Origin of the sequence: Peptoniphilus lacydonensis, assembly GCF_900106515.1 — a bacterium.
GTDB lineage: Bacteria > Bacillota > Clostridia > Tissierellales > Peptoniphilaceae > Peptoniphilus_A > Peptoniphilus_A lacydonensis.
Genome location: NZ_FNWF01000003.1, coordinates 1034861 through 1092531, shown reverse-complemented (window position 1 = coordinate 1092531; position 57671 = coordinate 1034861). Strand labels below are relative to the sequence as shown.

Here is a 57671-nt window from a genome sequence, read left to right as displayed (position 1 = left end):
ATTGTGTGAAATAATATTATTATCATCAATAGAATTCTTTATTAAATTAAATAAAACATCACCAACTACAACACCCTTAATACCAGAATTGTCATTTATAGTTTTTACATTTGTTATCCCCTCATAGTTTTTATAATTATCAAAAAGTTTGTGAAGTTCTTCAAATCTCTTTTTAGTATATTGCAAATTCTTCTCTGCGAAATCTTTATCATCAGAATAAATTGCAACATCTACAACAGTGTCAAAAGTTTCATAAAATTCCAAATCATATTTTTCAATATTCCCAGAAACTTTAGACCCACTATCTTTAGCATTATTACTACTAATATTTACATTATTTCCATTTTTAATTTTCTGATTATTGTTTTTATTGCAACCTGTAAAAATTAAAATGCTACACATAATCACAATTAAAAAGTTTTTCCTCATAATATCACCTCTTACATGATACCATTTAGAGATATCTCTTTACAATAGAGGATTCATACCAATTATTTTTAAAATTCACTTTAACACGACTAAATTTTTTCACATTTTATTAAAAATAAAAAGAGGTCACAAACAAATGCAACCTCTCAAAAATTTACAATTTTTAAAAGAAAATTAAATTTCAGCTTTAATTTTCTTTTCTCTTTCAATTGATTCAATTAATTTTGGAACAACTGCGTTAATATCACCAACTACACCAAGATCAGCTATTTCAAAAATTGCTGCTTCTGGGTCTTTATTAACTGCTATGATAAGATCAGAATCTTCCATACCTGCAACGTGTTGGATTGCTCCAGAGATACCCATTGCAAAATAAAGTTCTGGTCTTACAGTTTTCCCAGTTTGTCCAACTTGGTGATCTTTTGTAATCCAACCAGAGTCAACTGATGCTCTTGATGCAGAAATTTCTGCTTCCAATGTATCAGCAAGTTCTTGAAGTGGTTTAAATCCTTCTGGTCCACCAATTCCACGTCCACCTGATACTAAGATTTTTGCTTCTGTAATATCTTTCTTTTGAGATTCTTGTTTAGAAATTTCTTTTATTTCTACATTCATATCAGAGTCATCAAATTCAACTTTAAATTCTTCAATTTCACCTTTTCTTGAACCATCAGAATCAAGTGCTTGCATAACTCCTGGTCTAACTGTTGCCATTTGTGGTCTAAAGTCTTCGCAAAGAATTGTTGCCATTAGATTACCACCAAAAGCAGGTCTTGTCATCATTAGGTTTTTAGATTCTTCATCTATTTCAAGTTTTGTACAGTCAGCAGTAAGTCCTGTGTGAATTCTTGCTGCAAGTCTTGGAGCAAGGTCACGACCTATTGATGACGCACCGTAAATTACGATTTCAGGATCTTTTTCTTTTATGATTTGTGTAATTGCTTTTGCATATGGTTCTGTAACATATTCTTTAAGCATTTCATCTTCTACTACAATAACTTTATCTGCTCCGTGTTTTATAAGAATTTCTGCATGATCTTTTACTTTTTCGCCAAGTAACATTGCAACAACATTTTGTCCTAGAGCATCGGCAAGTTCTCTTGCCTTTCCTAAAAGTTCTATTCCAACTTTTTCAAGTTGATTATCTCTTTGTTCTATAAATACAAATACATCTTTACTCATTTTTAAACCCCCAATTAGATAATATACTTTTCTTGAAGTTTAGCAACGATAGCTTGAGCTGCTTCATCTGCAGTAAGGTCTGTTAAAAGAACTCCTTTACCTTTACCTTGTTTAGGGAAAGATTTTTTAACTTTTGTAGGTGATCCCTTGAGTCCTATGTTTGCCATATCTAACTTGTCTTTAATATCTTCAAGTCCCCAAACTTTGATTTCTTTTTGATAAGCTTCAAAAACCTTACCAATTGTCATATATCTAGGTTCAGCTAATTCTGCAATAGCAGTAATTAAGCATGGGAATTTAACATCTATAATGTGATATCTGTCTTCAAATTGTCTTTTTACAGTAACACCTTTCTTATCGCCGTCAAGTTTTAGTTCTTCAACATAAGAAACTTGTGGAACTCCAAGATGTTCTGCAATTTGTGGTCCAACTTGTGCAGTATCTCCATCAATTGCTTGTCTACCACAAACAACAATATCAAAATCAATATGTTGTAAAGCAGCAGTAATTGTGCATGAAGTTGCCCAAGTATCAGCTCCACCAAAAGCTCTATCACTTACAAGAATTGCTTCGTCTGCTCCCATTGCAAGTGCTTCTCTTAATGCCATTTCAGCTTGTGGAGGTCCCATTGATACTACAGTTACTTTCACATCATCAGGATTTTCATCTTTAAGTCTTAGAGCAATTTCAAGACCTGATTTATCATCAGGGTTAATTATACTTGGAACACCTTCTCTAATAAGAGTGTTTGTAACAGGGTCAAGTCTAACTTCATTAGTGTCAGGTACTTGTTTAATACATACTAATATATTCATCTATAATACTCCTTCCGATTATTTAACGCCCATCCAGCCAGATACAACCATCTTCATTACTTCAGATGTACCTTCATAAATTTCAGTAATCTTAGCATCTCTCATCATTCTTTCAATTGGATAGTCACGAGTGTAACCATAACCACCGAATAATTGAAGACATCTTCTAGTTATATCGCTAGCTGCGTCAGCTGCAAATAATTTAGCCATAGCTGCATAATGTCCATAAGCTTCCCCATGGTATTTTGCATCAGCTGCTCTATAAACTAAAAGTTGAGCTGCTTCTGCTGTAGATTTCATATCTGCAAGTTCAAATTGAGTATTTTGGAATTGAGAAATTCTTCTTCCAAATTGTTTTCTTTCAGAAGTGTATTTAACAGTTTCGTCAATTGCACCTTCAGCAATACCTAGAGCTTGTGATGCAATACCAATTCTTCCTCCATCAAGAGTTTTCATTGCAAGCGCAAATCCTTTTCCTTCTCTTCCAAGAAGATTTTCCTTTGGTATTCTACAATCTTCAAAAATAAGTTCGCAAGTAGAAGATCCTCTAATACCCATCTTATCTTCTGGTTCACCAACAGTAAATCCTGGAGTTCCTCTTTCAACTATGAAAGCAGAAATTCCTCTTGTTCCTTTAGTTCTGTCAGTCATTGCAATTATAACAAATACATCAGCAAATCCTGCATTTGTTATAAAAATCTTAGAACCATTAAGTACATATTCATCACCATCAAGTACAGCAGTTGTTCTTTGTCCACTTGCATCAGTACCAGCACCTGGTTCAGTAAGTCCAAAGGCACCAATCTTTTTACCTGCTAATAAATCTGGTAAATATTTTTTCTTTTGTTCTTCTGTACCATTTTCATAAATTGGAGCACAACAAAGTGAAGTGTGAGCAGATACAATTACACCAGTAGTTGCACATTTTTTTGAAAGTTCTTCAACTGCCATTGAATAAGCTAAATAATCTGCACCTTGTCCACCATATTCTTTTGGAAATGGTATTCCGAAGAAACCATATTTGGCCATTTTTTTAACATTTTCCATAGGAACTTCTTCTGTTGCATCAACATCAGCAGCAACAGGTTCTACTTCAGTTTCAGCAAATGCACGATACATTTGTTGTAACAATAGATGTTCCTTGTCCATTCTAAAATCCATTTAAAATCCCCCTAACAATTATTCTAAAGAATGTTATTTAATTAACATACCACTGTTTCCATTATATCATTATGCGTTAGTTTTTCAAGCTTTCTTTTGTCAAAAAACTTTAATTAACCTTGTCTTAGCAATATTTTAAACTTGCAATTATAGTAAAATTTTATAAACAAATCATTCTTTATTACTTAAATTTTTGATTTTATTTAACTAAAAGTATTTAAACTTTTATAGATTTATAAATTACTTTTTTAATCTGCCATTTTTTCTTTTCTGAACTTCCTGAAAACATTTTTTAATTTCATATATCAAAGAAAATATTTTCATTAAATAAACTCTAGCATAATATAATAAAATTTCACCAAAATAAAAAGGCGGTCAACCCGCCTAATATTAAATATCTGCCTTAACAACAAGAACAGACTTTTTAGAATGATTTATAACTTTATTTGAAACAGATCCAAGAAGCGTTCTTGAAAAAGCACCAAGACCTCTGTTTCCCATTATAATAAAATCAACATCTTTTTCATCTGCAAACTTACAAATTTGTTCTCCAGGATTTCCTGAAGTGTAAAAAGTTTCTACATTAAAAGGATATCCACTTAAATCTGTTTCCGCGTTATTTAAAATCATTTCTGCTCTTTCAACATTTGCCTTGTCTATTTCAAGTGTGAAATTAAAATTAGCAGGATATTGTTCAAACACAGATGTTTCTGGAGTAACCGTCAAGATTAAAAGATCGGCTTCTAATTTTTCTCCCATCTCTCTTGCTACGTCAATAGACTTTTTTGAACTTTTTGATCCATCAATTGGCACTAATATCTTCATCTTTACCTCCTGTATTTTTTTATTATACATTTCGACATAATTATTATACCCTAAAAAATAAACTTTTAAAATATTATAGTAATTCTTTATAAAGATAAATTGCCTTCATTTTAAAAAATACAAAAATTGTTGACAAATATCAAAATAAGATTTACTATCGAACATTCCCTTTGTGCTAATGAGCTTAATTGATATAACTCTTTTATTTAAAATTAGAAAGAGATATGAATTTAAAAATTTATACATCTATGTGTTCTTTAGCTTTTTATTTTATGTCTCAGTAATTCTTTTTAAGAAAATAAATCCTGCTATTGCTATGTTAATGATGCCAAAAACTATAATGTATGTCTTAATTGTAATTAAACTGTATAAAATAATCATTATAAAAGCGGCAAGGTTTCCCCTGCCGCCTTAATTAGACCTTAGTCCATCATAATTTAATTTTAAAAGTTTATTTTAAACTTATTTCCAAACACTTGAATCTCCAGATTTAGAAGCTTTGTGTCCATTAGAAGCATCTAGAATTTCATAATATGCCCAGTGGCTCTTAGATACATCTGTAAATTTCTTTAGTGAACTTTCATTTACATCTGAAAGAGAACTTGATTTAGTATTTCTGCCAAATACTGAATTAAGAATTGTTACAGCTTCTGCTCTTGTTAGTTTTTGATCTGGCTTGAAAGTGCCATCTTTATAACCACTCACAATTTTATTTCCATAAAGTTCATTTATTGCATCAGATGCCCAGTGACCCTTTACATCTTTGAAAGAACCAGTTCCTGGATAACCATCTTTAACAAATACAGAAATCATTTGTGCAAATTCTGCTCTCGTAATGGAATTATTTGGTTTAAATGTATTGTCAGAATATCCCTTTATAAATCCTTTGGATACTGCAAAATTAATTTCATCAGAATACCAAGCGTCATTTGCATCTTTAAAGTCTGTCTTAGAATTCTTTGGAACTTCTTTTCCATCATTTACAAGTGTTACAAACATTCTAACAGCTTCTGCTCTTGTAACTTCTTTTTCAGGTTTAAACGTTCCATCAGGAAATCCTGCAATATAGCCAACTTGTTTTTCTGCATCAGTATCTACTGATGTACCTTCAACTTTGTATTCAGCAGTCTTTGCAACCTTATCAGATTCTTTTGATTCAACTTTAATAGTTTCGCCAGCTTTTAGTTCTCTATTTAAAGTGACATTGTATATACCAGTGTCACCTGCAGTTGCACTACCAAGTTTAACCCCGTTTGAATCATAAATAGTTACATCTGCATTTGCCCCTGCATTACCTCTTACATATTTTGCTCCAGCACTAACTGTGTTTATAGTAGGAATAATTGAATATCCATTATTTGTGCTGTATTTGCTACCATATACATAATATTCTAAACTTCTTGAAGTAGAAATAGAAGGGCTGTCCCATGTTACTCTGAAATATCCATCACTATCAGTTGTGTCGCTTCCAAGATAATCATCTCCGTCATATACATATACTCTCGTATTTGTATATCCTTTTAAATATCCCTTTGTTGAATATTTAGTTCTTGATATATCTGTTGGATAAACTCTTTTGTCATAATCATCTTTGTAATATCTGTCGAATCTATCATATCTGTAATTTCTGCCATTTGAATAGTATCCATCTAATTCATACTTATCTGATTCATAACCACTTTTTTCTGCCTTTAGATATCCATCATAATATCTTCTAGAACGTCTACTTCTAGATGGTCTATAATCTGTCCAATATTTTTTACCATTTCTATAATAATACCAACTATCACCATCTCTGTAATAACGGTATCCATTATAATAATAGTCATCGTCATCATCATATCCATAGTCATAACCTATATATATGTCAAAATATCCATCTTCATCTGTTGTAGTAGACTTTCCTGTCTTATCTCCATCATAATCATAAAGAGTAACTGTAGCTCCTTCGACAGCGTCGCCATCAGAAGTTACCTCTCCATAAAATCTTCCATTTCTTATGTGTCTTTCAGAAATAGAAAGCTCTCTTGAAACTGGTTCAGAAGATTCTTCTTTTTCCCATTTTGCAGTTAAAACTGTGTCAGTTGTAATAGCTCTATCAAAATCAAATTCGGTATCCCCATCATACCAACCTTTGAACTTATATCCTTCTTTTGTTGGTGCTGCTGGAGCTTTTGCAGTCTCCCCTTTTTTAATTGTTTTAACTGTTACTTCACTTTCTCTGCCTGAATCAAATGTTACTGTTACTTCTTCAGTATCTTGGACAGATGGATTTTCTTCTCCAGTTGCTGATTCTCTAGCTGATTCTCCTACTGTAGTTTTATCTGATGCTCCTTCCTTTTCGTCTGCAAAAACATTAAATGGCATTGCTGTTATCATTACCCCAGCAAGTGCTAGACTAAGTAATTTTTTATTGTTCATAAACTCTCCTCCTTATAATAAATTAATTTAAAATATTTTTCTCAGTACTATTATACCCAATAATAAAAAATTTTTTAGCATTTTACAAAAGTTTAGAAAATTTAATAATTCTGTAACATTACTTAGATAAATTTATAAAATTTTATTTCAAAAAAATAAAAAACAGGCAAAATTTACCTTAATAAAAAATTTGCCTGAAATATTTCATAAACAATTTATTTTAGTCGACCTTTTTTAATCAGCTTTTTTACCACACATTTACAAGTAACATTGATATATCATCTTTTTGAGTTCCTTCGTTAAATTCAATAAGCTCACTTTCTAAAATTTCTAAAATATCACTATTATTATTGGAAATAATTTCACGAACTCTATCATATCCAAAGACTTCCTTATCTGAATTTCTAGCTTCCACTACACCATCTGTCATAAATAAAAGATAATCGCCAGAAAAAAGTTTTATTTCATTTTCTTCATAATTAGGATTCGCAAAAAATCTCGAGATAGGATAACCTTCTGCTTCCAAACTTTTAAATTCTCTATCTCTTACTCTCATGGGCATTGGCAAATGACCTGCATTTGAAAATACAAATTTATCTTCTTTCCTATTATAAACACCATAAAAACAAGTAAAATAATTTTCTATTTCAAGTCTTAAACTTGTAAATCTTTCTGAAATTTCTTCAAGAGTTTTCTTTGGAGAAATAAGCGTACTGTCCTCAAGAGTTCTTATAACAGATTTTATAAACATGGTTACCATAGATGCCGCAAAGCCATGTCCCACTGAATCAGCTATATAAACCGCAATATTTTCGTTGTCAATTTCAAATACATCAAACATATCTCCACTTAAAATTGTAGAAGGATTGTAAACATAATTTATTTTTAAATTTTTTATAAATCCTTTTTTTGGGAGAACTGTCTGTTGAATTATAGATGCAGCAATAGTTTCACTTGTCATAAATCTATTTTTTTCGATTATTTCTTTTTGGAGTTTTCTCGCCATTGTGACATTTCTAAAGACCTCTACAACTCCCAAGATTTGCCCATGTTTATTTATTATTGGAGAGCATTTTACAGAAAAAATCATACTTCCAATATTCTCTTCTCTTTGAATGACTTCACCACTTAAAAGAGCACGTCTAGTTATTTCAGGATCAAAAAGATCCTCTCCAATTACACAAACTTTTTTGTCCCTGTCATAACCCAAAAGATCTTCCATAGCTTTATTTACAAAGATAACTTTTTCATTGTAATCAAGAACTCGGACTAAATCTGCAATTGCATTTAAAACTTGAAAATCAATTTTGTCATCTATCTTGTCTTCATTTAAATAATTTGTCAATGCGTCATCCTCTTTCACCATATTATTTACAGTATAGCAAATTGTTTTTAACTTAACAATTACTATCTTTTTGGTTTTGGACCATAGTATTGATAGTAATAAGTTTTCAGTCTTCCATTGTAGAGTTTTCTATTTCTGTCTGCTCTTCTCCCAAAATTTTTCTCAAAATTTTCATTTCCTGTGATTATATAAAAAGACCAAGTATCTAGACTTTTAGCAAGTTTCCCCAGTTCCCTATTTAATTCATCTACATCTTCTTTTCCAATTCTCTCTCCATAAGGAGGATTTGTTATTAGAACTCCATAATCATCAGGAAGATCCAAATCCCTTATGTCCTTTTGAAAAAAAGAGATATCTTCATCTAGTCCAAGTATCTCTGCATTTGTCCTTGCAATTTGGATTGCCTTATGAGATACATCTGATGCTAAAATTTCAAGCTTTTCGTCATATTTTATTTCGCCATAACATTTTTTCTTTTCCTCTTTAAAAATTTCTGGATTTAAAAACTTAAAATTTTCAAAATCAAAATCCCTCATAAGTCCAGGTGCAATGTTTTTTTCTATCATTGCAGCTTCTATGAGAATAGTGCCTGAACCACAGAATGGATCTGCAAGAACCCTATCTTTATTCCAAAAAGAAAGTTTTATAAGACTTGCCGCAATTGTTTCTGAAAGTGGTGCTTTATAATTTACCTCTCTATACCCTCTTTTGTGAAGCCCATTTCCTGATGTGTCCATTGTGATTTCTGCAATATCATTTAAAAGAGATACTTCTACCTTAACTCTAGGGCCACTTTTTTCAAACCAAGCAACTTTATACTTCATCTTTAATTTTTCTATAATTGCTTTTTCAGTAATTCTTTGACAGTCTGAAATAGAAAATAATTTCGACTTCCTACTTCTGCCCTGTATTATAAAATTGTCGCTTTCGCTTATATAATCCCACCATCTTATTTCAAAAACTTTATCAAAGAGTTCTTCAAAAGTTTCCGCCTTAAAAGAATCAATTAAAAGTAAAACTCTCTCTGCCGTTCTAAGTCTTAAATTTAAAATAGGAATATCCTCTAGCCCACAATTTATTTCAATCTTTCCATCGCTCACCTTTAAATTATCGTATCCAAGATCAATTAGTTCTCTCTTAGTAACTGCCTCCAGCCCAATATTTGTAGTTGCGATAAGTTTTATTTCTTTCATTTAACACCTCTTTCTTATTATACTAGAAATAAATTTCTTTGTCTTTCTTTTAAATATATGTGTTAATTTATTTAATTTAGGGTAATAATTTTATATAACAAAAATATTTACTTTGGGGGTAATAAAAATGAAATTAACTGAAACAGTACAAACTGCTGATTTTAAAACAGAAAAACACGTTCCTGTAATTCACGTAGAAAAAGAAGAAGGGCTTCTAAAAATCAAAACAATTGTTGGTGAAGAAATTGAACATCCAAACACTTTGGAACACCACATTGCATGGATTAAAGTATTCTTCAAACCTGAAGGAGAAAAATTCCCAACAGAAGTCGGTTCTTATGAATTTAATGCTCATGGCGAAGGCGAAATCGAAACTGTTCCTTGTGTAGAAACTGCTGTTAAAACTGACAAGGGTGGAGAAGTTTACGCACTAAGTTATTGTAATATTCATGGATTATGGGAAAACTCAGTAGAAGCTTAATAAATTCAAAATTTTTATAAACTTTTAAAAAAGGACGAGGTTTTTATTCCCCGTCCCTATTTTTACATATTTTATCTAAATTAAATTATAAAGAAGCTTTATAAATTTCTAAAATGTCTTCTTTTTTAAGTTCTACAACACCTTTTATTGAGCCACCAGCGTGCTTTGCTGCTCTATCTGCCATCTCTTCTAACTTTTCATCGTCTATTCCCACTTCTCCAAGTGTCATTGGAATCATCATATCTTGTTCAAAGAACATATGAAGTGCAGAGATTGCTCTTTTTGCATCGTTAAATTTATTTTCTGTTTCCTTTATTCCAAATACATTTATTCCAAAAGCTCTAATCATATCAACTGTTTCATCGCTTAATATGTGATTTAAAAATCTTGGAGTTAAAATTGCAAGTCCAATTCCATGAGTTATATCATAAAATGCAGAAAGTTCGTGTTCCATTGGGTGAACTGACCAAGGTGTTTCCTTTCCTGTTGAAAGAAGCCCATTAATTGCCCAAGTTGATGCCCACATAATATTTGCCCTCGCATCATAATTTTCTGGCTCTTCCATGGCAATTGGTCCATAGTGTATGCAAGTTTTTAAAATTCCCTCAGAAAGTTTATTTTGCATATATGCTCCATCATCTAGTGTAAAATAATTTTCCATAGTGTGACTCATTATGTCTGCAACACCTGCCGCAGTATGTTTTGCATTTACTGAATAAGTTACTTCTGGATTTAGTATGGAAAATTTTGGAAGAGTATATTCTGAGCCAAAAGCAAGTTTTTGCGTAGTTTCTGGATTTGTTATTACTCCACCTTTGTCCATTTCTGAGCCTGTGGCTGCAAGTGTCAATATTGTTCCTATTGGAAGTGCTTTATTTATCTTTTCTTTTCTAATTACAATATCCCATGGATCGCCATCAATAAATACTGCACCAGCAACAAGTTTTGATAAATCTATTACAGATCCACCACCAACTGCAAGGATAAAGTCAAGCTTATTTTCTTTTACAATTTTTACACCTTCTCTTGCAGATTCAACTCTTGGATTTGGCTCAATGCCTGAAAGTTCCTTATAAAAAATATTATTTTCTTTAAATATTTTTATTATTTCATCATAAAGTCCATTCCTTTTTATTGAACCTCCCCCATAGGCAAGCAAAACTCTACTGCCATATTTTTTTATCTCACTTGCCAAATTTTTCATTTGATCTTTTCCAAAAAGTATCTTTGTGTCTACATTAAAAATAAAATCCTTCATAATTCCTCCTAATCCTTAAATTGTGAATTGTAAAGCTCTGCATAGATTCCATTCTTTGCAATTAACTCTTTATGAGTTCCTTTTTCTACAATATCTCCCTTATCTAAGACCAAAATCATATCAGAATTAACAATAGTAGAAAGTCTGTGTGCAATTACAAAATTTGTCCTCTCATTAAGCAAATTCTTCATGGCCTTTTGTATAAGAGATTCTGTTCTAGTATCAACAGATGATGTAGCTTCATCTAATATTAAAATTTCCGGATCAGAAATCAGTGCTCTTGCAATTGTAAGAAGCTGTCTTTGACCTTTAGAAATATTAGATGCATCTTCATTTAAAATTGTATCGTACCCATCTGGAAACTTTTCTATAAAAGAGTGGCAATAGGCTTTTTTCGCCGCGTCAATTACTTCCTCCTTAGTTGCATCCTCACGACCATACAAAATATTTTCATAAATTGTTCCTCTAAATAGCCAAGAATCTTGAAGTACCATACCAAAAAGAGAACGCAAATTTCTTCTTGATACATCTTTTATGTCTACATCATTTATCTTTATAGAACCTCTATCAATATCATAAAACCTCATGAGTAGATTTACAATAGTTGTCTTTCCTGCACCAGTAGATCCAACTATGGCAACAGTTTTGTTTTTTTCAACTTCCAAGTTTAAATTATTTATAACAGAATTTACTTTGTCATAAGAAAAATAAACATTTTTAAACTCTATTTTCTCAACTGGTTTTCTAATTTCAGTTCTTACTATTTCTTCTTCTGGCTCTTGATCTAAAAATTCAAAAATTCTTTCTGCTGAAGCAATTGATGCTTGAAAAATAGAAGCCATTTCCGCAAGTTGCTCTATGGGATTTGCAAGCTTTCTCACATACTGAATCACCGCTTGAATGTCACCTACAAATAATTTACCCGATAATACCAAAAATCCACCAACAATTGATAACATTACATAGCCTAGGTTAGAAATAAAAGTCATAATTGGAAGCATAATCCCTGTCATAAAGGATGCTTTATAGCTAACTTCATATAAATTTTCATTAATTTCTAAAAATTCATCTTCCGCTCTTTTTTCATAATTAAACGCCTTTATAAGTTCGGACCCAGAAAAATTTTCTTCAACAAAGCCTACCATTGAACCTATTCCCTTTGACTTCTTTCTAAAATAACCTTGAGATTTTTTTGATATAAACTTTGTAGAAAAATAGGTCATGGGAAGTGTAAATAAAAATACCAAAGTTAGTATTTTAGAAATTCTTATCATCACTGTAAGTATTCCCACAATTAATACCACAGAAGACAAAAGAGATGAAATTGTCTGCTGCAAATTCTTGCCAAGAGTTTCAACATCGTTAGTCATCCTAGATAATAGATCCCCTGTTTTATTTTTATCAAAAAAAGCCGTTGGAATATACTTTACCTTCTCTGACATTTCTCTTCTTATTCTTTCAATTAAATCTTGTGTAATATCAACAAGAATCCTGCCCCTAAAAAATTCGAAAGCTCCTTGAATAAAATATAAGCACCCCAAAATTATACAAATTCTTATAACATAATCAAAATCAACGCCAATGTTATTTTTTAAATTTTCAAAAATTCTCGTAGTTATATTTCCCATTAATCTTGGAGAAATAATTTCAAATATAGAAGTCCCTATTGTCAAGAAAACTGCAACAAGAAGAAATAACTTGTAACTTTTTAAATATCCAAATATCCTAGAAAGCGTACTATTTTTCTTATTCATAATCTTGCCCCTGACTTATCGCAATCTCTCTATAAATTTTATTGTTCTTCATAAGATAATTGTGATCCCCATAGCCTGCAACTTCTCCATCTTCTAACACAAGAATTTTATCAGCATTCAAAATTGTAGCAACTCTTTGTGCAACAACTATAACAATTTTATTTTTCAAATCTTCTCTTAAAACTTGTCTAAGTTCATAGTCAGTTTTGTAATCTAAGGCAGAAAAAGAATCATCAAAAAGATAAACTGATGCATCCCTTGTAAGTGCCCTTGCAATTGCAAGACGCTGTCTTTGACCACCAGATAGATTCTTTCCACCCCGAGAAACTTTTTTATCTAATGGATCATCTCCCAAAAAATCCATTGCTTTTGCTTTCAAAAGGGATTCTTTCATGAGATCTTTCTCTGATTTTTCATTGGCATAAGATAAATTTTCAGAAACAGTTTTTGAAAAGAAAAAATTTTCCTGTGGCACATAGGAAATTTTATCTCTCACATCATAATTATTTAAGTCCTTAATATCTATTCCATTGATAAAAAGTTCTTTATCCCCTGGCTCATAAAATTGTAAAATAAGCCTTAATAACGTAGACTTACCCGAACCAGTACCTCCAATTATCCCAAGAGTTTCACCGCTTTTGACTTCAAAATTTATATCTTTTAAAGAATTTAAACTTGCATCTGGATATGCAAAAGAAAGATTTTTTGTCCTAATCTCATAAATTCCACCTTCTAGCTTTTTATCTCCACCAGTTCTTGTAGAATCATATTCCAAGACTTCATTTATCCTATTCATAGACGCAACAGTCCTAGGCACCATTGAAAGAAGAAAACTCATCATAATCATTGCAGTAAGAACTTGAGTAATGTACTGAATATATGCCATGAGCTCTCCAACTCCCATTTCTCTAATATCAATTAACTTTGCACCAAAAAACATAATAGCAACAATAGCAAGATTTAAAATAATAGCAAGAAGCGGTCTCACATTTACCATCAACTTATTTACTTTAGTAGCCATGTCTTTGTAATCTCTATTAGCATTTTCAAAAATTTTTTCTTCATGTTCCTCTTTCGAAAATGCTCTTATAACACGAAGTCCTGTAATCCTTCTTCTAAAAAGCTCATTTAAATTATCTAGTCTTTTTTGCAAAATTGGAAAATAAGGTAATCCCCTTTTTATAACAATGTAAAGACCAATAGCAATAAAGGGAATAGTTATGGGAAAAACAACAGAAAGTTTTAAATTAGTAGAAAGAGCCATAATAAGACCACCAACAAACATAAGCGGACCTCTCACAAGAGGCCTAAGTCCCATTAAAACCATTTGTTCCACTTGATTCACATCGTCTGTGGTCCTAGTAATTAAAGAAGAAATAGAAAAGTGTTCAACATCATCAAAACTGAAGTAATTAATTTTTCTAAATAATTTGTATCTAAGATCTCTTGAAAATGCCATTGTAGTCTTCGAAGAATGATATGCTGCAGAAGCTCTACATATAACTGTTAAAATAACTACTAAAATCATTAACGCACCAATTTTCAAAATATAATTGGTATCTCCATAAGCCACACCCTTATCAATAACAAGACTCATAAGTTTTGGCAGAAATAACTCTCCAAGAGCATTGCCAAAAGTAAGAAGTATGACAACAAAAATTCTAATTTTATATTTATTAAGTCCTTTATATATGCTCATAAATCCTCCGTAGTTTATTCTAACATATAGAGTTTTTAAAAGAAAATTTACTGGTTGAAATAGTTTCTATAATATCTATTGATTGATAAAAAAAACATCCCTTAATAGAATATTGTAGAACCAAAAAAATAAGAGCAAGTCTAAACCTGCTCCTATTTGTATTACTTTTAAATTTTTAATCTTAAAGAATTAGTCAATAATTTTAGATACAACACCAGATGCTACTGTTCTACCACCTTCACGAATGGCAAATCTTAGTCCTTCGTCCATTGCGATTGGTGTGATTAGTGTTACTGTGAACGTTGAGTTATCTCCTGGCATTACCATTTCTACGCCTTCTGCTAATTGGATATCTCCTGTTACGTCTGTTGTTCTGAAGTAGAATTGTGGTCTGTATCCGTTGAAGAATGGTGTGTGTCTTCCTCCTTCTTCTTTTGTCAATACATATACTTCTGCTTCAAATTTTGTGTGTGGGTGTATTGTTCCTGGTGCTGCTAGTACTTGTCCTCTTTGGATTTCTTCTCTTTGTACTCCTCTTAGTAGGGCTCCTATGTTGTCTCCTGCTTCTGCTTGGTCAAGTTGTTTTCTGAACATTTCTACTCCAGTTACTACTACTTGTCTTTTTTCGTCTGTTAGACCTACTACTTCTACTGTGTCCCCTACTTTTACTACTCCTTGTTCTACTCTTCCTGTTGCTACTGTTCCTCTTCCTGTGATTGAGAAGATGTCTTCTATTGGCATTAGGAATGGGTTATCTGTATCTCTTGTTGGTGTTGGAATGTATGCGTCTACTTCTTCCATTAGTTTTGCTACTTTATCTCCCCATTCTCCGTCTGGATCGTCTAGGGCTTTTAGTGCACTTCCTACTACGATTGGTGTGTTATCTCCGTCAAAGTCGTATTCTGATAGTAAATCTCTTACTTCCATTTCTACTAATTCGATTAGTTCTGGATCATCTACTTGGTCTTCTTTGTTTAGGAATACACAAATTTTTGGAACGCCTACTTGTCTTGCTAATAGTATGTGTTCTCTTGTTTGTGGCATTGGTCCGTCTGCTGCTGATACTACTAGGATTGCTCCGTCCATTTGTGCTGCTCCTGTAATCATATTCTTTACATAGTCAGCGTGTCCTGGGCAGTCTACGTGTGCGTAGTGTCTGTTTTCTGTTTCGTATTCTACGTGAGATGTTGAGATTGTGATTCCTCTTTCTCTTTCTTCTGGAGCCTTGTCTATGTGTGCGTAGTCTACGAATTCTCCGCCGCCGTATCTCTTGTTCATTACTAGTGTAATTGCTGCTGTTAATGTTGTCTTGCCGTGGTCAACGTGACCTATTGTTCCAATGTTTACATGTGGTTTATTTCTTTCAAATTTTGCTTTAGCCATTATATTTCCTCCTAGGATTATTTAAATTAAATTCATAATACATCAAAATCAAAAAATTTTCAACATTTAAGCCATCTAAGGCTCAAATAAATTCCAACTTTTTCTTCACAAAGGTGTTCATAAAATAAATTACAAAAAGCACTGATGCAAACTCTGCAATTACATATCCCCACCAAATTTCATTTACAGTAAAATATTTTATTGCAATATAAGCTACTGGAAGTAAAACTATAATTTGCCTTAGAATTGAATCAAAAAGTGCCAAAATTCCATTTCCTAAAGCTTGAAACACGCTTGTACCTACTATTGATATTCCTGCAAAGATGTATGAAAGAGCACAAATTTTAAGCATTGGTACTCCAATTTCTAACATCTTATCTGATGCGGAAAATATTGATAGAAGTTCTTCTGGAAAAAACATTACAATTCCCGAAACAACCAACATCATCACAGTCACACTTATAAAGGCAAGCTTTATCGTTTTTAAAATTCTATCTTTTTTCTTTGCCCCATAATTATATGCAATTATAGGAACAACTCCATTATTTAGCCCAAATATTGGCATAAATACAAAAGACTGAATTTTAAAATACGCACCTAGAGCAGCAATAGCCGATGTAGAGATTCCTGATAGCATCTTATTTAATATATAAATAGTAAAAGATTGAATGATTATAGTTATCATAGAAGGAACTCCGACTCTATAAATTTCCTTTATAATTTTGGGATCATATACAGGTTTTTTAATTTCAATTTCTTTATTAAATTTATATTCAAAAATAGATCCACAAATTGCACCAATTATTTGTCCAATTACAGTTGCAATCGCGGCACCCTTAACACCCATGGCAGGAAGTCCAAAATACCCAAAAATAAAAATAGGATCTAAAATTATATTTAGTATAGCTCCAATAAGTTGCGTCAACATTGTAAAAATAGTTCTTCCAGTAGATTGAAGAGCTCTTTCAAGAAAAATCTGTATAAATACTCCCATAGAAAGTCCCATTACAATCTGCAAATATTCTATTCCATAACTAATTATTTCTACGTTATCCGTCTGTGCAGATAAAAAAGGTCGTGGCAAAAATCTCGAGAGTATAAGTAAAATAATTCCATACATTATAGCAAGAAAAAAACCTACTTCCGCTGTGTTATTAGACTTTTCATAATTTTTTTCACCTAAATATCTAGATAAAAGAGAATTCATGCCAACTCCCGTCCCAACTCCAATTCCTATCATTATATTTTGAATTGGAAAGGCAATTGAAATCGCCGTAAATGCCTCCTCATTAATTTTTCCTATGTAGTATGAGTCCACCAAGTTATACATTGACTGTATAAACATAGAAATTACAATAGGAAAAGATACTTGAAATAAAAGCTTTGGAATGGACATAGTCCCTAATTTGTTTTCATTATTCTCCACTTAATCACCTCTTAACTTTTAAATTTATATAAAAATATAGAATTTTTTAAATTCCAAATTAAATTTTATCACATAATCAAAAATGAAGCTAAAAACTTTTTAGCTCCATAAATATAAAGTATTTAATTTTTTAATATATACGTTTCAAATCTTAACCTACCAATTAATTTTGTCCAAAAACTTTAGAATAAAACAAGGTGTCCCAAATCGACATCTTATAAGTATATAATTTATCATCAGATTCCTCTAAAGGATAGAACATAGCCATAATTCGAAAACCTTCGTTTGTATGTACACTATATAAATTAGGATTCTCTATCAAAATCTTTTTATTCAATTCTGTGTTTATAAATGATACACTTCCATCTATTATTTGGCAATTGTTCTCTTTCATATAAAATATTACTAAACTAACAGGTATACTCTTTTTAGAATTAATATCTTCTATAAATTTCTCAAAATAGGGTGAGTTTCTTAACTCTTTTTCTATATCAATATAAATATATGTTTTTTTATATTCATTCTCACTAAAATATCTTTCAAGTTCAGAAAACTTATAATCTAACAATGATAAGTTTTCTATATCTTTTGAGTCAAAATGTTTTATTTCTTCATATATATTTTTTATATATACTGGCTCTATTACTTCATCTAATTTTTCTACATTATTTTTAATCGTAAATCTCTTATGCTTTATAATATCAATTATATCATTTTTAGTTTCCACAAAAATCAAAATATAATCATTTAACCTCAAGTCTTTATTTTCCGTTCTTAAAACAACATCAACCGACTTCTCCTTTGTTTTTGGGAATTTTATTTTCTGTAAACTAGAGCTTTTCATGCTATTAAAGGAAAAATCCACATTTTTAAAGTTATTAATTAGTACTGTATTGAATAATAAATCTTGAGTAGTAGAAAAACTAATATTTAATTTAATTTCATTATCAGCCATATTTTGTTTATCAGTATAACTTATCCTCTTAAATTTTTTTGTAATTAAAGGAATTAATTCTTTTCTTATTTCTGAAGTATTTTTTACCACCTCATTCTATAATTTTCAAATATATATGTTAAAATAAAATTGACGAGGTGATTTTATGAAACTATTAATTACAAGCAATATTCCAGAAGATATTTATAATGAACTAAATAAGAATTTTGATATAACTTATCACAATTCAAATATTCCTCTTACTAGGGAAGAAATAATTGAGAAAATTAAGGGTAAAGATGCTCTTTTATGTCCTCTATCTGATAAAATCGATAAAGATGTAATTGATGCATCAGATAATTTGAAAATAATTGCAAACTACGGAGCTGGTTTTGATAATATTGACATAAATTATGCAAGAGAAAAAGGAATTGTTGTTACAAATGCACCTGCTCCTGCATCTGCTATTTCTACTGCAGAGCTTACTTTTGGACTAATGCTTGCTTCTGCAAGACGTATTGTATCTGGCGATAAGGTTACAAGAGAAGGAAAGTTTTACGGCTGGCGTCCAACTTTTTATCTTGGAAGTGAACTTAAAGATAAAACTCTTGGCATAATTGGTCTTGGAAATATTGGAAAAAATCTTGCAAAAAGAGCAAAGGCTTTTGAAATGAATGTAATTTATTATTCTCGCACTAGAAAAGAAGATTTTGAAAAAGAATTTGTTCTTAAATACATGGAAAAAGATGATGTAATAAAAAATTCTGACTTCTTAAGTTTACACACTGCTTTTGTGCCTGAACTTCGCCACATGATTTCCAAAAAAGAACTTGAAATGATGAAAAAAAGTGCTATATTAATAAATGCGTCCAGAGGTCCAATTGTTGACGAAGATGCCCTTGCTGATGCACTAATAGAAAATAAAATCGCAGGTGCCGCTCTTGATGTATATGAAAAAGAACCAAAAGTTAATGAAAAACTCTTGGCCCTCGACAATGTAATTCTTGCACCCCATCTGGGCAATGCAACTTTTGAAGCAAGGCTTGAGATGGGCAAAAATGCAAAGGACAATTTGATTGATTTTAAAAATGGAAAAACTCCAAAGAACAAAGTAAATTGAGGTGTAAAATGATAAATTATTACAGCCCACAAGAAATGGGAATATGGTCAGGTAGAATTGATGATGAAAATGACTATGAAAGTTTTAGATGGCATCAATGGGTTAAAGGTCTTGATTTAAACGATGAAGATCTAACTCCTTTTGATGGAAAGCTTGCCTTTGGCATCTTAGGGTTTGAATCAGACCAAGGAATTGAACTTAATAAAGGTAGATTTGGTGCAGCTGCGGGTCCTTCTGCTATAAGAAAAGAACTTTCAAAACTTCCATGTCAATTCTCAAAAGAAGTAAAAATCTTTGACTGTGGAAATGTCACAAGTAAATATACAACTCTTGAGGCAAGTCAAGACGAGCTTGCAAAAGCTGTAAAAAAAATTTTAGATTTAAATTTATTTCCAATTGTTCTTGGAGGAGGTCACGAAACTGCCTTTGGTCACTACAAAGGACTTTCAACCTTTCTAGACGACAAAGAAGATAACAAACTTGGAATATTAAACTTTGATGCGCACTTTGATTTAAGACCTTATGAAAAGGGAACTGGAACAAGTGGAACAATGTTTAGACAAATTTCAGACTATACTCGTGAAAAGGGAACGGAATATGCCTACTATGTAATGGGGATTCAAAAACACTCTAACACACTTGCACTTTTTAGAACTGCTGATGAACTTGGCGTGAACTATGTCCTTGGCAAAGATATGATTAGCGAAAACTTTTTTGACATTGTAAATAATCTCGATGAGTATATAAAAAAGGAAGACTACCTTTATATTACAATCTGCATGGACTGTTTTACATCTAGTTTTGCACCAGGAGTTTCTGCACCACAACCACTTGGTGTCGATCCAGAAAAAGTAATTTTGCTTTTAAAACACATTTTTTCAACAGGAAAGCCAATGAGTTTTGACATTGCAGAAGTTTCTCCAAGGTTTGACCACGATTCTGTAACTGCAAATCTAGCATCTATTTTGGTTTATACAGTTATATCTACTCTAGCCCAATATACACTTGGCGATGAAAACAAAAAATATATCCCTCAATAAATTTCTACAAGTAAATTTTAAACATTATAAAGATCTTAAGAGAATAAAATCTTTGTGGATGTTTTATAAAGTAAAAAAGAAGCACCTACTTTGATGCTTCTTAATTTTTTACTTTTACAAATCTTACATTTTTGAAAACATTTGGTCAGACCACCATTCATCTTTATAAATTTCATACTGACCTGTTACTTGTTCTAATTGAAAATTTTCCCAATATTCAAGTTCGTCATATAGTTTTCTTGCATTTTCATCTTTTGTATTTTCTTTTGCTTTATTATAAAAAGCTATCGATTGATTTTTTATGTCCTTTGCAATTGAAAATACATTTAGTGCTAATCTTGCCTTTTCTGGATCAACTTTGCCCCAATCGTAATCTTCTCTTTTTGTGAATTTTGCTTTGACTTTATCTGCAAAAGATGTATTGTCCTTTGATTTTATATTTTCCTTTAGACCCTTTAGATAAGATATGTGCTCTTCTGATTGTTGTGAAAGTGATGCAAAAATTTCTCCTGCATCGTCGCCATTTAACATTTCAGCAGCTTTATCACAGAATTTAATTGATTCTTCTTCTACAAAAAGGGCTTCATCTACAATTGTCACTTCATTTTCAAAGATTTTTTCATCATCTTCTTCAGAATATTTTTTAATTGTCTTTAAGTATTCAATATTTTCTAAATCAGTTCCACTAAGTTCAATATTTGCAGCACTTTGTCTTGAATAATTACTTGTGACTTCGGCATTAGTTTTTTCTGGCATTATTTGACAAATTCCACCTACACAACCTGCTTCTTTTATTGCATCTTGTCCAGTTGCAATTGCTCTTTCATTTATAGGAAGAAGTTTTTTCTTTGCATCTCCATAAACTTTGGTAAAAGCTTTTATTACCGATTCTGTTTTTACAGTGTTTGTAACTTGTAAAAATGCTCCAAGCATTACCATATTTGCAACTTTTGCATTTCCAAGTTCTATTGCAAGGTCATTTACTGGTATAGAAAATACATTTATGTCATCTCTTTTTGGAAAAGATTTTATAAGTGATGAATTTAAAAATAAATTTCCTCCTGGTGCAACAAACTCTTCAAATTTTTCTAGTGATGGTTCGTTCATTACGATTACATCTGTTGCTTGTGAAATAACGGGAGATCCAACTGGTTCATCTGAAACTACAACAGAACAATTTGCTGATCCTCCACGCATTTCTGGTCCATAACTTGGAAGCCATGATACAAATTTGTTTTCAAGCATCCCTGAATAAGTTATAAGTTGCCCCATTGCCATAATACCTTGTCCACCAAATCCAGCGGCAATAATATCTCTTGTAGCCATTAGTCTTCCCTCCTAAAATTTCCTAGTGGATAGTATGGAATCATATTATCTCTTAACCATGCAAGCGCATCTGCTGGAGGTAGTCCCCAGTTCGTTGGACAAGATGACAATACTTCTACTATTCCAAAGCCTTTACCTTCAAGTTGATGCTTGAAACATTCTTTTATTGCTTTTTTTGCTTTTCTAATATTTGCTGGAGTGTCAACTGAAACTCTTTCAACAAATTTTGCTCCGTCAATTGTAGCAAGCATTTCAGAAACTTTTAGTGGCTTTCCGCACCAATTTTCATCTCTACCATAAGGAGAAGTAGTTGTAACTTGCCCAACTAATGTTGTTGGCGCCATTTGTCCACCAGTCATTCCATAAATTGCATTGTTTACAAAAATTGTTGAAATATTTTCTCCTCTATGTGCTGCTTGTACAATTTCTGCGGTACCAATTGATGCCAAATCACCATCCCCTTGATAAGTAAACACAAGATTATTTGGATGCACTCTTTTTATTCCAGTTGCAACTGCTGGTGCTCTTCCATGTGCTGCTTCATGCATGTCACAATTAAAATATTTATATGCAAGAACTGCACATCCTACTGGTGCAACTCCAATTGCATCATCTAAAACTCCAAGTTCAACTAGTGATTCTGCCACAAGTTTATGAATTACTCCATGGGTACATCCTGGACAGTAATGTGTTTCATTTCTAGTCAAACCTTCTGAATATTTATATAAAACTTTTTCATTAGTTTTTTCCATTATTTAAGACCTCCTAAAACATTAAGAGCAGCTTCTTTTATTTCTTCTACATTTGGAATAACTCCACCTTGTCTTCCAAAGAAGTGAACATTTTGTCTTCCTTCAACTGCAATTTTAACATCATCAGTCATTTGTCCTTGATTCATTTCACAAACTAATATGTCTTTACAATTTGGATTAATATCTTTAAAAGCATCATAAGGATATGGCCAACAAGTTATTGGACGAATAAGACCAACTTTATACCCTTCTTCTCTCAAATGTTCTATTGCACTCTTTGCAATTCTAGCAGTAGTTCCATAGGCACTTATAACAAGATCTGCATCTTCTATACCATAAGCTTCTACTCTAATTTCATTTTCTGTAATTTCTCTATATTTTTCTATTAAATGTTCGTTGTGTTCTTCAAGTTCATCGGCAGAAAGATAAATTGAATTTATAATATTTCTTTCTCCATTATTTTTGCCCTTCCCTCTTGTTGCCCAAGTTTTTTCTGGGAGAATCATTTTTTCTTGCATTCCAAATTCAACTGGCTCCATCATTTGTCCTAGAACACCATCACTCATTATTACGACAGGATTTCTATACTTGTCCGCCAAATCAAAACCAAGTTCTATTAAATTTACAAGTTCTTGAACTGAAGAAGGTGCCAAAGTTATAGTTCTATAATCTCCATTACCTCCACCCCTTGTTGATTGGAAATAATCTGTTTGAGAAGGCTGAATTGATCCAAGTCCTGGACCCCCTCTCATCATATTTACAATTACACAAGGAAGTTCAGCTCCCGCCATGTAAGAAATACCTTCTTGCATAAGCGAAACTCCTGGAGATGAAGAAGAAGTCATAACTCTTGCTCCTGCTCCGGCTGCTCCGTAAAGCATATTTATAGCTGCAACTTCTGATTCAGCTTGCAAAAAACATCCATCAACCTTTGGAAGTTCCCTTGATAAATATTCAGGAATTTCAGATTGCGGAGTAATAGGATATCCGAAAAAATATTTACATCCAGCTTCTATTGCTGCTGCACCAACTGCTTCGTTTCCCTTCATAAGTACTTTTGTCATGTAAACACCCCTTAAGAAATTTTATAAACTGTTATTATTGAATCTGGACAAGTTATTGCACAATTTTGACAAGCTATACAATCTTCTGGTCTTTTTGCCATTGCTGGTGCATATCCCTTTGCATTAATAGTTTCTCTATCAAGTTCAATAACATCCTTTGGACACACTGTTACGCATAGTCCACAACCTTTACATCTGTCTTTTTCAAATTCAACTCTGCCATTAGCCATAATTTACCTCCTATAACATCCAATCTTCTCTAAAAAATAAATCTATTGGAAAAACTTCTGCTTCTAAATTTAAATCTCTAACTTCCTTTTCTATACTTTTAAGGCATACTGCATATACATAAGGAAGATTTAATTTTTTTGAAACTTCTCTTGCAAGTTCATCGCCATATAAAATGTCATCTACTGTAGTTTCCTTTAAAAAATGTGTGGTATTAATTATTCCAGTGACTTTTGTCTGTGAATGACCTTCTACTTGTCCAATAAAATCTCTTACAGACTCAAAATCTTTTGTTTCAGGTCTATTTCTATTTATTACAAAATAATGATCATACCCTTCTCTTTTCAAAATATCTCTATACCTTCCAAGAGAAAGCGAACCCTTAGGATTTCCTCCAACATCTAAAACGGCTCTATAATCTTTATTTTCTAAAGGTTTTAAAATTGCAGCATCAACTGCTGGGATATCTAGAGAATTCTTTTCTCTCATATTAGATGAAAATGATTCCACACCTCTTTCAGCTAAAAAATCCATTTTTTCTCTAATCCTGAAATATGTATTTATAATATCCAAGTCAACTGCTGCAACTTTTTCAAAATATTTTTTCAAATAGAGGCAGTAATTAATCGCAAATTCTGTCTTTCCGCTTCCAAAATGTCCTGTAATTATTTTTATTCTATTTCCATTTTCTACTTCTTTATACATCTTCCCCTCCAATCAAAAATATCAAATATATTATACATCAACTAAAATAATTTGAAAACAATTGCAGCTTATATTTTTATTTATTATGGAAATTTATTTAATTTTTTGTCTAAACTTAGACTTTCTAAGGCTCTTTATTAGAGAATTTTATTTTTCAAAACTAACTTAAAATATTTTAAAAATAAAATTTGACTAATGAAACAAAAAGATATATTATTAGCAGTAGAGTGCTTCGAGTGCTAATGAGAAAGGTGATAATACTATGAAAAATAAAAAATACAATGCACAAACAGAAAGGTTAATGGATTTAATGATAAATTCCATTTACACAAATAAAGAAATATTTTTGAGAGAGTTAATTTCAAATGCGAGTGATGCAATGGACAAAATGTATTACATTGCACTCAATGACAAAAATGTAAAATTTAATCACGAAGACTATTTTATAAGAATCACTCCTGATAAAGAAAATAGAACTTTAACAATTGAAGATAATGGTATTGGAATGAGCGAAGACGAACTCGTAGAAAATTTGGGTACAATTGCAAAATCCGGTTCTTTAGATTTTAAAAAATTAAATGAAAAAGAAGATAATCACGAAATCATTGGACAATTTGGGGTAGGCTTCTACTCTGCATTTATGGTTGCCGATGAAATTTCTGTTTTATCTAAATCTTATAAAGATGATATAGCTCATCTATTTAAGTCCCAGGGTGCAGAAGGTTATTCAATAGAAGATGCAAAAAAAGATTCTCATGGAACAATTATAACTCTTCACTTAAAAGAAAATAATGAAGATGAGAACTATGATAAATACCTTGATGAATATGAAATAAGAGATCTTGTGAGCCACTACTCCAACTACATCAGCTACCCAATTAAAATGGAAGTTGAAAAGAAAAAACCAAGCGATGATTCCACTGAAGAAGATCCAAAATTTGAATCTTATAGAGAAGACGATGTGCTAAATTCTTCTGTCCCAATGTGGAGAAAAAATAAAAATGAACTCACAGAAGAAGACTACAACAACTTCTTTAGACAAAGACATTTTGGTTTTGAAGATCCTCTTGCACACATCCATGTGAGCGTTGAAGGCGCAATTTCCTTTAAATCAATTTTATACATTCCATCAAGAAGACCTTTTGACTTCTTTAATCCAGATAGAAAGGGCGGACTTGAACTTTATTCCAATGGAGTTTTGATTATGGAAAAATGTGAAGACCTTCTTCCAGATTACTTGAGCTTCGTAAAGGGTGTAGTTGACTCAGAAGACATTTCCCTTAACATCTCACGTGAAATGCTACAAAAAACTCGTGAATTGCAATTAATTAAGAAAAATATAGAAAAGAAAATCCTTGATGAACTTGCAAAAATCCTTAAAAATGACAGGGAAAAATACAGAGAATTCTTTAAAAACTTTGGAGTTAGCCTAAAGTCAGGCGCTTATGAAAATTATGGTGCTGACAAAGATAAATTAAAAGACCTATTTATTTTTGCTACAACAAAAAGAGAAGATGCAACTTTCAATGAATACAGAAAAGAAATGAAGCCAGACCAAGACTTTATCTACTATGCAAATGGATCCTCAATCGAAGCTATTAAGGACCTACCACAAATCAAGCACTTTATTGATAAGGACATAGAAGTTCTTGCCCTAACAGACCCAATTGACGAATTTGTCATTAAGATGTTAGAAGAATATGACGACAAGAAGTTTAAGTCAATTTCTGAAACAGAAGATGTAAAAGAAGAAGACGAAAAAACTCTTAAAGACTATGTGAAGAAGATGAAGGAAATCTTGGAAGGAGAAGTCTCATCAATTAGAGAAAATCCAAATCTAAAAGATGATGCAGCCTACCTTTCAAGCAAGGGGGAAATCTCCATTGAAATGGAAAAAACTCTTAAAAACATGCCAAACAACCAGGGCTTCAAGGCAGACAAGGTTCTAGAAGTAAATCCAAACCACCCTGCCCTTAAGAAGCTAAAGGAAATGGACCAAGCTTCAGAAGAATTCAAGACTTACACAAAACTCTTATACGACGGAGCAAGACTTGTTGCAGGTCTAGACATAGAAGACCCAATTGCTTATGCAAGAAATGTTTCAAAGTTAATGTAAAAAGATTTTATACAAATAATTAAGAATTTAAGACAAATTAAGGCTCTTTTCATTCTGAGAAGAGCCTTTTTATCGTAAATTTTAATTTTAAAAAAAGCTGATGTGCAAGATAGGTAAATCTATTCTACACATCAACTTTTTTATTAAAATATATTTTTCAATATTTTTTCAAAAGTGCCTAATTCTTGTTCTGATTTTCCTAAAGTACATTTTTTCTGCCTACCTTTTATTAACATAGTCTATTTCTTAACTAGTGATTTCTAACAAAAAGTAAAACTAATAACAAAACCACCATATTTACATGTTTTAATGCGTTTTTTTAATTTTATATAATAGTTTATAAATTAATATGCTCTAGCAAATGAACTCGGATCAATCGCTGACTTAATAGCTATTGGAATATGCAGCATTAAGTTTCCCTTAAAAATATATTCATTAGAATATACATCTACAAATGTATTCGCTCCAATTGCAACAAATGGGGAATTGGAATCTGCATACTCAGAAAATCCTGTATTTACATTAAAAGGCACTGAAACCCCAAAGCGAGATCGTTGATTATCAGGTGGGTATGAATTACATGCAATAAGAAGTTCTGTATTCTTAATAGAAATATTGTTTAATCTATCAATAATTCTCCAGTTTCCTTCTACTGATGTAAGTAAATATTTTCCATTTCTATGTTTATAATTTAATCGAGCCCACGCTTTAACATACCCATTAGTTGTATCATCTGATAGGCTTCCACTATACCCCTCCATTATTACTTTAGATGGTAAATAAACTTCGTATTCAACAAATGCACTATCGTCAATTGAGTTGTTTGAGACTGAATTGAGAACAGGTAATTTGACCTCTTTAACTTTTACATTCAACGGAATGACTTCTCCAGTCACAGTTTTAAAATAAGAGTTTTGTTGTGTCTCATAACCAGAAGCCGCAAAAGTTCTTCCTAGTAACAAAAAACAAAACATTAGAATTAATATAGATTTTTTTAGTGTTCTACACATTATTGTCCCTCCTTAAATAATAAAGTATAAATTTTTACTATAATTCATGATTTTGATTCATGATTTTGATGTAAAAACAAAAAAATATTTTCTCCTATAAGCAAGAAAAAATACAAGGCATTAAAATCATAAAGGTAAACAAAATTTTCTTGCAAACAATATTTTTTTATGAATACATAGATTACAAGTATAAAAATTTCAATTAATAAAAATATTCCAAGAGTCTTTTTAGATAGTTTGGATGAGAAATTAGTATAATAGGCGAGCATAAAACCCAAAAACAAAATCATTAAAATTTTCACACCATCTAAAATGATCATATATTTTATATCAAAAGTCGCTTGAAGTCTCTCATTTATGTGTTCAAAAATTTTTATACAAATTAGGTTTAAAGTTGGAAAATAAAATAATGATATTATAAAAGATATATATTTTTTCAAAATAAACTCCTGACTCATTTAATTTTTTTCTTCACCAATAAAGGAATAGGCCCTTTCCATAAAATCAAAAACCAGGTTTGGTACAGGGTCTTTGTCCATCTGAGTTTTCATATCATAGGCACCAATGGCAGGTTCTTCAAAGTCATCAAACTTCATAATAACTTCATAGCCTGCACCAGCCTTTTTTAATTTATAAGTGCCAGTATAGTCATAGGCACTGTTTATATCAGTCATGACAAAATTTTTCTTGTCAAATTTAAGAGCCATGTCATTGCTTAATTCTACTCCATCATCTGTATTTATCATACTTTCCAAAGTCCACTTTACATTATAAATTTTTTTGTCTGGAAGACCTTCATCCTTACCTGTGCAGGCTGTAAAAATTATTCCTGCCATAAAAATTAATAACAAGGCTTTTAAATACTTTTTCATATTTCCCTCCTTCTTTTATCCCTTTAACTAACAAAAGTTTTCTTGCTTATATTTTAATTAAGATGGCATTTTATTGCAATCACTTGTTAAGATTATAAATAATTGGATATAAATATAGTGTAAATTAAAACAAAAATAATTTTAGGAGGAATTAAAATGGATATAACATTTGGCGGAGATAAAGTAACTCTTGAAGGTAAAGAAATTAAAGTTGGAGATATTGCTCCTGAATTTAAAGCTGTCAATAAAGACCTTTCTGATTTTAATTCAGCTGATCTTAAAGGCAAAATTGTAGTTTATTCTGTTGCACCATCTATTGATACACCTGTATGTGCAATTCAAGCCACTACTTTTAACGAAGAAGCCACAAAATTATCTGATGATATTAAAATTGTAACTGTAACTGTGGATCTTCCTTTCGCACAAGAAAGATTTTGCTCAGTAAAGGGAATTGACAATGCAGATATTATTTCTGACTACAGATATAAAGAATTTGGAAAAAAATATGGTTTCTTAATTGATGAATTGCAACTTCTTGCTCGTGGCGTTGTAATAGTCGATAGAGAAGGAAAAGTTCAATATGTTGAATATGTTCCTGAAGTTACAGACGAAGTAAACTTTGACAAAGCTCTTGAAGAAGTTAAAAAATTAAAATGATTAATGTCAATTTAATTGTGCTTGGCAAAATCAAGGAGAATTATTTTAAAGATTCAATAAATGAATACAAGAAAATGCTTAAATCCTATGCTGATTTAAGCATTTTTGAAATTAATGACGAGCCATGTCCTGAAAATTTATCCAAAAAGGACATAGAAAAAGTAAAAAATATTGAAGGCGAAAAAATTTTATCAAAAATAAAAGATGATGCCTATGTCATTGCCCTTGATATAAAGGGAAAGAGTATTGACTCAGTTGAATTTGCCGATAAAATAAATAGTTTAATGATAGATGGCTATTCAAATATTACCTTTATAATTGGAGGAAGCCTTGGCCTTTCAGATGAAGTTTTAGAAAAATCTGACTACAAACTTAGCTTTTCAAAGATGACTTTCCCTCACAAACTTATGCGTGTAATTTTAATGGAACAAATTTACAGAGCCTTTAGAATAATAAATAACCACCCTTATCACAAGTGAGGTGCAAAATGATTTTTAATTTTGACTCTTATATTATAAATGTAAATAATTACAAGACAGAAATTTTTATGGAAAATTTAAAAGAAATAGAATTTGAATTAACAGAAAGCTTGACTTCCATGCTTTCTGAAATGTCAATTAACTACAAAAAGCCAAGCTACATAAAAAAGCTTAATAATATAATTATTTTGAAATATCACGCAGTTGGCGAATTATTTTCCTATGACAATGTGAGAAAAAATAGCAACTTAAAATTTGCAGACGGAGTTCATCCAATTTATAATTTTGACGAAAATACAGAAATTTATTTTTCAGAATATGTTGATATGCGTGAAGAATTTTTAGATGAAAATTCCTTCGAAATAAATATTGCAATAAAAAATAATTAATTTGCACTGTTTTTGCAGTGCATTTTTTATTGCAATACAAAAAACTTGCTACAATGCAACAAGTTAATTATAAATATTAAATTAAAGAATCTAAAAACATCATCAAGATAAAACCTAAAACTATTCCATAAGTTGCAGGTCTTTCATATCCATTTGAATGTGTTTCTGGAATTATTTCATCACTTATTACAAAAAGCATCGCTCCTGCGGCAAGTGCAAGTATAAATCCGAGAGTCGAAGAAAAAATTGAAACAAGCCAAACCCCAAAAAAAGCTCCTATTGGTTCAACTAGTCCTGTAAGTGTGGCTATCCAAAAACCTTTCTTGCGAGAATATCCTTCTCTCACAAGAGCAAGTGCAACTGCAAGTCCCTCTGGCATATTTTGAAGAGCAATACCAAAAGCAACAGAAAGACCATTAGACGCATTATCTCCTCCAAATCCAACTCCTGTTGCAAGTCCCTCTGGAAAATTGTGAATGGCAATTGCAATTACAAAAAGCCAAATCTTTGAAATATTTTTTGTATTCTTTCCTTCTTGTCTTTTATCTATTAAATGCTCATGTGGTGCATATCTGTCAATCAAATCGAGCATTAATGCTCCGCAAAAAAGCCCAAGTCCTGTAACAAGGACTCCCACTCTTCCCTCTCCTACTTCAAGACTTGGAAGTACAAGAGAGAAACAAGTTGCTGCAAGCATTACTCCAGCTGCAGCAGCAAGAAGCACATCTAAAGCCTTTTGACTTATATCTTTTGCAAAAAATATAGGGATTGCTCCAACCCCTGTCATAAGTCCTGGAATAACACATCCAAGAATAATAAATTTTAAATCCATTTTCTCACCCTAAAATAATTATATCACACTATCTGTTGTAAAATAATTCCGAATAATAAATTTAAAAAAACACGCCAAAGCGTGCTAAAATTCCTCTTATTTACTTCAAAAATAGAATTAAAACTCTACAAGCTATTTACAGCTTTTCTTATTCCATTTGATATTTCTTTTATAAATTTTGAAATTTTGTCAAAGAAATCTCCCAAACTGAAATTTCTTATACCTTGTAGTATGAGATGTCTATCTACTTTTTGATTTCCTATAAATATAGAAATATTAAATAGATTCATTAATACAAGTATTAATACTACAATACCTATTATTTTTAGAAATTTTTTCATTATCTCACCTATGATTTTAATTCTCTTTCCAACTCTTTATAATTTGGCAAATATTTTTCACACTCATTTATAAAATTTTCGTCGTGGTAAAAATATTTTAAATGTATAAGTTCATGAAGAACTACTGCTTCTATTTGTTCTATTGGTCTTTCTGCCAATTTTAAATTTATTTTTATAGCTTTTTTATCTGGATAACAAGTGCCCCATCTTATTTTCATTTTCCTTATTTCTACTGAAGTTGGAGAAAGTCCAGTAATTTTTTCATATTTATAAAAAATATCATCTAAAACTTTTTCAAGATTTCTTCTATAAACTTTTTCAAGTTCTATTTCTGAACTTGCTTCTATTTTTTCGCCAAATAAAAGATTTTTGTATCTATTTTTGTGTTTATCTTTTATTTTCAATCTCTCAACTTTATCTCTATTTTTTTCAACAATTCTCTTTATCTCTCTGTCGCTTATTTTATATGGAGCAGATACTTTTATTATACCATCTTCTACTTTTATTATTACATTCTTTATATTTTTTCTATTTATTTCTAAATTCATTTTACAAGATTGGCGACAAAAGCCTTGACATAGATTCTCTAAATCTCACAAATTTGGATCTTTTTTCATAAAGCTCTGGAGTAATTTTTGTACAGCTTTTCAAATCTTCTATAAAATCGTCTTTCAACTTTTTATTTAACTCTTCGTCATATAAAAAAGCATTTACTTCAAAATTTAGTTCAAAACTTCTTATGTCAAAATTTGCAGTTCCAACACTTGAAAGATAATCATCTGATATAACTATTTTTGTGTGAAGAAATCCACCTTCATAAGTATATACATTTACTCCCCATTTTATAAGTTCTCCTAAAAATGAAAGAGATGCCCAATGCACAAAGGGGTGATCCCTCTTTTTGGGAAACATTATATTAACCTTTACTCCACTTAATGCTGCAACTTTTAATGCTTTTAAAAGTCCCTCATCTGGCACGAAATAAGGTGTCTGAATATAAATTTCCTTTTTTGCAGATGTAATTAATTTTTCGTAACCATTTCTAATAGAATCTGCCTTTGTATCTGGACCACTAGTTACAATATTTATGTCCACTCCATCTTCTATTTCAGGAAATAACTCAGTTGTAAATCCCTTAGTATAATCCTCTGATGCAAATTTAAAATCTAAAAAGAACCTCCATGCCAAACCGTTTACAGCTGGCCCTTCTATTTTTAAATGAGTATCTCTCCAAAATCCCATCTTGCCCTTTGACACATATTCATCACCAACATTAAAACCACCTACATACCCAATCCTTTTGTCTATTACAACAATTTTTCTGTGATTTCTATAATTCATGTGAGTGTTTATTTTGTCGATATAACCTGGAAAAAATATACCAAATTTTATTCCTGCTTTGATAATTCTGTTTTTATCACTTAGCTTCATCTTCCTAATGCCCATACCATCTATTAACAAATAGACATCAAGGCCCTCTTTTGCTTTTTCAATCAAAATATTTGTAAACTCTATTGAAAGTTTATCGGACTTATAAATATAATATTGAACATAAATTGTATGCTTAGCTTTTTTTAAATCGCTAAAAAGTTCTTCAAACTTATCTTTTCCATTGTTAAAAACTTTTACTTTATTGTCTGTATAAAGTATCTCCTCTTCAGCCCTATTGAACATTTCAATCATGTCCACATACTCTTCTGTTCTTTTGTTGGAATACACAAACTCATCATTTTCCATTTCTCTAAGCTGACTTGTAGATTCTTTCTCTAAAATTTTATCAGCTCTAGTCTTTCCTTCAAATATTTTTGATTTAGAAATATCTTGTCCCAAAAATAGATAGAGGACAAAACCAATTATGGGAAGAAAATTTATTGCCATCACCCATAAAAGTGTGGACGTCGGTTTTTTGTTGTCATATAAAATTATAAAAGCAGAAATTAAGACATTTGCTATAAATAAAAATGAATAAATTTGTGCAAAGTCTTTAAACATTCCCAAATAGGTATTGATCATAGAGCACCTCTATTAATTTTATTTATTTTTCTTTGATTTGTATCTTTGTTGAGAATCTAAAATTTTCTTTCTAAGTCTAAATTCATTAGGAGTTATTTCTATTAGTTCATCATCTTCAATAAATTCAAGAGCTTCTTCAAGGCTCATCTTCTTTACAGGAGAAAGTCTAAGTGCTTCATCTGATCCTGATGCTCTTACATTTGTTTGTTTCTTTGATTTTGTAACAGAAACTTCAATTTCAATTCCCTTTGGAGATTCTCCAACAACTTGTCCTTCATAGACATCTTCGCCTGGCTCAACAAAAAGTGTGCCACGCTCTTGTGCATTATTTAGACCATAAGTTGACGCAACACCTTTGTCAAAGGAAACAATCGAAGCATTTACTCTTCTAGGTATTTCTCCTTTATATGGTACATAGCTTTCAAAAATAGAATTTAAAATTCCACTTCCCTTAGTATCAGTCATAAATTCTGTTCTATAACCAATAAGACCTCTTGAAGGAATTATAAATTCAAGTCTTTGATATCCACCATTAGGTTCAATAATATTTACAAGTTCTCCCTTTCTTCTGCCAAGTTTTTCAATTACAGACCCTGCATAGACACTATCCACATCAATAGTTACCCTTTCAGTTGGCTCTAATTTTTTTCCATTTTCGTCATATTTATACAAAACTTGTGGCTTTGAAACTTGAAACTCATATCCCTCACGTCTCATATTTTCTATTAAAACGGAAAGGTGAAGTTCCCCTCTTCCACTGACCTTAAAGGAATCTGTTGTATCAGTTTCTTCAACTCTAAGTCCAACATCAGTTTGAAGTTCTCTATTCAACCTAGCCTTTATCTGTCTAGAAGTTAAAAACTTTCCAACTCTTCCAGCAAAAGGTGAATCATTTACAGAAAAATTCATTGAAATTGTAGGCTCAGAAATCTTTACAAACTCAAGAGCTTCTGTATCTTCAGTAGACGTAATTGTATCTCCAATATTTATATCTTCAATTCCTGTTACGGCTACAATTGAACCAGATCTTGACGAATCAACTTCTACTCTATTTAATCCCTCAAATTCATAAACTTGTGCAATTTTTATATTTTCTTGAAAGTCAGGTTTTTGTTTGTTAACTCTAACAAGCTTATCGTTTTGTTCAATTATTCCCTGTTCAATTTTTCCAATTCCAATTCTACCAACATATTCATTGTAATCAATTGTAGAAATTAAAAGTTTAAAAGGCAGGTCGTCCTTATTTTCTGGTGCAGGAATGTATTTTATAATTGTTTCAAAAAGTGGATCCATTGAAGTCATTTCATCATCTAAATCTAATGATGCAATTCCTTGTTTTGCTGATGCAAATACAAAAGGACATTCAAGAATATCGTCATCAGCTCCAAGTTCAATAAATAAATCCAAAACTTCATCTACAACTTCAAGTGGTCTAGCTTCAGGTCTGTCCACTTTATTTATACATACAATTACAGGCAAATTAAGTTCAAAACTTTTTTTAAGAACAAATTTTGTTTGTGGCATTGGTCCTTCAAAAGCGTCAACTAAAAGTACAACTCCATTTACCATCTTTAAAACACGTTCTACTTCTCCACCAAAATCTGCGTGCCCTGGAGTGTCAATAATGTTTATTTTTACTCCATTGTGATTTACAGCAGTATTTTTTGATAAAATTGTAATTCCTCTTTCTCTTTCAATATCATTAGAGTCCATTACTCTATCACTTACTTGTTGGTTATCTCTAAAAATCCCAGATTGTCTTAAAAGTGCATCCACAAGTGTAGTCTTCCCATGGTCAACGTGTGCAATAATTGCTATATTTCTTATATCTTCTCTTTTCAAAATCTCATCTCATTTCTTCAAACTTCTATCCTATTTTAATCTTAAATAAAAAAAAGTGCAACAAAAAATGACTTATAAACAACTAAACAAAGTATTTATAAGTCATTTAATATTTATTATCTAAACTTTTCTACCAACTTCTCAAAGGATACTTCTACTTGTTCTCCTGTTTTCATATTTTTAATGGTAACGACAATCGTGACAAGTCGCGATTGGAGTGGTCTTCACAGTGAAGCCAAGCATAGCGATGGCTGAACTGTTGAAGAACCTTATGCATGCGACTGCAGAAAAAGCGACCGAATAGGAAGCTTTTTCAAAGGAGTCGCACTCACCCATTAAATTTTTCTACTAACTCTTCAAAGGATACTTCTACTTGTTCTCCTGTTTTCATATTTTTTAAACTATATCTTCTATTTTTCACTTCTTCTTCGCCAAGGACAATTACATAATCAACTTTAGTTTGATCAGCATATTTAAATTTCTTCTTTAATTTTGCAAACTCAGTATAAACAGAAACTTTGAGTCCCTTTTCTCTAAGCTCACTCAATAATTTTATTCCTTCAGATACGCAATCATCCATAGGAATAATCAAAAGATCTATTAAAGACTTTTCTTCACTAGAAATAATATTTGCCTCATTTAATTGATAAAATAATCTTGAAAGCCCAATGGAAATCCCCACACCTGGAAGAGCTTTGTCTGTGTAATAACTTGCAAGATCTTCATATCTTCCGCCAGAACAAACTGAACCAATCTTTGGATAATTGTCTAGAGTTGTTTCATAAACTGTGCCTGTGTAATAGTCAAGTCCTCTTGCAATCTTAAGATCTATATCAAAACAATTTTCATCAATCCCAAAATCTCTCATGTATCCTATAACCTGTGTTATTTCATTAAGACCCTCTTGAAATATTTCATTTTCAATATTTAAATCATTTAATTGCTCAATTATTTCATCTGTACTGCCTTTGATTTTTATAAAATCTAAAATTTTTTCTCCAAAATCTTTTTCCAATCCAAGTTCAGAAAGTTCTGATAGTACATTTCCTTCACCAATTTTATCAATCTTATCCACAATTCTCAAAACATTCATAGAATCTTCAATTCCAAGGGATGCAAAAAATCCCTTTAAAATTTTTCTGTTATTTAAGTGAATTGTAAAATCTGCAAAGCCAAGTTCCTTAAAAGTATGATAAATTACTACAGGAAACTCAGCATCATTTACAAGAGATAGTTCCCCCATTCCAATTGTGTCAATATCACATTGATAAAACTCTCTAAAGCGTCCTTTTTGAGCTTTTTCCCCTCTATATACTTTTCCTATTTGGTATCTCTTAAAAGGAAAGGAAAGGTCATTCATGTGTTCCACAGTGTATCTCGCTAGAGGAACTGTAAGATCAAATCTAAGACTCATGTCTGTGTCGCCCTTATTAAATCTATAAATTTGCTTTTCAGTTTCGCCGCCGCCCTTTGCAAGAAGAACTTCAGATTTTTCTATAACTGGCGTATCTATTGGTAAGAAACCGTGCTTTTCAAAATTCTTTCTTATAATGTCTTTCATCTCATTAAAAAGAATTTGATCCTTTGGAAGAAGTTCCATAAATCCTGGAAGCGTTGAAGGTTTCACTATACTCATGACATCACTCCTATAATTATTTTATTTATTATATTAATTTTATCACACTTGCTTTTCTTTTTGTACTTCTCTACATTATTAAATAAAAGTATTTTTCTCAAAAAAAAGACTTCACTTAAATGTGAAGCCTCCTAAAAATCTTATTTTAAATTTTAATCAATACAAGCCTGAAGATTTTTCAGAAGTATCTATAAAAATATTTTTAACTTGTGAATAAGCATCTAGCATCATCTTGTGATTTTCTCTTCCTATACCAGATTTCTTATATCCACCAAAAGGTGCACCTGCTGGAAGTTGATTATAAGTGTTAACCCAAACTCTTCCTGTTTCAATTCCTCTTGCAACTCTAAGTGCTTTATTTATGTCCTTTGTCCAAACTGCACCTGCAAGACCATATTGAGAATCGTTGGCAAGTTTTATTACTTCATCTTCATCTTTAAATTTAATTATAACTGCAACTGGTCCAAAGATTTCGTCCGTTGCAACTTTCATATCATTTTTAGCATTTGTTATAAGAGTTGGCATTGTGAAATATCCATTTTCTGTTCCATTCTTCGTAGCTTTTTCTCCACCAACAGCAATTGTTGCACCTTCTTTTTTTGCAATTTCAACATAGCCCAAGACTTTTTCAATTTGAGATTTATTTACTTGTGCACCAATTTGAGTGTCTTCTTCCCAAGGAAGTCCAACTTTAATTTCTTCAAACTTTGCAATTGCCTTTTCTACAAATTCATCGTAAATATTTTCGTGAACAAAAACTCTTGAACCTGCACAACATACTTGCCCTTGATTAAATAAGATTCCCATTGCAAGACCTTCTATGGCAAGATCCATATCACAATCGTCAAAGAAAATATTTGCTGACTTGCCACCAAGTTCTAAAGTAGCTGGAATTAATTTTTCTGCCGCAGCTCCTGCTATTTTATATCCAACTTCTGTTGACCCTGTAAAAGCAAGTTTTGAAAGTCCTTCATGGTGTTGTAAATATTCACCAGACTTAGAGCCTGAACCAGTTACTACATTTATAACTCCCTTTGGCACAACATCTTTAATAAGTTTCATAAGTTCTAGAAGAGAAAGAGAAGTTGTAGAAGATGGTTTAATCACAACAGCATCCCCTGCTGCAAGTGCTGGTGAAAGTTTCCAAGCTGCCATTAAAAATGGAAAGTTCCATGGAATAATTTGTCCAACAACACCAAGTGGTTCACGAAGAACTATTGAAAGAGTATTTTCATCAATAGCGTTGGCACTTCCCTCTTCTGCCAAAATTGCTCCAGCAAAATATCTAAAATGTTCAGATGCAAGTGGTATATCTATATTTTTAGTTTCCCTAATTGGTTTACCATTATCTAAAGTTTCTACCATTGCAAGGTGATCTGCGTTTTCGTCAATGATGTCTGCAATTTTATTTAAAATTTCTGCCCTCTCATATTTATTTGTTTTTTTATATTCTTTGAAACCTTCCCATGCAGCTTCAACGGCTTTATCAACATCTTTTTCACTAGCTTGTGTTATGCTAGAAAGAAGGTTTCCATCAGCAGGGCAATATACATCTAGAGTTTCTTCAGTTTCTCCTTCAACAAATTCTCCGCCAATAAAAAGCCCATATTTTTTATCAAGATTAATTTTTGGTTTAGCCATAATATTCTCCTTTAAATTCTATTTAATTAGTAAAATTTCCACTTATATAAAAGCTACCCCTAGTAAACTTTTTAAAACATAGATTTATTTTTTAACAAAGACTTTCATCTAAAGTAAAATCTAAAAAAACAAAAGACTTCGCTTTTTTGCAAAGTCTTTTACTAAAGTCATGTATCCCATTTTAAAAATAAAATTTCATTTTTTTCTTCATCAATTATAATGGCGATAAAATTTCCATATGCATTTCCAAATTTATAATTAGAAGTTTCTTTAAAATATTTCTTATTATCCAAACTCAACGAAGGATCAAAGCCTCTTTTACAAACTTTTTTGTAACAAGTTTCTATGGCAGCCTCTTTATCTTTATCATTTATGACTCTATAATCCTTTAACTCCTTTTCTACAGCTTTAATATCACTTTCTCCTGCGCTAAATAAAATCGAAGCTTCTCCATCTCCGTGAAAATCCAGTTCTTTATAAAGTTCTCTTTCTCTTTTAACACCCTTTGGAATTTCTATTCCAAATTCATTTTCCACTTCTTTTACAGATTGATCTCGCCTGTCAGATACAAAAAATAAAATCAAAATAGCTATTATAAAAATTCCAAACATAAAGGTTAACACTTTTTTAAATTTTTTATCGCTCATCTTCATCACCTACATATCTCAAAATATCTCCAACATCACAATTTAGCACCCTACAAATTTCTGAAAGAGTTGAAAATCTTATAGCCTTTGCCTTATTAGTCTTTAAAATAGAAAGGTTGGCAATAGTTATTCCAACTTTTTCAGAAAGTTCTGTGAGAGTCATCTTATTTTTTGCAAGTTCAATGTCTAAATCCACAATTATTTTTCCCATACTCTACCTCAAATCGTAAGGTCATTTTCTACTTTCAAATCAATGCCCTCTTTAATAAGATCTGAAAGTAGAAGAAAAATTTGTGCAATTAACATAGACAAAATAGAAATTCCAATAAAAATCAAGTTTGTGATAGATCCATCTAAATTAAAATCAGTATAAATTATGCACAAAATAGAAATTAAACAAATCCCTATAAAGGAAAGAGCGATAACTTGAAGATCAAATAACATTTCTCTTCCAAAGACTTTTCCATCGCCATATTTTTTAAGTGCAAAAATTCCAAATAAAATTGCAAAAATTAAAACTACAACAATACTTTCACACAAAAATAACATTGGATATTTCATATTTAAAAACATAGGATACATTTTAGTCATTATATTTGAAAATTTAAAAATTCCATAAGATGCAAAGGATAAAACAATCACAGCAACAATTAAAAGCGTACCAATAAATTTTACTCTAAAATTTTTCATAAGAACCTCCTTTTGCCTTAATTATAAAACTTCATTTAATGATTTTCAATAATTTTTTATTGTTTTTCAATAAAAAATTAGATAAAAATAAACCTCAGCTCTTACACTGAGATTTACTTTAACTTATGATTTTACTTAATCATGTTTACAATCATTTGAGCGACTTCTGCCCTAGTTAAATTATCTTTAGGTCCAAAAGTTCCATCATCACGTCCAACTAATAGACCCTTTTCTGTTGCTTCTTTTACATCTTTTGATGCCCAGTCAGAAATCTTATTTTGATCCTTAAATTTAGGAGCTTCTAGATTCTTTACTTTTATATCAAATTTTTCAGCAAATAAATTTAGTATTCTCGCAATTTCTTCACGAGTTATCTCTCTATCTCCTCCAAAAGTATTATCTTCATAGCCTGCTATAATACCATTTTCAATTGCCCAATTTACATAAGCAGATTCTTCTGAATTTGCATCAACATCTTTCAAAGACTTGCCTTTATATTTTTCCACATCAATTTTTTTGAATCTTCCCAATGCCTTTACTACATTATATCTTGTAGCATTTTTATTTGGTTTAAATTCATTTCCTATTAAGTCAATTAAATTATTTTCAAGTGCGTAATTTATTGAATCTTTAGCCCAATGTCCATCAATATCAGTAGCTTTTCCGGAATTTTTTGCTAAATTTTTATTTGCAATTTCTTCACCCTTCTTCAAGGCATCTTCCTTTGTAAAATTACTAGACTTTGACGTATATACAGGGTATGTTTTTGCATGGCTGTGGCTTCTGTGTCTTCTTACATTTGAAGATGATTCTTCTTTGTCATCTTTATTGTCTTTTTCAGGTTCAACTGGTGTTGGAATAACTGGTTTGTCTTGATTTTCTTTTTTATCTTCTTTTACAATTTTAAAACTATCTACAACAGATTTGTCGCTAGTTCTATAAGTTGTAACTTCAATTGAATTATCTGTAACTTTTACATTTGAAATGTTTGGAATTTTTTCTTGGTTCTTTACTGCTGAATATTCAAACTTTTTATCTTGCATTATGTCATAAAATTTAGAACCTGATGCAGAGTTTGTTGTAACATATATAATTCCCTTTGGATTTACATATTCACTTGGTGCTTTTCCTTCTTCTCCATTTTCCCATTCAATTATTGGTTTTGTTCCATCCATTACATGAGTTCTTGTATAAACGTGGTCGTGTCCATTTAATACAAGGTCAATTTTATTTTCTTTTAATATTGGAACAAGTGTTGATCTCATATCTGTAATATAATCATCTAATGCATGAGATGCTACTGTGTATGGAGGATGGTGAAATGTTACTACTCTCCATTTTACATTTGGATTTTCTGCAATTGCTTTTTCAATTGTAACTTTGTGTTCTGCATAATCTTTGTTATTTGAATTTAAACAGATAAATAATGTGTTGTTGTAAACATAATAGTAATTGCTTCCTGCATTTGATTTTCCTTCATCTTGTACATTTGAAACTTTGAAGTGTTCTTCGTGAGCATTTCCTCTTTCATCATGATTTCCTATTATTGGTGCAAGAGTTAATCCATTGAAACCTTCTCTATTAATATATGCATCGTATTGTTCTTCGTCCTTTCCAGTATCCACTTGATCTCCAAGTGAAAGTAAGAATGATGCACTAGAATCTAATTCTGGTAAAAGCTTTAGTGTTTTATCCCAGCCGTCTTTACCATTTAAATATCCATGTGATCCTATTTGAGGGTCTCCTGCTGCGAAGAAACTAAAATCTCCTTTTCCACCAGTTTTAAAAGTTTTAACTTCAGAAACTGCATCTCCATTAGAGAATCTATACATATATTCAGTATCTGGTTCTAATCCATCTAAAGTTACTTGATTACTTGAATATCCTGGAAGATTTGTTTTTTCGATAACTGTTGCATCAAGAACTTTTGCATCTTTAAAATCTTTTTCTGCATTTAGTTTTGCAAACTCAAATTTTCCTTTTTCTTTTGTATTTGCATACCATGTGAAGTTTCTTTCTGTGCCATCTTTTCCTATAGTTAATATATCATTTGTTAATTTAACTTCTTCATCTGTTGTTTCATTTTTTACAATTTTAAAACTATCTACAATAGATTTGTCGCTAGTTCTATAAGTTGTAACTTCAATTGAATTATCTGTAACTTTTACATTTGAAATGTTTGGAATTTTTTCTTGGTTCTTTACTGCTGAATATTCAAAATCTTCATTCTTTATATTATAAAATTTAGAGCCTGATGCAGAGTTTGTTGTAACATATATAATTCCCTTTGGATTTACATATTCACTTGGTGCTTCTTTATTTTCTCCAGCTTTCCATTCAATTATGGATTTTGTTCCATCCATTACATGAGTTCTTGTATAAACGTGGTCATGTCCATTTAATACAAGGTCAATTTTATTTTCTTTTAAGATTGGAACTAAATTTGCTCTAATGTTTAAAACATCTTTATCTAAAGCATGTGTTGCCACTGTATATGGTGGTTGGTGGAATGTCACTACTCTCCATTTTACATTCGGATTTTCTGCAATTGCTTTTTCAATTGTAGCCTTGTGTTCAGCAAAATCAGCTTTGTTTGTATTTAAGCAAATAAAAAGTGTATTGTTATATACATAATAATAATTGCTTCCCGCCTTTGTTGTCCCTTCATCTTGCACGTTTGGAACTTTAAAATGTTCTGTGTAAGCATGATTTCCTGAATCATGGTTTCCTATTATTGGTGCAAGAGTTAATCCATTGAATCCATCTCTATTAATGTAAGCATCATATTGTCTTTCATTGTCTGAAATATTTACTTGATCTCCAAGTGAGAGTAAGAATGATGCACTAGGATCTAATTCTGGTAAAAGCTTTAGTGTTTTGTCCCAACCTTTTTCATCTTCGTCTTCAAAACCAGCCCCTATTTGAGGGTCTCCTGCTGCAAAGAAACTAAAATCTCCTTTTCCACCAGTTTTAAAAGTTTTAACTTCAGAAAATGCATCTCCATTAGAGAATCTATACATATATTCAGTGTCTGGTTTTAATCCTTCAAGTGTAACTGAATTACTTGAAAAACCGTCCTTATTTGTTTCTTCAATAACTGTTGCATCAAGAACTGTTGCATCTTTAAAATCTTTTTCTGCATTTAGTTTTGCAAACTCAAATTTTCCTTTTTCTTTTGTATTTGCATACCATGTGAAGTTTCTTTCTGTGCCATCTTTTCCTATAGTCAATATATCATTTGTTAAAATAATATTTTGATCTTTTAGATCTACTTCTGGTTGTACATCTTTATCCTCTGTAGAAGGTGTTCCATTGTCCACATCTGGTGTCACTTCCTCTGATGCATTATTAACTTCTTCTTTTGGTGTTGCTTCATTTGATTGAGCATCATCTTCTGCCGCTTCTACGACATTTGTACTAAATCTAATTTCATTACCTTCAAATCCCAATCCTAATGGTGAAAATACTGAAACTAACATTAGTATAGCTAAAAATAAACTGAATCTCCTTTTCATTATATACCTCCTCTTCAGTTAGAATTATTATTTCACAATATTGTAAAGTCAAAGAATATAATCTGTAATGTATTCTTAAAGATTTTGTAAATTTATCTTCTTTTTAATTTGATTTTTTCTTTTTTATAGATTACTCCTGATAGATAAGCACTAACTGGAACCATTATAATTACTACTGCTGTACCTATGAGCGAATTGACAAGTTCAACAGCAAAAAAATCTGAACTAACTAATTGATTAAAATCAACTCCATAGGATATTAAAACTAAAACTGTAGCTATGGAGCTTCCCAAAAATGCAAATACCAAAGTATCGACCATAGTACCTATAATATCCTTTCCTATTACCATCCCAGATTTAAAAAGTTCTATTTTTGTTATTTTAGGATTTTTTACATATATCTCATGAAGTGCGGAAGATATTGAAACGGAAACGTCCTTACAAGCTCCATAGGCTGCTATGGCAACACCTGCAAACATAAGAGGATATATTTGTAATCCTGTTTTTGAATTTATAAGTAAAAGTCCTTCTACATCAGCTAAATTATATCCACTTAAATGCGTGAAATAAGATGAAATATAAAAACATATTGCAGCAGATATAAATCCAACTGACACACTTATTAAGTTTACAAGTCCAATTAATGTGTAACCTTGAAGTATTACAACCGAATAAATACTTCCCAAGACACAGGTTAATATTGTAACCCATACTGGCGAATGTCCCAAATATATTAGAGGGATCATAAAACAAAACATTAAATATAAACTTATAAAAAGTGATGCCGCAGATTTTATCCCCTTTGACTTTCCAATTGCATATAACATTATTAAAAATAAAATTAACATAATAGCTATTGGGACAGACCTGTCGTAATTATAAATTGTATAATATGGCTCAATCCCCTTTGGTTCGTCCACATAAACTATTACCTTAGAACCTTCCTTTAAGTACACAGAATGTTCCGAAAATAAATTATTTTCTATAGTTATTGGTTTATCAAACCTTTTATTTTTCATTTCAACCAAAACTTTTTGGGATCCAGTCTTTAAATTTGGATAACTCTCAACTGTATCTTCATCTAAAACTTTTATAACCTTACCCTTCTCATAAGAAACTGCGTTTTGAACTATAACTGTATCTCCAAAGTCTACATCTTTCCAAAAAATAAAAATAAAAATTAAAATTAAAATTAACGCCCCGTTACAAATATATTTTATTTTTTTACTCATCCTTTCACTCCTTCTGCAAAATTATTGCATTCAAAAGTAAATTTTATATATATTTAATGTAAAGTAAGATTTATTATCCAATCACTTTTATAAAAAAAAGATGCAAGTTATCCTTACACTAATCTTGCATCTCTTATCTACATTTTTTAATTTTTATTTTATTCATACCTAAGGGCATCTATTGGATTCATTTTTGCAGCTTTATTTGCAGGATAATATCCAAAGAAAATTCCTATTAGCATAGAAAATCCTACTGCAATAATTATTGATTTTACAGAAGGTAACGTCATAGCATTCAAAAGATTTGAACCAATTAAACCTATAACTGTTCCCAAAACTATTCCAAAAAATCCTCCGATTATACAAATTATAATAGATTCAATTATAAATTGCTTTCGTATATCACTTCTCGTTGCCCCAAGTGCCTTTCTTATTCCTATTTCCTTCGTCCTTTCAGTTACAGATACAAGGAGAATATTCATTACACCAATTCCACCAACTAATAGTGAAATTGCAGCAATTGCTCCAATTGCAACTTGAATTGAACTCATTGCATTATTCATACTACTAATTTCGCTCTTTGCTGAATAATATTTTACTTCTGCACGAGGATTATCTGAATAAAACTTTTGATTTAACTCGTCACATAAGGCTTGTGCATCTTCTTCTATTGTATCTGGATTTTTAAGTGTTATTGCCATATCATAATAGCAAACTCTTGGTTCACTTAGAAGTTCTCTGTCCCCAGTTGTCCTTGGAATATATAAAGAAGTTGTGCTTCCATTTAAAGACTTACCCATAACTTGCATTTCTTCGTACTCATACACTCCAATTATTGTAGCAACCATGAGCTTATCGCCCATCTCAATGTTAACCTCTCGACCTAATACCTGTGGTGCAGGAACTTTATAGATTTTTTCCAAAACTTTATCAGATATTACTGCAACAGATTTACCTCTTGCCACATCTTCATCATTTAAAAATCTACCTGCAATCATATTAATTTTAAAAATAGATTTTTCATCTTCCGAAGTTGAGTTTACTTCAACTCTTTCCTTTTCTCTACCTTCTTTAACATATCCTTGACCACTTGCACCATGATACAAAAGTTTTTCAATTCTATTTCCCTTTTGCGATTCACAATAATTTATAATATTTTCTGTAAAATAATCACGCTCACTTAATTCCCCTGTGTCATAATCAGAATCCCTTGGCGTCACATACAATTGAACAGCAGTATTTGCTATCATGTCAAAAGCTTTATTTACAGATTTTGTAAGAGAATCCCCAATAGTCGTTATTCCAATTACAGAACCTATTCCGATAATTATCCCAAGCATTGTGAGAAAAGATCTAAGTTTATTTGCTTTCAATCCTTCTAAAGAAAGTTTTATAGTTTCAGACAAATCCATTAAATCTCCTCCACTCTTCCATCAGTCATTTTGTAAATTCTTGTGGCTTCTTCTGCAAGTTCAAGATTGTGTGTAATAATTACAATAGTCCTTTTTTCAACTTCATTTAACTTGTGAAAAAGATCCATTACATTTCTGCCAGTCTTTGAATCGAGAGCTCCCGTTGGTTCATCAGCCAAAATAATATCAGGATTATTTGCCATGCTCCTTGCTATCGCAACCCTCTGTTTTTGTCCACCAGAAAGTTCATTTGGAAGGTGATTCATTCTATCTTTCATTTCCACAATTTCAAGAAGTTTCTCAGCACGCTCCGTTCTTTCCTTCTTTTCTACTCCTGCATAGGTCATTGGAAGTTCAACATTTTTTAGGGCATTAGATCTAGGTATTAAATTAAAATTTTGGAATACAAAACCAATTTTTTTAGATCTATAAGTGGAAAGCTCACTATCTTTTAATTTTGAAATATCCACACCATTTAATTCATAAAAACCAGAAGTCTGTCTGTCCAAAAGTCCAATTATATTCATAAGAGTTGATTTGCCCGAACCGGACTGACCAACTACTGAAACAAATTCCCCCTCCCTTACATCAAAATCTATTCCATGTAAAATCTCAAGTTCATTTTCTTTCCCAATATTAAAAGACTTTTTTATCCCTTCCATTTTTATAAGATTACTTTTCATCTGAAGCCTCTTCTTGTGGAGTGTCATCTATCTTTATAATACTTCCTTCTCCATAACCTCCAGCATTTGACAATACTTTAATTCCATCTTTTAATTTATCAGAAGTAATTGCAGTTTCAACATCATTAGCAATACCTTTTTTTACCTGAATTTTTTGAATTTCGTAATTATCTTTTCCTGCATCTTTTAGTACAAGAATATAATCTTTTCCATCTCTTTCAAAAATTGCATCAGTTGGAACTTTAAAAGTGTCTTTCTTTTGACTTAAAATATATTTTACTCTAAGTGTCATACCTGGCGAAAATTTTTCTGAACTATTTTCATCTATTTCTATCACAGTTTTATAATACACTTCTGTGGACTTGCTTTCAGGCGATTCCTCTTTTGGAACAGGGTCAATAGAAATTACTTTTCCTTTAAAAGTTTCTCCCATTGCAGAATCAGAAGTTATTTCAACCTCTGTGCCAACTTTAATGTTATTTTTGTCATATTCTTTTACCTGTGATTCAATTCTCAAAGTATCAATAGTTTCAATTTTTGCAACTGAAGCCGTAGGAACTTGACCTTCTTTTGCTTCAACTTTAGTAACTGTCCCATCTGCTGGTGCTTTTATTAAAACCTTTTCAAGTTCTTCTGTCAAATTTTCTATTTCCACATTATCCACATTATTTGCACTTGCCTTAGCAGTTTTTAAGTTGTCTGAAAGACTCGAAATTTCATTTTCAACTTGAACCTTTGTAGACTCTAGATTTTTCTTTGCATCATCATAATTATTTTTTGCAGTTTCCACATTTTGTGCAAGAGTCTTCAACTGATCATCTCGTGCCTTTTGTGCTTTTAAAACTTTGTCTGCGTCTTGATAAATATCATCTTTAGTTTTTTCAACTTCAAGTTTTGTACCTTCAACTTGTTTATTTTGTTCTTCGAGTTCCTTTTCAATTGCATCAGCTTCTGACTTATACTTTTCTTCATCTGATCTTGCATTTCCAAGTTCTTCTGTAACATTGGAAATTTCCAATTCTATCTCATTTTGATTTCTGGTTAAATCATCTATCCTTTTCCTAGATTTTTTTATTTTTTCATTAACCTTATCTCTTTTTTCCTTATTATCTGATGTTTCATTCTTTTTATCCTCAGTATCATCGCCACTATCACTATTAATTCTATGTTCAGTTTCAGAAGTAGAAACTAAAGAGCTTTGCAAATCTGCTATCTCATTTTGCTCCTTACCAATTTCAAGTCCAATTTCAGTAAGTTCTCTTTTTAAATCATCTAATTTATCTTGTAAGTAATTTTTATCTCTTGCACTTTCACTAGCAAGAGATCTATTCTCAGAAATCTTTTCTATATTTCTATTCATGTCTTCCTTCAGTTGTTTGTATTTTAAATCATTTGTCTTTTCTTGATATGCCAAATTTTCTCTAGTATTTCTCTCTGCGACAATCCCTTCATTATACCTCTCATCAATACTTCTTTTGAAATCATCATAAGCTTTTTGTGCAGCAAGATATTGATCCATAGCTTGAGTAAGGGAAGTTTCCGCTGCAACTATTGCAGAATTTTTACCAGAATCTCTTCCACTAATAGCTTCAGAAAGCCTTTTTTTGGCAGCAGAAATTTGTGCAGAAACACTTTTATCTGTGGCAGACTTTTGCGCTTTTCTTGATTTTATTTGTTGTTCCAAAGAAGATGAATCAAGCTCGCAAAGCACATCTCCTTTTTTCACTTTATCTCCAACCTTTACATTTACATTAGTAACTGGAAGAGATTTTTCCGCAAAAACCTCAACAGAATTTGAAGGAACAACTTCACCTTTTTCTGTTACAGAATTTGTGACATCTCCCTTTTTTAATTCCACAATTTGATTATTAGATACTAAATTTGAATCATTTTTATGAGATAAAGATGAAATCAGTTTAAAAATTCCGAATAAAATTAAAATCAAAATTAATATAGAAATTATTTTATTCTTTTTACTTCTTGTAATCCACGACTTTATTTTGTTAAAAAAATTTTTCATATCAACCTCCTCATACAATTATATAGTAAACTTTATAAATTTTACATAACAAAAATCTTCATTTTTCTTAAAAAACTTCAAATAATTTCTTAAATATTTTCAAAATATTTATATATAAAAAAGTCTATTATTATGTTAAGTCAACCCCTTTTTATTTTGTATTTATGTATCAGTTACTTAATACAATAACCATTATATTATTTCTTCTTCTCTCATGCAATATCAAATTAAATTTTTTATAAAAAAAATAATAAATTATTTCAATGTTACTAAAATTTTATAAATACTCTATAATAAATATGGGTGATTTAATGTTAGAGTTAGTGACTTTAATACTTTTTATGATAAATTTGTTTGTGGCAATAATTTTTAATATATCAATTGTGATTGCACTATTTTTTAATTTAATACTTTTAATAATTTACGCCCTTCTAAAAGACTATAAGATAAAAGAAATTAAAAAAATGATTATTGCAGGACTTAATGAAACAAAAATTGTCTTGGCAGTCTTTCTTTTAATTGGAATGATTACTGGAATCTGGAGACTATCTGGAACCATTGCATACATAATTTATATTGGCACAAATTTAATTTCACCAAATTTTTTCTACGTGGGCGTATTTATATTTAATTCAGCAATTTCTATTTTAACTGGAACAAGTCTTGGTACCGCATCTACTGCAGGAATAATATCTATGTCCATATCTAATGCAATGAACTTTAGTCCATTAGTAACTGGTGGTGCAATCTTGTCAGGATGTTATTTTGGCGACAGATCTTCTCCAATGTCAACATCAGCACTTCTCGTAGCAACTCTAACGAAGACAGATCTATATGTAAATTTAAAAAATATGTTTAAAACTTGTGTAATACCATTAGTCCTAACTCTAATAACTTTTCAAATTTTTAACTTTAATATAGATGCAAAAATTAATTCAGATAGTGTAAACTCCATTGCAGAAATTTTTAACTTCAATCCTTTGTTAATAATTCCAACGCTATCAATAATCCTCCTTGCTATTTTAAAAGTAGACATTAGAATTAACATGACAATCTCTATTATATTATCCATAATTTCCGCTGCTCTCTTCCAAAATAAAGACATAATAGACATTATAAATTCGCTTATATTTGGCTTTCACATAGAATCCAGTGCAGGAAAATTAATTAACGGGGGCGGATTACTTTCTATGAAAAAAATGATTTTAATCGTGAGCATATCTTCTGGTTACTTTGGATTTTTTAAAGAAACAAAACTTTTAGTTTCTGTAAAAAAATATGTGAGAAAAATGTTTATAAAACTTCCAAACATGGTAGTTATGTCTTTTATCTCCTTTGTCATAGCAGGATTTAGTGCAAACCAAACTTTGACATCAATGATGACTTATGAAATGGCAAGGGACAATTATGAAGATAATTACAAACTTGCTTTGGACTTAGAAAATTCTGCAATAATGACTCCATTATATATTCCATGGAATATAACTGGCAGAACTCCCATGGAAATGGTTGGTGGTCCAATAGCTGCAATATTATTTTCTTTTTACCATCACTACATTATTCTTGTAAATATAATAATTTCCATACTTGATTTTAAGAGAAATAATAATTAAAAATTTTTAGCAAAAAACTCAGGGCAAGGCTCTGAGTTTTATATATTCTATATTTTTGTAAAAGTTCTCGGTGTAAGTTTATTTTCTATTGTTCCAAGAACTAAATCTGCTAAAACTGCCATAAGAGCTGTTGGTATAGCGCCAGCAATTATTATTGGACTGCCATTTGCTACTGTTATTCCTCTAGTTATAATATCTCCTAGTCCTCCTGCTCCTATGAAAGTACCTACTGCTGTAACTCCTATCGCAAGTACTAGTGCATTTCTTATGCCACCCATTATAATCGAAATGGCAAGGGGGAGTTCTACTTTAGTCATAAGTTGTTTTTTCGTCATTCCCATTCCTGTTGCTGCATCAATAAGTTCTGGTGTTACTGAGTTTATACCAGAAACTGTGTTTTTTAAAATTGGAAGTATTGCGTAAAGAAAAACTGCAAATACAACTGTGTTTGGACCAGTTCCTATTGCAAACATCAAAATAGCAAGCATAGCAAGAGAAGGAATAGTTTGCATCACATTTGCTATACTAATTGTTATTCTAGAAAGTTTTTTTCTTCTTGCAACAAAAAATCCTAGAGGAATTGCAATTAATGCCGCAAATAAAACTCCATATATCGATATTAAAAAGTGTCTAATAAATTGTTCAAATACATAACTTGAATTTTTCCCATAATAATAAAATACTTCAGACATCCTTTCCTCCCTTCACAAATTCTTTATACTTTTGCAATTCTTTCTTATCAACTTCTACATCTTCAAAATAATTATTTTTCTTTAAAAAGTTTTCTGCAACTTTTTGTGGTTCTACTAAATCTTCATCAGCTTGTCTATTTAATTCCTGCATAGTTTCCGAAGAAATTTTTCCCATAAGTTTCAATATAGCTTCTTCAACTTCTGGATACTTTTCAATTATTTCACTTGATGCAACTGGCGAACAGTCATAAGGTGGAAACAGTCTTTTATCATCTTCAAGTACAACCAAATCATAAGATGAAATTTTTCCATCAGTTGAATATCCAAGTACTGCATCCATTTCTCCACTTGCAAGTGCTGTATAAACAAGTCCAATGTCCATTGGATAAATGGTTTTAAATTTATATCCATATATATCTTCGAAAGCTTTATAGCCATCTCCTTCTCTTGTTATCCAAGCAGTGTCAACTCCAACACTTATCTTGTCAGATAATTTTTCTAAATCTGAAACTTTTTTAAGATTATTTTCTTCTGCAAATTTTCTTGTAACCATAAAGGCATATGTGTTATCAAATCCAAAAGAAGGATACCAATATCTATTCCATCTCTTGTAATATTCTTTCATTACAACTTTTTGTGCTTCATCTGGATCTCTTATAGGATCCATACCAAGTTCGCCACTAAGTGCTGTGCCTGTGTACATCGCACCAACTACATTTACATCTCCTTTTAACATTGCTATGTGATTTAAAACAGATGAAGATAAATTTGTTATAAGTGAAACATCAAGATCAGTATGATGCTCTATCATCTGTTTTACCATTTCTCCCAAAATTTGTCTTTCTGTATTAGAACCTGTGGCAACAACTACATTTGTCTTTGTGTTTCCACCAATACCCGGAAGTGTACAAGATGTTAAAAGTGACGCAATTAAAATTATAAAAATTAATTTTTTTAATTTTTTCATCATGCCACCTCACTAGTTTTATTAGGTGAAAGTTTTTCTTCCAAAATTCCAAATAAAAAATCAACTATAATTGCCATTAGCGTAACAGGAATAGTCCCCCATACTACCATTGGCATTATTGCATTTGTAAGGCCATTAAAAATAAAATCGCCGAGTCCACCTGCTCCTACATAAGATGCAAGAGTTGTCCATGCAAGAACATATACTGCAGAAAGTCTAATCCCGCTCATCATTACAGGCATTGCCATTGGAATTTGTACTTTAAATAAAATTTGTGATTTTGTCATTCCCATTCCTCTAGCTGCATCAATTAAATTTTCATTTACTCCCGCTATCCCAAGATAAGTATTTCTCAAGATTGGAAGAAGTGAATAAATGAAAAGCGAAACTATGGCTGGTTTTTTCCCAACTCCAAAAATTGGAATCATAAGAGCAAGAAGTGCAAAGGAAGGAACAGTTTGTAAGACTGATGCAATTGCCATCACAATTTTTGCTGCAGTTTTAGATCTAGTTAGCAAAATCCCAATAGGAACAGCAACTAGTATCCCAAAAAATAATGAAACGGAAGCAATAAATAGATGCTCCATTGATTTTGCAAAAATTTCTGCACTATTTGAAAGTAGATAATCAATCATCATTCTCACCTATCTTTTTAGATGAATCCCCTGATGCATCTTTTATAAGTTCTGATAAATTATCTTCTTCAAAGATTTCTCCTTCTTCTACTTCGTCCTCATTTTCCCAAAGATTTGTATAAATTGTATCCACGACAGATGCTCTAGTTACAAGCCCCACCAATTTATTTTCATAATCAACAACAGGAAGATTTTTAATATCTAAATTATAAATATCACGAATGGCATTCATGATAACAGTATCTTCTTTGATTGCATAAACTTTTTCCATGACTTCTTCTAAAGATTTAATGTTTTTCCCAAATCTTCCAATGTCAAACATCCCTACTGCACCAAGAAGATGATTATCTTCGTCTGTCACAAAAATTGTATCTACCCTTTTATTTCTCATAAGAGCTAGAGCATCATAAGTGGATCTATCCTTTGTCAGTGAAACAGGATTTTTTAACATTATTGTTTCTACTGTTCTATAAGAAGTTTTTGCTTCATTTAGTTTCTCTTCTCCAAGCATTTCTTCTACATATTTGCTGGCAGGATTTTTCAAAATGTTCTCTGGCGTATCAAATTGCTCAACATGTCCTTTTTTCATAATTACAATTTTATCTGCTAGAGTAAGCGCCTCGTCCATATCGTGAGAAACAAAGACGATTGTCTTTCCCATTTCTTTTTGAAGTCTTTTAACAAGTTTTTGAAGTGCATCTCTAGTTATAGGGTCAAGTGCCCCAAAGGGTTCATCCATTAAAATAATATCTTGATCTGCTGCAAGAGCTCTTATAACTCCAATTCTTTGTTGTTGTCCTCCAGATAGTTCTGATGGATATTTATCTAAATAAGAAAGAGGAAGATCAACTTTTTCGATTAAGTTTTCTGCAATTGGTCTTAACTTATCTTCTTCCCACTTTAAAAGCCTTGGCACTAAAACAATGTTATCATAAACTGTCATATGTGGCAGAAGTCCTATTTGTTGTATTACATATCCTATCTGTCTTCTAAGATCAACTGCATCCATTTCATTTATATTTACACCATTTATTAAAATCTCGCCACTAGTAATATCGTTCATTCTATTGATCATTCTCATGCAAGTAGTTTTCCCTGAACCACTAGCTCCAATGAAACATATAAATTCTCCATCATTAAATTTTAAATTTATATTTTCCGCTGCAACTTGATTTCCAGGATAAATTTTACTTACGTTTTTAAATTCTATCATTATACTCCCCCTTTATTCCAAACCTATCTTATTAACATTATATCACAGTTAAAATTTTTCAAAAAATGAAACGATTGACTGATATCTTATTAGTGCTATAATCTATGTATAAGATTGTATTTTTTATTTTTTTAAGGAGGATATTATGGCTAACGATTATCATGAACCCGCTAGTGAAATGACTAAAAAGGAAAGAGAAATTATTCGAGCAATTAACTCTTTTAAAGAAGAAATTGCAGCAGTTGACTGGTATTACCAAAGAGTTGCTGTAACAAATGACAAAGATTTAAAAGAAATTATGTGGCACAACGCTGAAGAAGAAATCGAACACGCAATGATGACTCTTGAATGGCTAAGACGCAATCAAGATGGATGGGACGAACAAATGCGAACTTACTTATTCTGCGAAGGTAATATTTTAGAAGCAGAAGAAAATAGTAAAAAAGACGATAAAAAAGAAAAAAATACTAGCAAAAAGAAAAGCAAATAATTCTTAAAAATTTTTCTACAAAAAACTGACTGGAGTTTTAAAATTCTAGTCAGTTTTTATTTTTTGTTTTAAATTTTTTTAATTCTGAGCTCTAAATTTTTTTCATTTATTTTTCTCTCAGTATACTCTTTTATAAGTTCATAAATTGTAGATGCAAGTGGCACAAAAATCCACATTCCCACAACACCAAAGAGTGAACCGCCAACTGTTATTGCAATAAGAGTCCAAAGAGATGGAAGACCAACTTTTCCTCCAACAAGTTTTGGATAAACTAAATTTGATTCGACTTGTTGTAAAATAACTATTAAAATTAAAAAAGCAAAAGCTTTTGTTAAATCTTCTATTGCAATCATAATAAATCCCATTGCCCCACCTAAAAAAGGTCCAATAATCGGCACTAGATCAGTAACTCCAACTATAATGCCAAGAGTCGCTGCATTGGGAATTCTTAAAATAAAACTGGATATAAATGTTGCAATTCCTATAAGAGTTGAAACTGCCAATTGCCCTTTTATAAATCCAAAAAAATTTTCATGCAAAAGGTGTGCAACATGAAGAATCTTGTCTGCAACTTTGTCGTCAAACATTGAGTAGCAAATTCTTGTGGATTGGTATCCAAGGCTTTCTTTATCTGCCAATATATAGATTGAAGTAATTACGGCAAGAAAAAAAGAAAAAAGTCCTCCTATTATGCTTGAAGCGGTAGAAAGTGCATTGTTTAAAATAGCTGTCGATTTTTCATCCGATGTCATAAAACTTTTTACTCTATTAAATATTTCATTCCAGCTTAAATTGTCATATTCTTGTTGCAATCTGTTAGAATATTCATTTAAAAAGGGTATTTCTCTAGTTTTATCTATTGCCATTTGCAAAAAACTGGGCAGCGATTTTTTAAGTCCATTAAAAGAATTTGCAATTTGAGGTGCAATGATAACACTTATTATATAAATTATAAGTATTAATAGGATAAAAGAAATAGTAATGGAAATAGATCTCTTGTGTTTTTGAAAATTTTTATTTTCTATTTTATTAAAAACTTTATTTTCAAAGAAGTTTAGAGGTATTTTCATTATAAAAGCAAAAACTGCACCTAGAATAAAGGGTGAAATTATACCAAAAAATACTCCAATTCCAGAAAATATGTAATTACTTTTTGCAAATAAATAAGCTACAAATAAAAGTGCAAGTCCTGTCAAGAAAACCTTCTTATAAACCTCTTTTTTAAAGGACAATTTTCTTACAACACTCTTTTCTATTTCCCTTTTCTCATTTTTTTCTTCCATGAATCTCCCTTTCTATTTTGAATTTCCCAAAATATTATTCCAAAATTTGAAATACTCTTCAAAAAAATTTTTTTGAATCTTTTCTACATTTTTTACATTCATCTCATAAATTTCAAATGCCAACTTAACCTGTCTTAGGAAGATATCATTATAATCATTAATTAATGAATAGGTTTTTTCCTCTACTTCTTTTAGATCTTTGATTTCGTAAATCATTGGTAAATTGTTTTTCCTAACTTCCACGGATGTATCTTTATTTTTTTCTTTAATACTTGGATTTATTTCCATAATTATTTCAAAATCTTTATTATCTAAATTTTTCTTTTCTTTGTAGTCTATTTCTAATTTTTCTTTTTCCGAAAAATCTGTATCATCAAGTGGAAGCAAAAATCTTATAGGATTTACAACGAGAGATTTTTCTTCATCTGAATCTTTTTTAGTAAAGGAAATTTTCCCACTATTTTCATGCTTTGAAATTTCTTCTAAGTTTGAACTTTCTCTTTCTTTTAGAGCCTTGTAAAAATACTCTTCACTTAATTTTATAAAATCCTCATCTTTTATAGTCGCATATTTTGCCCCTCTAAATGTGGATTTTATTTTATCATCTATCTCTCTTATTTCTATAAATTCAATATCTACTTTAGATTTATTCTTTCCATATTGAAACTTTTCCAAAACTTTTCCTAGGGCAAAATTATCTTTATTTTTAAGCCAAAGAAAATCATCTTTATTTAACTTATCAAGCAAATTGACAAGTGAAGTTGCAACCCTCGGACTCATGTTTTTTATGTCCAAATATTCTTTCAAGTTTTCTCTACTTGAAATATCTTCTTCACTATTGAAACAAATTTCATTGTTTTTTACAAAATCATTAAATACTTTTTCATCATTAATTGAAATTCTATAAGCCTTAACTCCCACTTTGCCCTCCTTAAAATTATTTAGAACCCTCTCAAAACATCAGGTCTAAAATTTTTCTTTTTCAAAGTTTTTTCTATTGCACCTATAAGAGCTTTTCTGTCCTCATTTAAATTTCCTGCAAGGAGTACATAATTTGAAGCGTGATTGGACCTAAAAACTGTTCCCTCAGAATCAACGTGTTCCAAAAATATTTTCATTTCTTCCAAAATTTCTCCTGCATCTGGCATTTTGAAATCCCCAGAAATATAATCTTTATAAAGAGGTGTATTTTTATAAACCCTCATTGTCAGATAACCTAAGAAATCTGGCTTAGTTTCTGAAACAAGTTTTGCAGTTCCTATTGCATTTTTTTCTATGCCATCTACTCCACCAAGTCCTGCAATAATTGTAACAGAAGTTTTAAAACCTGCTTCTTTTGCCTTTTTCATTGCAGATACATATTCCTCATAGGTTATACCTTTTTGAATTTTTTTTAAAAGATCTTCATCTCCAGTTTCAAAACCAATATAGAGCATTTCAAGTCCTGCATCTCTTAACTTTTTCAAATCTCCAAGAGATTTTCTATTTATATCCTTAGCTGTAGCATAGGATGAAACTCTATTCACATCTGGAAAATATTCTTTAATAGTCTTTAAAATTTCTAACAAATCCTCTGTCTTTAATACTAAAGCATCTCCATCTGCCAAAAAAATTCTCTCAAAATAATCTTTATAAGCACTCATCTCCACTAAATCTTTTTCTATTTCTTCTAGTGGTCTTACTCTAAAATCATCATCTTTATACATGTAACAAAATGTGCAATTGTTGTGCGAACAACCAACTGTAGCTTGAACTATAAGAGATCTTGCTTCACTTGGTGGTCTAAAAACATTTCCGTAGTACTGCATATTTCTTCCCTTCTATTTTTAATTTATAAATTAGTTCTTCCCATGTTTCTTTAACAATGTACTCTTAACTTCCCAAAGTTTTTCTGACAAGTCCACAATATATTCATTTGGATTGTCAAGTCTTTTTGTTTCACTCCAAAGAGTGTCAAGTTCCATTTCTGCTTTTTGTTTTATTTCTTCAAGACTTGGAAGATTATATACTAGTTCTCCCTTTTCGTAAATTTGAACTAAAACTTTTTTAACATCATAATTTTCCAAAGTTTTTCTCTTCCATGTATAAACTGGATGGAAAATTTCATAATTATTTTCTGGGATTTCTTCTTCTCTTAATGCAATAACATCTGCCATTGCCTTTTTACTTTCTTTGTCATAAAATCTATAAAGTTCTTTAAATCCAGGAGT

The 57671-nt window shown here is 31.0% G+C and carries 53 protein-coding genes (2 of these 53 running past the window's edge); 9 read left to right on the top strand and 44 right to left on the bottom strand.

From position 1 onward, the window contains the following. The 8 genes from BQ5450_RS06900 to BQ5450_RS06865 form a co-directional block, all read right to left on the bottom strand. On the bottom strand, positions 1 to 429 hold the start of the coding sequence (locus BQ5450_RS06900; RefSeq protein ID WP_071126394.1) for an FAD:protein FMN transferase. 714 nt of this gene lie to the left of the window's left edge; 429 of the gene's 1143 nt are visible here — the first part of the coding sequence; the start codon lies at positions 427 to 429; its stop codon lies beyond the left edge, outside the window. 174 nt (positions 430 to 603) lie between these two features. Then, the gene (locus BQ5450_RS06895; RefSeq protein ID WP_010247539.1) at positions 604 to 1611 is read right to left on the bottom strand and encodes an electron transfer flavoprotein subunit alpha/FixB family protein; all 1008 of its coding nucleotides are present in this window, start codon (positions 1609 to 1611) and stop codon (positions 604 to 606) included. Positions 1612 to 1625: 14 nt separating this feature from the next. After that, positions 1626 to 2426, bottom strand: a complete 801-nt coding sequence (locus BQ5450_RS06890) for an electron transfer flavoprotein subunit beta/FixA family protein (RefSeq protein ID WP_071126393.1) — start codon at positions 2424 to 2426, stop codon at positions 1626 to 1628. An 18-nt stretch (positions 2427 to 2444) separates the two neighbouring features. Continuing rightward, on the bottom strand, positions 2445 to 3587 hold the full coding sequence (locus tag BQ5450_RS06885) for an acyl-CoA dehydrogenase (protein ID WP_010247535.1): 1143 nt from the start codon (positions 3585 to 3587) through the stop codon (positions 2445 to 2447). 390 nt (positions 3588 to 3977) lie between these two features. Continuing rightward, the gene (locus BQ5450_RS06880; RefSeq protein ID WP_010247534.1) at positions 3978 to 4412 is read right to left on the bottom strand and encodes a universal stress protein; all 435 of its coding nucleotides are present in this window, start codon (positions 4410 to 4412) and stop codon (positions 3978 to 3980) included. Between the two features lie 462 nt (positions 4413 to 4874). Then, positions 4875 to 6833, bottom strand: coding sequence for an S-layer homology domain-containing protein (locus BQ5450_RS08905; RefSeq protein ID WP_083379746.1), 1959 nt, complete (start codon positions 6831 to 6833; stop codon positions 4875 to 4877). A 247-nt stretch (positions 6834 to 7080) separates the two neighbouring features. Continuing rightward, on the bottom strand, positions 7081 to 8178 hold the full coding sequence (locus tag BQ5450_RS06870) for a PP2C family protein-serine/threonine phosphatase (RefSeq protein WP_234347001.1): 1098 nt from the start codon (positions 8176 to 8178) through the stop codon (positions 7081 to 7083). A gap of 62 nt (positions 8179 to 8240) precedes the next feature. Beyond that, positions 8241 to 9371, bottom strand: a complete 1131-nt coding sequence (locus BQ5450_RS06865) for a THUMP domain-containing class I SAM-dependent RNA methyltransferase (RefSeq protein ID WP_071126391.1) — start codon at positions 9369 to 9371, stop codon at positions 8241 to 8243. Positions 9372 to 9498: 127 nt separating this feature from the next. Here BQ5450_RS06865 and BQ5450_RS06860 point away from each other — a divergent pair, with 127 nt between their 5' ends. Further along, positions 9499 to 9852 (top strand): class II SORL domain-containing protein, encoded by a 354-nt coding sequence (locus tag BQ5450_RS06860; protein WP_010247387.1) that lies wholly within the window; start codon positions 9499 to 9501, stop codon positions 9850 to 9852. 85 nt (positions 9853 to 9937) lie between these two features. Here BQ5450_RS06860 and BQ5450_RS06855 read toward each other — a convergent pair whose 3' ends face one another. From BQ5450_RS06855 to BQ5450_RS06830, 6 genes are all read right to left on the bottom strand, one after another. Continuing rightward, entirely contained in the window at positions 9938 to 11110 is a 1173-nt protein-coding gene (locus BQ5450_RS06855; protein ID WP_071126390.1) for an iron-containing alcohol dehydrogenase, read from the bottom strand. 8 nt (positions 11111 to 11118) lie between these two features. After that, complete coding sequence (locus tag BQ5450_RS06850) at positions 11119 to 12864, bottom strand: ABC transporter ATP-binding protein (protein ID WP_071126389.1); 1746 nt, start codon at positions 12862 to 12864, stop codon at positions 11119 to 11121. After that, a complete protein-coding gene (locus tag BQ5450_RS06845) occupies positions 12857 to 14563 on the bottom strand; it encodes an ABC transporter ATP-binding protein (RefSeq protein ID WP_071126388.1) in 1707 nt (568 codons plus the stop codon). The genes BQ5450_RS06850 and BQ5450_RS06845 overlap by 8 nt, the downstream gene beginning before the upstream one ends. A 189-nt stretch (positions 14564 to 14752) precedes the next feature. Next, the gene (gene tuf, locus BQ5450_RS06840) at positions 14753 to 15946 is read right to left on the bottom strand and encodes an elongation factor Tu (protein ID WP_010244938.1); all 1194 of its coding nucleotides are present in this window, start codon (positions 15944 to 15946) and stop codon (positions 14753 to 14755) included. Between the two features lie 82 nt (positions 15947 to 16028). Next, entirely contained in the window at positions 16029 to 17372 is a 1344-nt protein-coding gene (locus BQ5450_RS06835) for an MATE family efflux transporter (RefSeq protein WP_010247374.1), read from the bottom strand. A 163-nt stretch (positions 17373 to 17535) separates the two neighbouring features. After that, the gene (locus BQ5450_RS06830) at positions 17536 to 18417 is read right to left on the bottom strand and encodes a hypothetical protein (protein WP_071126387.1); all 882 of its coding nucleotides are present in this window, start codon (positions 18415 to 18417) and stop codon (positions 17536 to 17538) included. Between the two features lie 55 nt (positions 18418 to 18472). On the opposite strand from BQ5450_RS06830, the gene BQ5450_RS06825 reads away from it, so the two are divergent. Then, positions 18473 to 19426: a 2-hydroxyacid dehydrogenase family protein gene (locus BQ5450_RS06825; protein WP_010247361.1), complete on the top strand. Its 954-nt coding sequence runs from the start codon at positions 18473 to 18475 to the stop codon at positions 19424 to 19426. Between the two features lie 8 nt (positions 19427 to 19434). After that, entirely contained in the window at positions 19435 to 20466 is a 1032-nt protein-coding gene (gene hutG, locus BQ5450_RS06820) for a formimidoylglutamase (protein ID WP_071126386.1), read from the top strand. A 123-nt stretch (positions 20467 to 20589) separates the two neighbouring features. Here hutG and BQ5450_RS06815 read toward each other — a convergent pair whose 3' ends face one another. Genes BQ5450_RS06815 through BQ5450_RS06795 form a run of 5 tightly spaced genes read right to left on the bottom strand, consistent with a single transcriptional unit; the run spans position 20590 to position 24541 of the window. After that, the gene (locus BQ5450_RS06815) at positions 20590 to 21792 is read right to left on the bottom strand and encodes a 2-oxoacid:acceptor oxidoreductase family protein (protein WP_071126385.1); all 1203 of its coding nucleotides are present in this window, start codon (positions 21790 to 21792) and stop codon (positions 20590 to 20592) included. Further along, positions 21792 to 22544, bottom strand: a complete 753-nt coding sequence (locus BQ5450_RS06810) for a thiamine pyrophosphate-dependent enzyme (protein WP_010247354.1) — start codon at positions 22542 to 22544, stop codon at positions 21792 to 21794. The genes BQ5450_RS06815 and BQ5450_RS06810 overlap by 1 nt, the downstream gene beginning before the upstream one ends. Beyond that, positions 22544 to 23608 carry a 3-methyl-2-oxobutanoate dehydrogenase subunit VorB gene (locus BQ5450_RS06805; RefSeq protein ID WP_071126384.1) on the bottom strand — a complete coding sequence of 355 codons (1065 nt, stop codon included), beginning with the start codon at positions 23606 to 23608 and terminating at the stop codon, positions 22544 to 22546. The genes BQ5450_RS06810 and BQ5450_RS06805 overlap by 1 nt, the downstream gene beginning before the upstream one ends. An 11-nt stretch (positions 23609 to 23619) precedes the next feature. Continuing rightward, positions 23620 to 23838 (bottom strand): 4Fe-4S dicluster domain-containing protein, encoded by a 219-nt coding sequence (locus tag BQ5450_RS06800; protein ID WP_010247346.1) that lies wholly within the window; start codon positions 23836 to 23838, stop codon positions 23620 to 23622. 10 nt (positions 23839 to 23848) lie between these two features. After that, positions 23849 to 24541: an ATP-binding protein gene (locus BQ5450_RS06795; RefSeq protein WP_071126383.1), complete on the bottom strand. Its 693-nt coding sequence runs from the start codon at positions 24539 to 24541 to the stop codon at positions 23849 to 23851. Between the two features lie 262 nt (positions 24542 to 24803). On the opposite strand from BQ5450_RS06795, the gene htpG reads away from it, so the two are divergent. Next, on the top strand, positions 24804 to 26657 hold the full coding sequence (gene htpG / locus BQ5450_RS06790; RefSeq protein ID WP_071126382.1) for a molecular chaperone HtpG: 1854 nt from the start codon (positions 24804 to 24806) through the stop codon (positions 26655 to 26657). Positions 26658 to 27001: 344 nt separating this feature from the next. On the opposite strand, the gene BQ5450_RS06785 is transcribed toward htpG, so the two are convergent. Next, entirely contained in the window at positions 27002 to 27667 is a 666-nt protein-coding gene (locus tag BQ5450_RS06785) for a hypothetical protein (RefSeq protein WP_010247338.1), read from the bottom strand. Between the two features lie 458 nt (positions 27668 to 28125). Further along, entirely contained in the window at positions 28126 to 28539 is a 414-nt protein-coding gene (locus BQ5450_RS06775; RefSeq protein WP_071126380.1) for a hypothetical protein, read from the bottom strand. Between the two features lie 156 nt (positions 28540 to 28695). Here BQ5450_RS06775 and tpx point away from each other — a divergent pair, with 156 nt between their 5' ends. Genes tpx through BQ5450_RS06760 form a run of 3 tightly spaced genes read left to right on the top strand, consistent with a single transcriptional unit; the run spans position 28696 to position 30064 of the window. Further along, positions 28696 to 29196: a thiol peroxidase gene (tpx, locus tag BQ5450_RS06770; RefSeq protein ID WP_071126379.1), complete on the top strand. Its 501-nt coding sequence runs from the start codon at positions 28696 to 28698 to the stop codon at positions 29194 to 29196. After that, complete coding sequence (gene rlmH / locus BQ5450_RS06765) at positions 29193 to 29675, top strand: 23S rRNA (pseudouridine(1915)-N(3))-methyltransferase RlmH (protein WP_010247330.1); 483 nt, start codon at positions 29193 to 29195, stop codon at positions 29673 to 29675. The genes tpx and rlmH overlap by 4 nt, the downstream gene beginning before the upstream one ends. 8 nt (positions 29676 to 29683) lie before the next feature. Next, positions 29684 to 30064: a hypothetical protein gene (locus BQ5450_RS06760; RefSeq protein ID WP_071126378.1), complete on the top strand. Its 381-nt coding sequence runs from the start codon at positions 29684 to 29686 to the stop codon at positions 30062 to 30064. A 76-nt stretch (positions 30065 to 30140) separates the two neighbouring features. Here BQ5450_RS06760 and BQ5450_RS06755 read toward each other — a convergent pair whose 3' ends face one another. The 15 genes from BQ5450_RS06755 to BQ5450_RS06685 all read right to left on the bottom strand — a co-directional run bounded on the left by BQ5450_RS06755 (position 30141) and on the right by BQ5450_RS06685 (position 48568). Then, the gene (locus tag BQ5450_RS06755) at positions 30141 to 30896 is read right to left on the bottom strand and encodes a ZIP family metal transporter (protein WP_071126377.1); all 756 of its coding nucleotides are present in this window, start codon (positions 30894 to 30896) and stop codon (positions 30141 to 30143) included. Between the two features lie 125 nt (positions 30897 to 31021). Continuing rightward, positions 31022 to 31237 (bottom strand): hypothetical protein, encoded by a 216-nt coding sequence (locus BQ5450_RS06750; protein WP_071126376.1) that lies wholly within the window; start codon positions 31235 to 31237, stop codon positions 31022 to 31024. A gap of 8 nt (positions 31238 to 31245) precedes the next feature. Next, the gene (locus BQ5450_RS06745; RefSeq protein WP_071126375.1) at positions 31246 to 31785 is read right to left on the bottom strand and encodes a M48 family metallopeptidase; all 540 of its coding nucleotides are present in this window, start codon (positions 31783 to 31785) and stop codon (positions 31246 to 31248) included. 1 nt (position 31786) lies between these two features. Further along, complete coding sequence (gene cls / locus BQ5450_RS06740; protein ID WP_071126374.1) at positions 31787 to 33250, bottom strand: cardiolipin synthase; 1464 nt, start codon at positions 33248 to 33250, stop codon at positions 31787 to 31789. A gap of 18 nt (positions 33251 to 33268) precedes the next feature. After that, positions 33269 to 35092 carry a translational GTPase TypA gene (gene typA, locus BQ5450_RS06735; RefSeq protein ID WP_010247318.1) on the bottom strand — a complete coding sequence of 608 codons (1824 nt, stop codon included), beginning with the start codon at positions 35090 to 35092 and terminating at the stop codon, positions 33269 to 33271. Positions 35093 to 35420: 328 nt separating this feature from the next. After that, positions 35421 to 36728 carry a histidine--tRNA ligase gene (gene hisS / locus BQ5450_RS06730; protein WP_071126373.1) on the bottom strand — a complete coding sequence of 436 codons (1308 nt, stop codon included), beginning with the start codon at positions 36726 to 36728 and terminating at the stop codon, positions 35421 to 35423. A 156-nt stretch (positions 36729 to 36884) separates the two neighbouring features. Next, positions 36885 to 38369 (bottom strand): aldehyde dehydrogenase family protein, encoded by a 1485-nt coding sequence (locus BQ5450_RS06725; RefSeq protein ID WP_071126372.1) that lies wholly within the window; start codon positions 38367 to 38369, stop codon positions 36885 to 36887. 167 nt (positions 38370 to 38536) lie between these two features. Beyond that, a complete protein-coding gene (locus BQ5450_RS06720; protein ID WP_071126371.1) occupies positions 38537 to 39016 on the bottom strand; it encodes a hypothetical protein in 480 nt (159 codons plus the stop codon). After that, a complete protein-coding gene (locus BQ5450_RS06715; RefSeq protein WP_010247304.1) occupies positions 39006 to 39227 on the bottom strand; it encodes a helix-turn-helix domain-containing protein in 222 nt (73 codons plus the stop codon). The genes BQ5450_RS06720 and BQ5450_RS06715 overlap by 11 nt, the downstream gene beginning before the upstream one ends. Positions 39228 to 39235: 8 nt before the next feature. Then, positions 39236 to 39706 carry a DUF2975 domain-containing protein gene (locus BQ5450_RS06710; RefSeq protein WP_010247302.1) on the bottom strand — a complete coding sequence of 157 codons (471 nt, stop codon included), beginning with the start codon at positions 39704 to 39706 and terminating at the stop codon, positions 39236 to 39238. 131 nt (positions 39707 to 39837) lie between these two features. After that, on the bottom strand, positions 39838 to 43221 hold the full coding sequence (locus BQ5450_RS06705; RefSeq protein ID WP_071126370.1) for an S-layer homology domain-containing protein: 3384 nt from the start codon (positions 43219 to 43221) through the stop codon (positions 39838 to 39840). A gap of 92 nt (positions 43222 to 43313) precedes the next feature. After that, positions 43314 to 44453 (bottom strand): YibE/F family protein, encoded by a 1140-nt coding sequence (locus BQ5450_RS06700; protein ID WP_010247296.1) that lies wholly within the window; start codon positions 44451 to 44453, stop codon positions 43314 to 43316. 158 nt (positions 44454 to 44611) lie between these two features. Next, the gene (locus tag BQ5450_RS06695; RefSeq protein ID WP_010247293.1) at positions 44612 to 45865 is read right to left on the bottom strand and encodes an ABC transporter permease; all 1254 of its coding nucleotides are present in this window, start codon (positions 45863 to 45865) and stop codon (positions 44612 to 44614) included. Next, positions 45865 to 46548 (bottom strand): ABC transporter ATP-binding protein, encoded by a 684-nt coding sequence (locus tag BQ5450_RS06690; protein WP_010247290.1) that lies wholly within the window; start codon positions 46546 to 46548, stop codon positions 45865 to 45867. The genes BQ5450_RS06695 and BQ5450_RS06690 overlap by 1 nt, the downstream gene beginning before the upstream one ends. After that, positions 46538 to 48568: a biotin/lipoyl-containing protein gene (locus BQ5450_RS06685; protein ID WP_071126369.1), complete on the bottom strand. Its 2031-nt coding sequence runs from the start codon at positions 48566 to 48568 to the stop codon at positions 46538 to 46540. Before BQ5450_RS06685 ends, BQ5450_RS06690 begins: the two co-directional genes overlap by 11 nt. A 311-nt stretch (positions 48569 to 48879) precedes the next feature. Between BQ5450_RS06685 and BQ5450_RS06680 the strand changes: the two genes are divergently transcribed. Then, positions 48880 to 50181 (top strand): Na+/H+ antiporter NhaC family protein, encoded by a 1302-nt coding sequence (locus BQ5450_RS06680; RefSeq protein WP_071126368.1) that lies wholly within the window; start codon positions 48880 to 48882, stop codon positions 50179 to 50181. 47 nt (positions 50182 to 50228) lie between these two features. Here the strand turns inward: BQ5450_RS06680 and BQ5450_RS06675 are convergent, their stop codons facing one another. The 4 genes from BQ5450_RS06675 to BQ5450_RS06660 are packed head-to-tail and all read right to left on the bottom strand — an operon-like array spanning position 50229 to position 53688. Next, positions 50229 to 50873, bottom strand: a complete 645-nt coding sequence (locus BQ5450_RS06675; RefSeq protein ID WP_010247964.1) for an ABC transporter permease — start codon at positions 50871 to 50873, stop codon at positions 50229 to 50231. Further along, on the bottom strand, positions 50866 to 51840 hold the full coding sequence (locus tag BQ5450_RS06670; RefSeq protein ID WP_071126367.1) for an osmoprotectant ABC transporter substrate-binding protein: 975 nt from the start codon (positions 51838 to 51840) through the stop codon (positions 50866 to 50868). The genes BQ5450_RS06675 and BQ5450_RS06670 overlap by 8 nt, the downstream gene beginning before the upstream one ends. Further along, a complete protein-coding gene (locus BQ5450_RS06665) occupies positions 51840 to 52475 on the bottom strand; it encodes an ABC transporter permease (protein WP_010247959.1) in 636 nt (211 codons plus the stop codon). Before BQ5450_RS06665 ends, BQ5450_RS06670 begins: the two co-directional genes overlap by 1 nt. After that, positions 52468 to 53688 carry an ABC transporter ATP-binding protein gene (locus BQ5450_RS06660; protein WP_010247958.1) on the bottom strand — a complete coding sequence of 407 codons (1221 nt, stop codon included), beginning with the start codon at positions 53686 to 53688 and terminating at the stop codon, positions 52468 to 52470. Before BQ5450_RS06660 ends, BQ5450_RS06665 begins: the two co-directional genes overlap by 8 nt. Before the next feature lie 145 nt (positions 53689 to 53833). On the opposite strand from BQ5450_RS06660, the gene BQ5450_RS06655 reads away from it, so the two are divergent. Beyond that, on the top strand, positions 53834 to 54178 hold the full coding sequence (locus BQ5450_RS06655) for an encapsulin-associated ferritin-like protein (RefSeq protein WP_010247955.1): 345 nt from the start codon (positions 53834 to 53836) through the stop codon (positions 54176 to 54178). Positions 54179 to 54246: 68 nt separating this feature from the next. Here the strand turns inward: BQ5450_RS06655 and BQ5450_RS06650 are convergent, their stop codons facing one another. The 4 genes in view from BQ5450_RS06650 to BQ5450_RS06635 are tightly spaced (at most 30 nt apart) and all read right to left on the bottom strand, a layout consistent with a single transcriptional unit that may run on beyond the window. Beyond that, complete coding sequence (locus BQ5450_RS06650; RefSeq protein WP_071126366.1) at positions 54247 to 55461, bottom strand: AI-2E family transporter; 1215 nt, start codon at positions 55459 to 55461, stop codon at positions 54247 to 54249. 12 nt (positions 55462 to 55473) lie between these two features. Beyond that, positions 55474 to 56382 (bottom strand): hypothetical protein, encoded by a 909-nt coding sequence (locus BQ5450_RS06645; RefSeq protein ID WP_071126365.1) that lies wholly within the window; start codon positions 56380 to 56382, stop codon positions 55474 to 55476. 20 nt (positions 56383 to 56402) lie between these two features. Then, positions 56403 to 57269, bottom strand: coding sequence for a radical SAM protein (locus tag BQ5450_RS06640; RefSeq protein ID WP_071126364.1), 867 nt, complete (start codon positions 57267 to 57269; stop codon positions 56403 to 56405). Positions 57270 to 57299: 30 nt separating this feature from the next. Beyond that, positions 57300 to 57671: the end of a nicotinate phosphoribosyltransferase gene (locus tag BQ5450_RS06635; RefSeq protein WP_071126363.1), read on the bottom strand. It continues 1083 nt past the right edge of the window; the window shows 372 of its 1455 coding nt (coding positions 1084-1455); its start codon lies beyond the right edge, outside the window; it ends in the stop codon at positions 57300 to 57302.

Coding starts and splice junctions, on each gene's coding strand:
- BQ5450_RS06895 (WP_010247539.1), bottom strand. CDS start 1,611: ATGAGTAAAGATGTATTTGTATTTATAGAACAAAGAGATAATCAACTT.
- BQ5450_RS06890 (WP_071126393.1), bottom strand. CDS start 2,426: ATGAATATATTAGTATGTATTAAACAAGTACCTGACACTAATGAAGTT.
- BQ5450_RS06885 (WP_010247535.1), bottom strand. CDS start 3,587: ATGGATTTTAGAATGGACAAGGAACATCTATTGTTACAACAAATGTAT.
- BQ5450_RS06880 (WP_010247534.1), bottom strand. CDS start 4,412: ATGAAGATATTAGTGCCAATTGATGGATCAAAAAGTTCAAAAAAGTCT.
- BQ5450_RS08905 (WP_083379746.1), bottom strand. CDS start 6,833: ATGAACAATAAAAAATTACTTAGTCTAGCACTTGCTGGGGTAATGATA.
- BQ5450_RS06865 (WP_071126391.1), bottom strand. CDS start 9,371: ATGAAAGAAATAAAACTTATCGCAACTACAAATATTGGGCTGGAGGCA.
- BQ5450_RS06860 (WP_010247387.1), top strand. CDS start 9,499: ATGAAATTAACTGAAACAGTACAAACTGCTGATTTTAAAACAGAAAAA.
- BQ5450_RS06855 (WP_071126390.1), bottom strand. CDS start 11,110: ATGAAGGATTTTATTTTTAATGTAGACACAAAGATACTTTTTGGAAAA.
- BQ5450_RS06850 (WP_071126389.1), bottom strand. CDS start 12,864: ATGAATAAGAAAAATAGTACGCTTTCTAGGATATTTGGATATTTAAAA.
- BQ5450_RS06845 (WP_071126388.1), bottom strand. CDS start 14,563: ATGAGCATATATAAAGGACTTAATAAATATAAAATTAGAATTTTTGTT.
- tuf (WP_010244938.1), bottom strand. CDS start 15,946: ATGGCTAAAGCAAAATTTGAAAGAAATAAACCACATGTAAACATTGGA.
- BQ5450_RS06825 (WP_010247361.1), top strand. CDS start 18,473: ATGAAACTATTAATTACAAGCAATATTCCAGAAGATATTTATAATGAA.
- hutG (WP_071126386.1), top strand. CDS start 19,435: ATGATAAATTATTACAGCCCACAAGAAATGGGAATATGGTCAGGTAGA.
- BQ5450_RS06815 (WP_071126385.1), bottom strand. CDS start 21,792: ATGGCTACAAGAGATATTATTGCCGCTGGATTTGGTGGACAAGGTATT.
- BQ5450_RS06810 (WP_010247354.1), bottom strand. CDS start 22,544: ATGGAAAAAACTAATGAAAAAGTTTTATATAAATATTCAGAAGGTTTG.
- BQ5450_RS06805 (WP_071126384.1), bottom strand. CDS start 23,608: ATGACAAAAGTACTTATGAAGGGAAACGAAGCAGTTGGTGCAGCAGCA.
- BQ5450_RS06800 (WP_010247346.1), bottom strand. CDS start 23,838: ATGGCTAATGGCAGAGTTGAATTTGAAAAAGACAGATGTAAAGGTTGT.
- BQ5450_RS06795 (WP_071126383.1), bottom strand. CDS start 24,541: ATGTATAAAGAAGTAGAAAATGGAAATAGAATAAAAATAATTACAGGA.
- htpG (WP_071126382.1), top strand. CDS start 24,804: ATGAAAAATAAAAAATACAATGCACAAACAGAAAGGTTAATGGATTTA.
- BQ5450_RS06785 (WP_010247338.1), bottom strand. CDS start 27,667: ATGTGTAGAACACTAAAAAAATCTATATTAATTCTAATGTTTTGTTTT.
- BQ5450_RS06775 (WP_071126380.1), bottom strand. CDS start 28,539: ATGAAAAAGTATTTAAAAGCCTTGTTATTAATTTTTATGGCAGGAATA.
- tpx (WP_071126379.1), top strand. CDS start 28,696: ATGGATATAACATTTGGCGGAGATAAAGTAACTCTTGAAGGTAAAGAA.
- rlmH (WP_010247330.1), top strand. CDS start 29,193: ATGATTAATGTCAATTTAATTGTGCTTGGCAAAATCAAGGAGAATTAT.
- BQ5450_RS06760 (WP_071126378.1), top strand. CDS start 29,684: ATGATTTTTAATTTTGACTCTTATATTATAAATGTAAATAATTACAAG.
- BQ5450_RS06755 (WP_071126377.1), bottom strand. CDS start 30,896: ATGGATTTAAAATTTATTATTCTTGGATGTGTTATTCCAGGACTTATG.
- BQ5450_RS06750 (WP_071126376.1), bottom strand. CDS start 31,237: ATGAAAAAATTTCTAAAAATAATAGGTATTGTAGTATTAATACTTGTA.
- BQ5450_RS06745 (WP_071126375.1), bottom strand. CDS start 31,785: ATGAATTTAGAAATAAATAGAAAAAATATAAAGAATGTAATAATAAAA.
- cls (WP_071126374.1), bottom strand. CDS start 33,250: ATGATCAATACCTATTTGGGAATGTTTAAAGACTTTGCACAAATTTAT.
- hisS (WP_071126373.1), bottom strand. CDS start 36,728: ATGAGTATAGTGAAACCTTCAACGCTTCCAGGATTTATGGAACTTCTT.
- BQ5450_RS06725 (WP_071126372.1), bottom strand. CDS start 38,369: ATGGCTAAACCAAAAATTAATCTTGATAAAAAATATGGGCTTTTTATT.
- BQ5450_RS06720 (WP_071126371.1), bottom strand. CDS start 39,016: ATGAGCGATAAAAAATTTAAAAAAGTGTTAACCTTTATGTTTGGAATT.
- BQ5450_RS06715 (WP_010247304.1), bottom strand. CDS start 39,227: ATGGGAAAAATAATTGTGGATTTAGACATTGAACTTGCAAAAAATAAG.
- BQ5450_RS06710 (WP_010247302.1), bottom strand. CDS start 39,706: ATGAAAAATTTTAGAGTAAAATTTATTGGTACGCTTTTAATTGTTGCT.
- BQ5450_RS06705 (WP_071126370.1), bottom strand. CDS start 43,221: ATGAAAAGGAGATTCAGTTTATTTTTAGCTATACTAATGTTAGTTTCA.
- BQ5450_RS06700 (WP_010247296.1), bottom strand. CDS start 44,453: ATGAGTAAAAAAATAAAATATATTTGTAACGGGGCGTTAATTTTAATT.
- BQ5450_RS06695 (WP_010247293.1), bottom strand. CDS start 45,865: ATGGATTTGTCTGAAACTATAAAACTTTCTTTAGAAGGATTGAAAGCA.
- BQ5450_RS06690 (WP_010247290.1), bottom strand. CDS start 46,548: ATGAAAAGTAATCTTATAAAAATGGAAGGGATAAAAAAGTCTTTTAAT.
- BQ5450_RS06685 (WP_071126369.1), bottom strand. CDS start 48,568: ATGAAAAATTTTTTTAACAAAATAAAGTCGTGGATTACAAGAAGTAAA.
- BQ5450_RS06680 (WP_071126368.1), top strand. CDS start 48,880: ATGTTAGAGTTAGTGACTTTAATACTTTTTATGATAAATTTGTTTGTG.
- BQ5450_RS06675 (WP_010247964.1), bottom strand. CDS start 50,873: ATGTCTGAAGTATTTTATTATTATGGGAAAAATTCAAGTTATGTATTT.
- BQ5450_RS06670 (WP_071126367.1), bottom strand. CDS start 51,840: ATGAAAAAATTAAAAAAATTAATTTTTATAATTTTAATTGCGTCACTT.
- BQ5450_RS06665 (WP_010247959.1), bottom strand. CDS start 52,475: ATGATTGATTATCTACTTTCAAATAGTGCAGAAATTTTTGCAAAATCA.
- BQ5450_RS06660 (WP_010247958.1), bottom strand. CDS start 53,688: ATGATAGAATTTAAAAACGTAAGTAAAATTTATCCTGGAAATCAAGTT.
- BQ5450_RS06655 (WP_010247955.1), top strand. CDS start 53,834: ATGGCTAACGATTATCATGAACCCGCTAGTGAAATGACTAAAAAGGAA.
- BQ5450_RS06650 (WP_071126366.1), bottom strand. CDS start 55,461: ATGGAAGAAAAAAATGAGAAAAGGGAAATAGAAAAGAGTGTTGTAAGA.
- BQ5450_RS06640 (WP_071126364.1), bottom strand. CDS start 57,269: ATGCAGTACTACGGAAATGTTTTTAGACCACCAAGTGAAGCAAGATCT.